The 46,907-nt window shown below is 43.0% G+C and carries 31 protein-coding genes, 1 pseudogene and 1 riboswitch; of the genes and pseudogenes, 17 read left to right on the top strand and 15 right to left on the bottom strand.

Annotated elements, in window-relative coordinates; genetic code table 11:
- The first annotated feature begins 179 nt into the window (after positions 1–179).
- Positions 180–452 (top strand): DUF4242 domain-containing protein, encoded by a 273-nt coding sequence (locus tag AC3DKS_RS05820; protein WP_015753245.1) that lies wholly within the window; start codon positions 180–182, stop codon positions 450–452.
- Between the two features lie 53 nt (positions 453–505).
- On the top strand, positions 506–1,717 hold the full coding sequence (locus AC3DKS_RS05815) for a DmpA family aminopeptidase (protein ID WP_474731171.1): 1,212 nt from the start codon (positions 506–508) through the stop codon (positions 1,715–1,717).
- A gap of 87 nt (positions 1,718–1,804) precedes the next feature.
- Here the strand turns inward: AC3DKS_RS05815 and AC3DKS_RS05810 are convergent, their stop codons facing one another.
- Positions 1,805–3,502, bottom strand: a complete 1,698-nt coding sequence (locus AC3DKS_RS05810) for a S8 family serine peptidase (protein ID WP_474731168.1) — start codon at positions 3,500–3,502, stop codon at positions 1,805–1,807.
- 236 nt (positions 3,503–3,738) lie between these two features.
- On the opposite strand from AC3DKS_RS05810, the gene AC3DKS_RS05805 reads away from it, so the two are divergent.
- From AC3DKS_RS05805 to brxL, 13 genes are all read left to right on the top strand, one after another.
- Entirely contained in the window at positions 3,739–4,482 is a 744-nt protein-coding gene (locus AC3DKS_RS05805; protein WP_474731165.1) for an ion transporter, read from the top strand.
- A 97-nt stretch (positions 4,483–4,579) separates the two neighbouring features.
- On the top strand, positions 4,580–5,374 hold the full coding sequence (locus AC3DKS_RS05800) for a 3-keto-disaccharide hydrolase (protein WP_474731162.1): 795 nt from the start codon (positions 4,580–4,582) through the stop codon (positions 5,372–5,374).
- A 179-nt stretch (positions 5,375–5,553) separates the two neighbouring features.
- Complete coding sequence (locus AC3DKS_RS05795) at positions 5,554–6,891, top strand: Gfo/Idh/MocA family protein (protein WP_474731160.1); 1,338 nt, start codon at positions 5,554–5,556, stop codon at positions 6,889–6,891.
- Between the two features lie 78 nt (positions 6,892–6,969).
- On the top strand, positions 6,970–7,572 hold the full coding sequence (locus AC3DKS_RS05790) for a hypothetical protein (RefSeq protein ID WP_474731158.1): 603 nt from the start codon (positions 6,970–6,972) through the stop codon (positions 7,570–7,572).
- 248 nt (positions 7,573–7,820) lie between these two features.
- Positions 7,821–8,831, top strand: coding sequence for a helix-turn-helix transcriptional regulator (locus tag AC3DKS_RS05785; protein WP_474731155.1), 1,011 nt, complete (start codon positions 7,821–7,823; stop codon positions 8,829–8,831).
- A 58-nt stretch (positions 8,832–8,889) separates the two neighbouring features.
- Complete coding sequence (locus AC3DKS_RS05780) at positions 8,890–10,110, top strand: DUF2130 domain-containing protein (protein WP_474731152.1); 1,221 nt, start codon at positions 8,890–8,892, stop codon at positions 10,108–10,110.
- A 416-nt stretch (positions 10,111–10,526) separates the two neighbouring features.
- Positions 10,527–10,997, top strand: coding sequence for a BrxE family protein (locus AC3DKS_RS05775; RefSeq protein ID WP_474731147.1), 471 nt, complete (start codon positions 10,527–10,529; stop codon positions 10,995–10,997).
- Positions 10,997–11,776 (top strand): BrxA family protein, encoded by a 780-nt coding sequence (locus AC3DKS_RS05770; RefSeq protein ID WP_474731145.1) that lies wholly within the window; start codon positions 10,997–10,999, stop codon positions 11,774–11,776. The genes AC3DKS_RS05775 and AC3DKS_RS05770 overlap by 1 nt, the downstream gene beginning before the upstream one ends.
- Positions 11,763–12,326: a BREX protein BrxB domain-containing protein gene (locus tag AC3DKS_RS05765; RefSeq protein ID WP_474731143.1), complete on the top strand. Its 564-nt coding sequence runs from the start codon at positions 11,763–11,765 to the stop codon at positions 12,324–12,326. Before AC3DKS_RS05770 ends, AC3DKS_RS05765 begins: the two co-directional genes overlap by 14 nt.
- A gap of 5 nt (positions 12,327–12,331) precedes the next feature.
- A complete protein-coding gene (gene brxC, locus AC3DKS_RS05760; protein ID WP_474731141.1) occupies positions 12,332–15,913 on the top strand; it encodes a BREX system P-loop protein BrxC in 3,582 nt (1,193 codons plus the stop codon).
- A 1-nt stretch (position 15,914) separates the two neighbouring features.
- Positions 15,915–19,724 carry a BREX-1 system adenine-specific DNA-methyltransferase PglX gene (pglX, locus tag AC3DKS_RS05755; protein ID WP_474731139.1) on the top strand — a complete coding sequence of 1,270 codons (3,810 nt, stop codon included), beginning with the start codon at positions 15,915–15,917 and terminating at the stop codon, positions 19,722–19,724.
- An 89-nt stretch (positions 19,725–19,813) separates the two neighbouring features.
- Positions 19,814–22,297: a PglZ domain-containing protein gene (locus AC3DKS_RS05750; protein ID WP_474731136.1), complete on the top strand. Its 2,484-nt coding sequence runs from the start codon at positions 19,814–19,816 to the stop codon at positions 22,295–22,297.
- 2 nt (positions 22,298–22,299) lie between these two features.
- Positions 22,300–24,369: a BREX system Lon protease-like protein BrxL gene (gene brxL, locus AC3DKS_RS05745; protein WP_474731133.1), complete on the top strand. Its 2,070-nt coding sequence runs from the start codon at positions 22,300–22,302 to the stop codon at positions 24,367–24,369.
- 248 nt (positions 24,370–24,617) lie between these two features.
- Here the strand turns inward: brxL and AC3DKS_RS05740 are convergent.
- The 12 genes and pseudogenes from AC3DKS_RS05740 to AC3DKS_RS05685 form a co-directional block, all read right to left on the bottom strand.
- Positions 24,618–25,235: pseudogene (locus tag AC3DKS_RS05740) on the bottom strand (IS3 family transposase); the annotation flags it as partial.
- 225 nt (positions 25,236–25,460) lie between these two features.
- Positions 25,461–25,736, bottom strand: a complete 276-nt coding sequence (locus AC3DKS_RS05735; RefSeq protein ID WP_474731131.1) for a transposase — start codon at positions 25,734–25,736, stop codon at positions 25,461–25,463.
- Positions 25,737–25,931: 195 nt separating this feature from the next.
- Positions 25,932–27,725 carry a hypothetical protein gene (locus AC3DKS_RS05730; RefSeq protein WP_474731129.1) on the bottom strand — a complete coding sequence of 598 codons (1,794 nt, stop codon included), beginning with the start codon at positions 27,723–27,725 and terminating at the stop codon, positions 25,932–25,934.
- Positions 27,726–27,734: 9 nt separating this feature from the next.
- Positions 27,735–28,856 carry a UvrD-helicase domain-containing protein gene (locus tag AC3DKS_RS05725; protein ID WP_474731126.1) on the bottom strand — a complete coding sequence of 374 codons (1,122 nt, stop codon included), beginning with the start codon at positions 28,854–28,856 and terminating at the stop codon, positions 27,735–27,737.
- Positions 28,857–28,867: 11 nt separating this feature from the next.
- A complete protein-coding gene (locus AC3DKS_RS05720) occupies positions 28,868–31,216 on the bottom strand; it encodes an Hsp70 family protein (RefSeq protein WP_474731124.1) in 2,349 nt (782 codons plus the stop codon).
- Between the two features lie 49 nt (positions 31,217–31,265).
- Positions 31,266–37,190, bottom strand: a complete 5,925-nt coding sequence (locus AC3DKS_RS05715) for a DEAD/DEAH box helicase (protein WP_474731121.1) — start codon at positions 37,188–37,190, stop codon at positions 31,266–31,268.
- 4 nt (positions 37,191–37,194) lie between these two features.
- The gene (locus tag AC3DKS_RS05710; protein ID WP_474731119.1) at positions 37,195–40,221 is read right to left on the bottom strand and encodes a hypothetical protein; all 3,027 of its coding nucleotides are present in this window, start codon (positions 40,219–40,221) and stop codon (positions 37,195–37,197) included.
- A 120-nt stretch (positions 40,222–40,341) separates the two neighbouring features.
- Positions 40,342–40,782 carry a hypothetical protein gene (locus AC3DKS_RS05705; RefSeq protein ID WP_474731117.1) on the bottom strand — a complete coding sequence of 147 codons (441 nt, stop codon included), beginning with the start codon at positions 40,780–40,782 and terminating at the stop codon, positions 40,342–40,344.
- Positions 40,779–41,246 (bottom strand): hypothetical protein, encoded by a 468-nt coding sequence (locus AC3DKS_RS05700; RefSeq protein WP_488072525.1) that lies wholly within the window; start codon positions 41,244–41,246, stop codon positions 40,779–40,781. The genes AC3DKS_RS05705 and AC3DKS_RS05700 overlap by 4 nt, the downstream gene beginning before the upstream one ends.
- Positions 41,216–41,307, bottom strand: a riboswitch (SAM-I-IV-variant riboswitch). It overlaps the preceding gene by 31 nt.
- Before the next feature lie 125 nt (positions 41,308–41,432).
- Positions 41,433–42,098, bottom strand: a complete 666-nt coding sequence (locus AC3DKS_RS05695; RefSeq protein WP_474731111.1) for a response regulator — start codon at positions 42,096–42,098, stop codon at positions 41,433–41,435.
- Between the two features lie 14 nt (positions 42,099–42,112).
- A complete protein-coding gene (locus AC3DKS_RS05690) occupies positions 42,113–44,089 on the bottom strand; it encodes a tetratricopeptide repeat-containing sensor histidine kinase (protein WP_474731108.1) in 1,977 nt (658 codons plus the stop codon).
- Positions 44,090–44,126: 37 nt separating this feature from the next.
- Complete coding sequence (locus AC3DKS_RS05685; protein WP_474731105.1) at positions 44,127–44,288, bottom strand: hypothetical protein; 162 nt, start codon at positions 44,286–44,288, stop codon at positions 44,127–44,129.
- A 270-nt stretch (positions 44,289–44,558) separates the two neighbouring features.
- Here AC3DKS_RS05685 and AC3DKS_RS05680 point away from each other — a divergent pair, with 270 nt between their 5' ends.
- Together AC3DKS_RS05680 and AC3DKS_RS05675 are read left to right on the top strand one after the other, a co-directional pair.
- Positions 44,559–45,245 carry a hypothetical protein gene (locus AC3DKS_RS05680; RefSeq protein WP_015753224.1) on the top strand — a complete coding sequence of 229 codons (687 nt, stop codon included), beginning with the start codon at positions 44,559–44,561 and terminating at the stop codon, positions 45,243–45,245.
- Positions 45,246–45,318: 73 nt separating this feature from the next.
- On the top strand, positions 45,319–45,543 hold the full coding sequence (locus tag AC3DKS_RS05675) for a hypothetical protein (RefSeq protein ID WP_015753223.1): 225 nt from the start codon (positions 45,319–45,321) through the stop codon (positions 45,541–45,543).
- On the opposite strand, the gene AC3DKS_RS05670 is transcribed toward AC3DKS_RS05675, so the two are convergent.
- Together AC3DKS_RS05670 and AC3DKS_RS05665 are read right to left on the bottom strand one after the other, a co-directional pair.
- Entirely contained in the window at positions 45,544–46,059 is a 516-nt protein-coding gene (locus tag AC3DKS_RS05670) for a thermonuclease family protein (RefSeq protein WP_474731102.1), read from the bottom strand.
- A gap of 33 nt (positions 46,060–46,092) precedes the next feature.
- Entirely contained in the window at positions 46,093–46,845 is a 753-nt protein-coding gene (locus AC3DKS_RS05665; RefSeq protein WP_474731100.1) for a hypothetical protein, read from the bottom strand.
- Positions 46,846–46,907: the final 62 nt, after the last annotated feature.

The following is a 46,907-nucleotide window of genomic DNA, read 5'->3' as shown; positions in this document are numbered from 1 at the left end:
CATCCAACCTAACCCCACCCCCTGCAACTACCTGGCAAAAAGCAATTTAACAGCTGGAAGGCCGTATACCGCGTGCATATTTTTTGTATATTCAATCGCTTCGCTAAACCGGGCCATCCGATGCATGTATTTGCCGGCAGGCCCGGAGGCGGAGCACCATAAAAATTCAAATTGCAGCCATGCCAAAGTACATTATTGAACGGGACCTCCCGGGAGCCGGGAGCCTGACCGAGGAACAACTTCAGGGAATTTCCCAGACGTCCTGCGGGGTACTGCAGGAGATGGGCCCGAGCATCCAATGGGTACACAGCTACGTAACCGGAGACAAGGTTTTCTGCGTCTACGTGGCCCCCAATGAGGAGATGATTCGGGAGCACGCAAAACAAGGGGGGTTCCCGGCTAACGCCGTGCGGGAAGTCAAAACGATGATCGACCCGGTTACCGCCGAGTAACCGCCCGTACCCTGCGGCAATTTCCTATCTTAGGGCAGCCAATCCAGCTGCCCATGAGATGCTTATTTTTATTTCGGACGCCGCGTCCGCTGAACCTTTTCCTGGCACTTGCAGGGATGCTTTTTCTCCAGATGTCTTCACCCCTCCATGGCCAAAATCGCCTCCGCGACCACGGGATTGAACTCGGCGTATTGCTCCCGGGAACTCACAATGCCATCACCGATGTGCCCGGGGTGACCGTGGGCCATACGACGCTTATCGAGGATGTGGATACCTCGGGAGGGAATGCAGAAACCACAGGCGGGCCCGCAGGCTCCCCAAGTGGACGTACCACCATCCGCACCGGGGTCACCGCCATCCTCCCGCATGGGGGGAACATCTTCCAGGAAAAGGTGCCGGCGGCCATCCACATCGGCAACGGCTTTGGCAAGCTGGCGGGGTACTCCCAGGTGGAAGAGCTCGGGAATATCGAGACGCCCATTATCCTCACCAATACGCTCAGCGTACCCTCGGCCATGGACGCGCTTATTTCCTATACGCTGGGGCTCCCGGGCAATGAGGAAGTCCGTTCGGTCAATGCCGTGGTGGGGGAGACCAACGACGGTTACCTGAACGACATCCGAGGCCGACATATTACCGAAGCCCACGTGTTGGAAGCCATTGAAAATGCCCGGGGCGGGGCCGTGGCCGAAGGCAATGTGGGGGCCGGGACAGGGACGATGGCCTTTGGCTACAAAGGCGGGATCGGCACCTCCTCCCGGGTGCTGCCCGAGCGGTTCAACGGGTATACGGTGGGGGTGCTCGTGCAGTCCAATTTTGGCGGGGTGCTTACCCTGAACGGCAGAAACCTGGCGAAGGCGCTTAATCGCGTACCCCGGAATTACCGGTACGACACGGACGGGTCCTGCATGATGGTGGTGTTTACCGACGCCCCCCTGGATGCCCGCAACTTAAAGCGGCTCGCCAAACGTTGCATGCTGGGACTGGCCCGGACCGGGGGCATCGCCTCGAATGGGAGCGGGGATTACGTAATAGCCGTTTCCACGGCGGAATCCAATCGCATCCCCTATACCCCGGAGGGCATGGTTGCTGAGGTGCCCACCGTCTCCAATGATTTTATGTCCCCGCTGTTTTTGGCTGCCATCGAGGCCACCGAGGAAGCCATCTGGAATTCCCTGTTTGCGGCCGAAACCCTGGATGGCCGGGACGGTCACCGGGCCGAAGCGCTGCCTGTAGCGAAAGTCCTGGAACTGGTGCGGGAATAGCGCAAGTTTCGCTCTGGGAAACCCCCGATCCGGCCGGGAATTCCGGTAGGTCAGGAATTCGGGCAGGTCTGGCCCAAGTCTATCGGTTTATAAACGGGTCCGGTTCCGGACTGCGGCCAGCTGCAGGGCGGCAAACGCATTGAGGATGCCCCCGGATTTACAGAGCCGCGTAAAGGGAACCGGCTGAGGGGATGCAGAACGGACTTTACGGGGCAAATACACCTCCCCATCCACGCGTGTGGCCGAAGCCATAAGGATGTCCTTGATTTCCGCAGCCGTAAAATCCGGATAATAGGACCACACCAGGGCGGCCACCCCGGCCACGAGGGGTGCGGCATAGGAAGTCCCCTGCCTATAGGTATAGCCGTTCCCCGTATGGGGGGTAAAGATGAAGTTCCCCGGGGCAAACAGGTCCACGTTGCGCTGGCCGTAATTGCTGAAGGAGGCAACCAGGGCGGGTCCTTTTCGGGGCGACAGGGCACCCACGCTCAGGAAGGACTCGGTAAATTCCCCATCCGGGGTGTAGTCCAGCGGGTAGTAATCCACGGCATCCAGGTCATCGGCCGTATTCCCGGCGGAGTGCACCAGCAGCACGTCCCGCTGGGAGGCATAGCGGATGGCGTCCTGCACCCACCCGGGATACAGCGACTGGCGCTTCCCCCAGCTCATGTTGATGATTTTGGCCCCGTTGTCCACGGCATAGCGAATGGCCAGGGCCACGTCCTTGTCGTGTTCATCCCCTTCGGCCACCATCACCACGGGCATGATCCGGATCTTCTCGGAAACACCGGCAACCCCGATGCGATTGTTGGGCCGGGCCGCCAGCACCCCGGCCACCCCAAGGGCGTGTTCCATGGGTGCCCGCCCGGAAATTACCGGGTTCCCGTAGCGGCGGTCGTACAGGTCGTCGGGCCGGTCGCCGGTAATGGCCCGCTCCTGGTAATCCGGGTTGTAGAAGAAGTGCTTTTGGATGGCGATGGCTTTGCGTTGTTCCCGGAGCGCCCGGGATTCCCGGAGAGCCGCCTCATTTTGGTTGGCTGCCCCATTCCGGAGGGCTGCACCATCCCGCAGTGCCGCATTATCCCCGAGTGCAGCCTGATCCCTCAGGGCCGCTTCCTCCCGGCTGAGGATGGAATCCAGGGCGCGGTAGTTCTCCCGGAAAAAGGCGGCGTCTTCCCGGTAGGCCGCCGCGTACTTCTGCAGGGTGGCCAGCCGGTTGGGGTCTGAGAGCCTCAGGGCCGCCGTATCGATTTGTTCCAGGAGGCGGGCCGCCCGGGCCGTTTCGCTCAGTTGGTACAGCACGTCTTCCCCGGCCGAATTCCCCAGGAAATTCCAGCCGTGCACGTCGTCCGTATACCCGTTGCCGTCATCGTCCAGGCCGTTGCCGGGGATTTCACCCGGATTTGTCCAGAGGTTGTCGCGGATCGCCTCGTGGCGGATGTCCAGTTTGGTATCGAGCACGGCTACCACCACCTCCTCTCCGGTGTGGCCGCTCTTATGGGTGTCCAGCCAGGCGTAGGCCTTCTCCAGGCTAATCCCCGGCAGGCTGTCCTGCTTCCAGTCTGCCAGGTGCCAGCCCCTGAGCCTATGGCGTGCGCTCCGGTTCGCGTTCGCCCGTAACTGGTGTTCCCGGGCGTTGTGTTCCCGGGCCTGCTGCTCGCGGATTTGTTTTTCACGTACCTGGTACTCCCGGGACGTGTACACTCGGTACCGTCCGCCCGCAGGCTGCGCCAGTGCCCAGGCGGCAGGGAAAATCAACAGGAATAACAGGATACTTTTCGACATCACAATTCAGACCACATAAACATTCGACCAACCGGCGAGGCACTTGCGCCAGGGCATTTCCGGCAGGTACTTAAAGATACTAATCCTGCCGCAATCCCGCAGGCGCGGAATGGGCCGCCTGCCCCTTGGCCTGTTTGCGAATCTTAAATATATTTAGGCGCAACGGGCAATCAGGTCAGGCACAACGGGCACCCCATGCCCCGCGAGCCCCCACAAGGCCCATCAACCTTCCAACCATGCGCAAAAAACTTTGGCACATCCTGGAAAGCCAGGACTCCCGCACCGGCTTGTATTTCCACTATTTTATCCAGACCCTTATCCTGCTCTCGCTCATCGCCTACGCCATCGAGACGCTCCCCGGCCTGAGCCCTGCCGTGAAGGACGGCCTCTACGTTTTTGAAATATTTACCGTGTCGGTTTTTACGGTGGAATACCTGCTGCGGATCTATGTGGCCCCCAAACCCCTGCGGTACATCTTCAGTTTTTACGGCATCATCGACCTGCTGGCCATTTTGCCCTTCTACCTGAACAGCGCGCTGGACTGGCGGGCCCTGCGGTCGTTCCGGATCCTGCGGCTGGTACGCGCCCTGAAGATGATCCGCTACAACCGGGCGCTCGAGCGGTTTACCATTGCCGCCCGGATGGTGCGGGAGGAAATCGTCCTGTTTTTTATCATCACCTTTATCGTGCTCTACCTCACCTCGGCGGGCATCTACTACTTTGAAAACGAAGCCCAGCCGGAGGCCTTCGCCTCCATATTCCACAGTTTCTGGTGGTCGATTGTGACGCTTACCACGGTGGGCTACGGCGACGTGTACCCGGTAACAGTCGGGGGGAAGATCTTCACCTTTTTTGTGCTGATCATCGGGGTGGGCATCGTGACGGTCCCCGCCGGTTTGGTGGCCTCCTCCCTGTCCAAGGCCCGGGAAATCGAAACCGAGGCATCCGAGAAGAAAAAGGCGCAAGGGGAATCCGAATAGGGGCGCTGTCGACCCCACCGCATTCCTTCGCCCGTATGGGAACCCTCCAATGAAAATTTCAAACAGTTCCGTATCTTTCACAATCAAACAACTAAACATGCAAAAAACAATCACGACGCTGGCGCTCGCAGCGCTGGTTTTATCCTGCAAGGGCGAACCCAAAGCCGAGGACGTTGTAGACGAATTGTCCGAGATGGCTGCGGAAGATACGGGCGAATGGCAATACCTCTTTGACGGCACCTCCATGGAGGGGTGGCGCGGCTACAACGCGGAGACCATGCCCCCGGGCTGGGTGATCGAGGACTCGGTGCTCACCTTTAAGACCGAGCTGGGCCTGGAGCAGGATTACGAGGGCGGGAAAGACATTCTATACGCCGCCGAGGAATTCGACAATTTTGAATTGTACCTGGAGTGGAAGCTGCCCGAGGGCGGCAATAGCGGGATTTTTTACCACGTAAAAGAAGGTTACGACGGCCCGCCTGTAGTGGCCCCGGAATACCAATTGATCGACGATGAAAACTACGCCCGCATCCACGACCTCACCGAATACAACCTGAGCCTGGGCTATACGGAAAACCCGGGGGAGCTGAAGCCCCTGCAGCAGACCGGTGCGGACTATGCGATGCACCCGCCGGACCCGGGCAAGACGCTCCACCCGGTGGGGGAGTGGAACTCCTCCAAAATCGTATTTACCCCGGAGCGGGTGGAACACTGGTTGAATGGGGAGATGATCCTGTCATTTGTGCCCTGGGACGACGCCTGGGAGGAGAAAAAGAACTCGGACAAATGGAAGAACAGCCCGGCATACGGGACGTTTAAAAAGGGCTATATCGCCCTGCAGGACCACGCGAGCCCGATCTGGTTCCGGAATATTAAAATTAAAAAGTTGTAATCCTGCAAGTTGCAATCAGCGAACCATGTAATTCGCTGGACTGCAACTTCCAAGCAGCAAAAAGCCAGAAGGCAAACTGCAACCTCCAAGCAGGCAACAACAAAAATTGGAATCGCCAGCACACCGCCAGCGCTGCCAAATGAACACAAACTAAACGAAACAAGCCTAACAGTATCAAAATGAACAAACGCGACTTTATCAAGAAATCCGGCCTCGGCGCCCTGGGCGTGGCCCTGGCCCCATCCTTTTTGCAGAACCTCAAACACCTGGGCCCGCAAGACAAGCTGCGCACCGCCCACATTGGCCTGGGCGTACAGGGGCTGGCCGACCTGCAGGACACGGCATCCCACCCGGCCGTGGAGGTGGTGGCCCTCTGCGACGTGGATGCTACCGCCCTGGCCAATGCCTCGGCCCGCTACCCCGACGCCAAGACGTATACGGACTACCGCACGCTGCTCAGCGAGATGAAGGACCAGATTGACGCGGTGATCGTGGCCACCCCGGACCACACCCACGCCCCGGCTTCGCTTATGGCTATGGAGATGGACAAGCCCGTGTACTGCCAGAAGCCGCTTACGCATTTTGTGTCCGAATCGCGGGAGATGAAGAAAGTAGCTGCCGAGAAAGGCCTGGTCACCCAGATGGGTATTCAGGTGCACAGCTTTTACGACTACAAACTGGCCACGCTGCTGATCCGCGACGGCATCATCGGGAAGGTGCACACGGTGCGCGCCTGGAGCCCCAAGGAATGGGGGTATAACGGGCCGGAACCTACGGGATCGGACCCCATCCCCGAGGACCTGGACTGGAACCTCTGGCTGGGCACTGCCCCGGAGCGGCCCTATAAGGAGGGCTTCTACCACCCGGGCGCCTGGAGGCGGATCATGGATTACGGCTGCGGTACCCTGGGCGATATGGGCGTGCACATCTTTGACACCCCCTACAACGCCCTGGAGCTGGACGTGCCCCGCACCATCATGACCGAGTGTCGCGAGCCCACCGGCTTCGGCTACCCGGAAAACAACACAGTCACCTATGAATTCCCGGGCACGGACTACACGGCCGATTCCCTGAAATGGATCTGGTACGACGGCCCCGGCGTCCCGCCCGAGCACGAGGACCTGAAACTCCCCGGAGGCGAGGCCCTGCACGACCAGGGCGCCATGTTTCTGGGCGAAAAAGGCAAACTCTACCTGCCGCACTTTATGCTGGAGCCCAAGCTGATCGTCGATGGCCAGTACAAGGAAATGGACGTGGAGAAATACAACCTGGGCACCCCGGTGCGCAACTACGCCAGCGAGGGCCCCAAGCACTATCACGAATTTGTGGATGCCTGCCTGGGCAAAGGCGAAACATCAGCGCCCTTTGACTACGCCGCCCGCCTGACGGAGACCATCCTGCTGGGAACCATCGCCGGCCGCTTCCCTGGAGAAACCCTCCACTGGGATGCCAAAAAAGCCCGCTTTAAAGAAGGCAAGGCGAATAAGTTTTTGAAGGGGAAGTATCGGAGGTTTTGAATATTTCTATTCATTTAAATTATCTGGTTGATTTTAACGATGACTTCGGAGACAATCATAGGCTTACTATCAGGATCTTTGGCAACACTTATAATTAGGGAACTCTTTAGTTGGTTTCATAAAAAAGTGGAATATAATCGTCAAATAAGAAAGCTCCAATTTGAAAGAAAACTAGATGCAGCAGAAAAAGCAATTGGATTTTATTCCTCGTATATAGGAACGATAATCGAGATTAAAATATCCCTAGAAGTAATCTTAAACGCCTTAAAAGAAGATCGGGACATTGATGTGGCCATTATTCAATCGGTCCTTGATCAAAATAGTTTAAACCTTACAGATTTGATGAAAAGGGGCCATGTTGATTCTAATACGGTCCATCTTTATTTTGATTTAGAGGATAAAAACCTGTGGGATGAAGATGATATTTACAAGTTTATCGAGACGTTATCAGAAGTAAAATATATAGATAACGATATCCAATTTTGGATCGACTTATATAATCATCATTTAGAAAAGGGCGAGGATAAGGAGGCGGAAATATTCTGGAAGAAAGCCCAAGATTTACTTGGACCCTATTCAAAATCTTTAGAAAAACTTGTTGATTCTTTTCAATCAAATAAACAAGCGGTAAAAATACTAATTGATAGGGTGAAGACACAAGTATCAAAAGATATTCCCTAAATGGGACGATTGTATGGGCAGTCTCTATGATGCAGTGTTACTCAGATTAATTGCAGGCATTTAGATTATTTGGTATCGCTTTTGCAAGAAAAAAGCTGACACAATAATACCTCGGTTTTGCTTGTGGCAAATAAGGGATTTTCACCTATCCGTTAGTTTTCTCAATTAAGATCCTTTGCCTAAAGGAATCCACAAAAAATATGTGCAAAGTATCTGCACATATGCTATCTTAGCAGGAAAATCTTGCCATGCCCATCACCAAAAATGCCTTGGTCCGATACCACACCTTGGATCGCTGTTTTCAAAATCCAGGGCGCAATTACGATGTGAAAGCCCTATTGCAAGCCTGCAATGGAGCTTTGAGAGAACTAGATCCAAATTCTGATGGGATAAGAAGAAGGCAGCTCTATGAGGATATAAAATTCATGGAGTCTGAACAGGGGTATGGGGTGGAACTGGTGAAGTCAAAAGAGGGTAGAAAAGTTTATTACAGGTATGCGGACACGAATTTTTCAATACGCAACCAACCTATTAATGAATTGGAGGCAGAGCAGTTGAAGTCTGCCATGCTCATCCTTCGACGTTTTAAGGGTTTGCGCCAATTTGAATGGATCCATGAATTGCTACCCAAGCTGGATCAGACGTTTAAGTTGGTGGATGCTCCTGATAATATCATTGCATTCGAGAGCAATCCATATACGGAAGGCATCGATTATATAGATCCAATTTTTAACGCTATTCTATATAAGAAGACGCTGGCGGTAAAGTATCAGTCCTTCAGGAGCGATCAATTTCGGGAATTCATATTCTCGCCTTATCATTTAAAGCAATTCAATAGCAGATGGTTTGTCTTTGGAAGGGATAAGGCCTATGAAACAATCACAAACCTTGCCCTCGATCGTATATTACAAATTGAAGATTCTTCTGAGCCATTCATAGAGAATAAGCACATCAATTTTGATGAATACTTCGACGATGTTATCGGAGTAACCGTTCCCAATGATCAGGAACCTATACTGATCGACCTACAAGTAGACAAGGACCTAGCGCCATATATTCGTACGAAACCACTGCACGGATCCCAGCGTCCGGAAAAAGTATTTGAAGACTATTCGATTTTTACTATTGAAGTGATTCCCAACTTTGAATTAGAGAAGCTTCTTCTCTCCTTTGGAGAACAATTAGAGGTTTTGGCTCCTAGTGATTTTAGAGATAAAATTAGGGCAAGAATCCAGAAGAACGTAGCTCAATATGGTTAGTGCAGATCCAGCACACACTTCTGCTAGAGATTTGCAGTGAACCGTAAACTGTAATGCTATGAAAACTTCTGAAACCCAAATTCAATGTCCGGAATGCGGAACCCAAATTGATGTAAACGACATCTTAAAACATCAATTGGAGGAACGTCTTCGCAAAGAATTTCAAACCAAATTCAGCGAGGAACGTAAAAGCCTTAAAGCTCAAGTAGCTGAACTGCAAGAAGAGCGTGAATCCTTTGACGAACAATTGAAAAAGGCTACAAAGGAAGCTGAAATAGCCATGAAAGCCAGATTGGAAAAGGAAATGGAAGCGGAGCAGGGTGAAAGGCTCAAGCTGCTTACGGAAGAACTGGAAGAGAAATCTGAAAAGTTAAAGCAGCTCAACAAAGCGCAGGCCGAGATTGAAAAGCTCAAGCGTGAAAAGGATGAAATGCGTTCTGAAATTGAACTAGAATCACAAAGGAAGCTCAATGAAGAGCTGAGTAAGGCTAAAATAACAGCCAAGCAAAAGGCTGATGAGGAAAATGAGTTAAAGCTTAAGGAACTTCAGATGCAGCTAGAGGCGCAAAAGAAGCTTACGGAAGAAATGAAGCGTAAGCAAGAACAGGGCTCCATGCAATTGCAGGGAGAAGTCCAGGAATTAGCGATGGAGGAATGGCTCCAGCAAACCTTTCCTTTGGACACTATCGATGAGGTAAAGAAAGGGGCCAATGGAGCCGATTGCCTCCAAATTGTGAATACCCGGGAACGTCAAAACTGTGGCACCATCTACTACGAGAGTAAGCGTACCAAACATTTCCAGCCGGCTTGGATTGAAAAGTTTAAAAAAGACATTCGCGATCAGAATGCCGACGTTGGTGTTTTGGTGACCGAAGTACTGCCTTCGGACATGGATCGTATGGGCATGCGTGAGGGCATATGGATCTGTACTTTTGAAGAATTCAAGGGCCTGAGTGCAGTCCTGAGACAATCCGTGATTCAGGTGAGTCTTGCGCTGGCCTCTCAGGAGAATAAAGGGGATAAAATGGCTATGCTTTATGATTTTCTAACCAGTACAGAATTCCGCCTCCAAGTGGAGGGTATAGTTGAGGGATTCACTCAAATGAAATCAGATCTCGACAGGGAGAAAAATGCCATGAACCGCATCTGGAAACAACGCGAAAAGCAGTTGGACAAAGTGATTGCCAACACAATTGGTATGCATGGATCTATTAAAGGAATTGCAGGCAATGGTATCCAACCGATACCTGCTTTGGAACTTCCTTCTGCGGAGGAGTAATTTCTAAATCAAATTAAAAAGGGTTTTATGATAAGTCGAACAAAATTATATTCAAAGGCTGAAGTGGACCGATTAACAGCAGGCGGAGATTCCTATGTGCGAACATCGGACAATGAGGTCAAAGGGCTTGCCCTTACGAGGGATAAGAACCCAGAAGCGCCGAAGATTATAGTTGTAGGTGTTGGGCCAAGGATTGAGAATAATGCAGAGCTTCTATCCCATACCAATCACCCAGTTCCTACATTTGTCAAATATGGACCGAACCAATGGCAGTATAAGGGTGATTACAGAGTGGTTCGCTATAGTAATTCTTTTCAGGATATAGAAGAACACAGAAAACATAGACCCGCGTCAGACGTTACCGGAATCCTTTTCATGGAAAAGGCGGAATAATGTAAGAACATCAAGTATAATCAATGAATAATTCAATCATTAACCATTTACTCGACCTTAGAATAAGCGTCTTGCAACTTGGCGAATTGAACAAATGGTGGCCCACCAGTTTTTTTAAGGACTCCTCATTAGAATTCTTTAAATACGTTTTTCCCAGATCATCTAATGCGAGAATTATTACGGCAATAGATATTGCAAAAGAAATCGTGGACAAAAATGTAGGAGTAAATTCTTATCACCTCTTTAGAATGCCTATTGAGATTGAAGAGCATATTCATCGCAAACTGATGACTTCAGAAACAATAAATCCAACAAAGGAAAATGTTCTCAAAAACTTGGACAATCTGTCCAATGGCCTTCCCACGGATGATAAGCCAGGACCTAAATATCTAGGCAATTCCGAAAACTTAGATCTGGACACAGTTCAGGCAATGGCTGCTGAATATTTAAATGCATTCAATAACGGCTATCAAGTACACCCCTATTTGAATTAATGGAGATCAATCAGAGAACATATAATTCTAATCTACTAAAAGGAACGGGTCTTGTTCAAGAGATGCTTGTTTTAATGCAAGAATATGAGCCGGGGGAATCCAAGGGTGATTTTGCAAAAAGAATCTATGAATATGGAATTTTATCAAAAAGTACGGAGGGGCGGGTTTTAGATTTAGTAAATAATATATTCTCCAGTCGGTTCTTAGGGGAACCTCTCGAGGTGCCTCTGATTATAGGGCAAATGCGAGATGAGTTCGTGAGTATGGATGTCATCATTCAACTCTTTTACATCTATACCTGTCGCGCTAATTTGATTTTATACGATTTTGTTACGGAAGTTTATTTCAAGAAAGTGGATCAGGGTTCCGTTGAAATACGATCTGCAGATCCTAAAAAATTCATTGAAGAGGCCCTTAAGACGGGTAGAATAGAAAAGGGATGGGCTCAATCTACTATCAAAAAGGTTTCGGAACACATTATTGCCACGTTAATCGATTTCAAGCTTATTGATCAAAAAAAGAATATACTTCCTTTCAGAATATTGGATCTGACGACAAATTATTTAGCACACGAACTCCATTTTAGAGGCTTTTCGGATAATGACATTTGGAATCATCCAGATTGGTCTCTATTCGGGTTACATAGAGACGAGGTCATTCCTATACTGGATAGATTGGCCTCTCAAGGCACGTTTTTGATGCAGTTCTCCGGTGAATTACTATCGATATCCTGGAAAAATCAGAACATGAATCAATTCATTGAAAATGAATGTAGATAATAAATATAGAGCGCTTTTGGATCATCTTACGCAGCCCAAAAGCTATGACCACAGTGGGGATAAGGTAATCTGTTACCTGACCTTTGAACCTAGTAAGATGCTCTATGTGAAAAGACAACTAAATCAGGTATGGGTTGAACTTGCTAAAAATAAAGGTCTAAATGTGGAGCTATTATCAATGCATGATGTTTTAAGTGATTTCTTTAAACAAGATGCCTATAGAATCGAGGCAGGTGAAGAAGCTGCTCAAGACGAGCGGGAAATGGTTGAAGTCTATGAAAGCTTAGGCAATAACTTAAAGAACCAAAGTATAATAGAAACTGCTATTCTGGAAGCACAAAAGAGTGTTGACCTAAATTCGGGGGCACTGTTTATTACGGATCTCGAAGTAATTCACCCCTTTACACGTTTTGGCCCCATTGAGCAGAAAATTTATAATGAAATACAAGTCCCAATAGTTGTTTTTTATCCTGGTGAAATTTCAGGAACGGCACTTAAATTTCTAGGATTTTATCCCTTGGATGGTAATTACAGATCTAAACACTTTTAATAAAAATGACCGCTATTAAGACATTATTCGGATCGGATAAAGACATATACAGAAGCATAGAGAAGGTTGTAACCTTTGGTAACTCCAGTGAGGAGCACTTGAAACATGAGATCTCAGAATATGTAGTTACAGAGCGTATCCGAGATAATTTTGAGAAGTTAGGAGATGCACTATATAATGGCATGTCCGACACCTCCACCGAAATAGGTATATGGGTTTCGGGCTTTTATGGTTCCGGTAAGAGTTCCTTTGCAAAGTACCTTGGTTTTGCATTGCAAAACGAGATCATTATTGATGGTCAATCTTTTTTACAGAGGCTATCTCATCGAATAAATTCAACTCCCATTGAGCAGCTTTTCAAATCCATTATTGAAAGGCATGAGCCTGCTGTGGTTTTATTAGACTGTGCTACAGAACAAATAAAGGGAGGAACCCTTCCGCCCATTTTAGAATTGCTTATTGCCAAAGTGCATCATTTGGCCGGGTATTCTACCGATAGCCAGTTGGCACATTTTGAAAGAATGCTTCAAACCGATGGGAACCTAGAGAATTTTGTCAAGCAGGTTTCAGAAGAGTTTAATGCCGATTGGAATCATATTAAGGTTAACGATCTGCTTAGAGCAAAAGGAATTGCCAGCAAGATGGCTGCCCAATTATATCCCAATATATGGTCAGATCCTAGAGATTTCAAGAGTACACGGATCGATGATTTGCGTTCCGATAAACAGAAGGTTCAAGAATTATTGGAGACCATACGAAATATTACAGGAAAAGAAAATGTGGTCTTCATCGTGGACGAAGTTGGTCAATATGTTTCTGCAAAAAATGAATTAATTCTCTCTTTGCAAGGAACCCTTGAAAATCTAAAAGATATCGGACAGGGAAAAGCTTGGTTTTTAGCTACAGCCCAACAGACTTTGACGGAAGACAATCCGAATGCACGTTTAAATTCAGATAAGCTATATAAGCTGAACGCCCGGTTTCCAATCAAAGTGGATATTGAAGCTTCAGATATTAAGGAGATCTGCACACAACGGCTTTTAGGAAAATCCACGGATGCTGCCAAAAGACTCAAAGGACTTTACACCAATTATGGGGAAAAACTGAAGCATTTTACAAAGCTGGAGAACTGCGAACGTACTATGTACGTCAAAACCCCTCTGGATGAAAAGATCTTTGTGGATTTATATCCTTTTCTTCCACATCATTTTGAAATTATTATTACCCTTCTAGGTAGGTTGGCGAAAATTACTGGAGGGGTAGGATTGCGATCCGCAATCAAAGTGATTCAAGACATCTTAACAGATGATTTGCCCTCGGAAGAGAAGCCTTTGGTTGAGTTTTCATTGGGAAAACTAGCATCGGTTTATCACATCTATGATGTATTAAAAGCAGATATCCGCAAATCCTATAGCCATGTGGTTGCTGCAGTAGATAAGGTAGTGAACTTTTATGGTGAGGACAGTGAACATGCAAAAGTTGCCAAGTCGATTGGGTTATTACAGCTACTGGATGATCTTTTTGTTTCTCCTGAAAATGTAGCCGTATTGATGCATGCAGCAGTGGATGCCGAATCTGGAAAAGAGAAAATTCATAAACTGATTGATGAGATAAAATCAATGCCCGGCAATACCCTTCAAGAAATCGATGGGCAATTACGTTTCATGACGGATGCCATTAGTAAACTTGAAGATGAGAAAGCCCGAATCAATCCTCAGGGGATAGAGAAGAGACGTGTATATGAAAATATTATTAAAGATATTTTTTCTCCACTTCCAAGTGCAAGGCTCTTAAATACAAAGGCGATTAAATGTGGTGTTAATTTAAATCTCGAAATGCGCACATTTAAGCTAGAGGGAGGGAATGAGGAAGTCCAATTAGAAACCGCTTTTGTATTAGAGAATGAATACGCTCCAACTTTAGAAGAACTTCGCCGAAACAGTACAGAGAGATCGAATGGTTCCAGGATATACCTTCTTGGAAAACTGGATAAAAGTATTGAAGATGAAATCATTGAGATTGTAAAATGTGAGGAGATTTCTAACAGGCGTGTTGAGGATAAGGAAATAAACGATTATCTCAATAGTCAAAAGCAACAAGCCCAAACGTTGCGCTCCAGGGTCTTAAAGGAAATTCGTAACGCCTTTGAGAAAGGAGAAATTATTTTTCGGGGATCAGCCACCCCCCTGAGAAGCCTTGGATCTAAATTAAGAGAGGGTGTTCAATCTAAGTTAAAAAGTGTAGCTGAAGAAGTATTCGACAAATATCAGCAAGCACCATTGAACATCTCTAGTTCAGACGTAGAAAAGCTATTAAACTTTCCGGACTTAAGAACGCTACCTCCTGGTTTAAATCATTTTGACATAGTAAAAAGTGACGGAAGGATAGATCTTTCAAACCAAGCTATAGTTTCCATCCAAGAATTCATTGATCGCGAAGGCCATGTGGAAGGCAGAAAACTCTTAGAGTATTTTGATGCAGCCCCTTACGGATGGAGTAAAGATACTACCAGGTATCTGGTAGCTCTTATGTTCATTGCCTCGGACATTAAACTTCGTATCGCTGGTGAAGACATAAAAGTTAAAGGCCCGAAAGCTATTGATGGACTTAAAAATGTCAATGGCTTCAATAAGATCGGGGTTTCCAGATATGATGGTGAAGACCGTCCGTCGCATGAAATGTTGGCCAATTCTGTGAGACGATTGGCAGAATTAACAGGCGAAACGGTCGCGCCTCTTCAGGACAAAATTGCAGAAGTCGTAAGGAGGCATTTCCCATCGTTCCAAACAAAGTATTCCGCACTGAGAACGGAGCTTGAAATTCTTGAACTGCCTGGCCTAGAAAGGACTGAAAATGTCCGAGATGGTATCACCGAGGTATTACAAGGAGAAGCTTCGGATGCAGCATTCAGACTCGGCAAAGAACAGTCGGATCTATACGATGACTTACTTTGGATGAAGGATGTTTATATCGCTTTTGAAGAAGGTGCTAAAAAGAATTTTAAGCGTGCGCTGGATTTACGAAAAGCCATATCGGATTTACCCGATTCTGGAATTCCCAAAGAATTGAAGGACGAAGCACAGAAAGAATTCGATCGAATAGAAGAAGTGACCTCGGATGAGAACTTTGTACAACGACTCCCTGAGCTTAAGGATGCGACGGCCAATTTGGAAACATTAATCTCAGACTTTTGCCATAAAATACTTGTAGCAGAAAACAACAACATTCAAAGCGAAATTGAATCCATTAAAGATTCTTCGAAATGGGTTGAATTAACACCGGATCAAAAAGAAGAGCTACATAAAACCCTTAGTTCCCTGATTATTCAAGATAAACAAGGAATGGAAGGAATTAAGGAAATTTTCAAGGCAAGCTATGGCGTGAATTCCAAAATCCGTGAGGTTAATGATCAAATAGAAGAATACTTAGCTAAGAATAAAAAACCTGGAGGACCGAAAAAACGCAGGGTTAAGTTAGACCTTCCAAAACAAGTCTCTCATGCCAATGAATTAGATAGGGTTATTCAAAACCTTGAAAAAATAAAATCTGAACTCAACGGAAATGAGACCATAGAATTAGACTGGTAACATGGCATTTACTCAAGAAGCGATAAGTACGATTAAATCATTAGTCCAAGAAGCCAAAAAGCTTCTGATGACTGAATTTGATAGTCAATTACAGCAATATTATGGGATTCGTCCGGACGGTAGTTGCACGTTTGTGGAAGAACTGACGTCAACCAGTGGGTCAGTTATACAAACTGCACAATTGCTTCGAGAGCGTATCGATTATCTTAAGGAAAGTATCCCAGGAAATAATAAAGACGAAGAAGCTGTAGCCCAATTGAAGCGGGAACAAGCCTTCACCATTCTAAACCGTTTTGCTGCTCTTAGATTGGCTGAAGAACGAGGTATCGTTCGTGAATCGGTTCGCAAGGGATATCAATCCGAAGGATTTCAGGTATTTGATCAACTTACCGGGGGTGCTCAAAGTGCAGATCAATTTTCACGCTACACGAGCTATTTGAATGCTGTTTTCGATGAATTGGCCTTGGATCTGCCTTCTGTCTTTGATCGATTTTCTCCCTATGCCTTGCTCTTTCCATCCGAAAAGGCCCTGAATGAACTCCTGGACATCCTAAATGAGGAATCGTTATCGCATTTCAGGGAACCAGGGCGTCAACCGATCAATCTTTGGAAAGAAGATGAAACCATCGGCTGGATTTATCAATACTACAACAGCCGGGAAGAAATTAGTGCTATGCGCGAGGCCTCTGGTGCTCCCCGAAACAGCAGAGAGCTCGCAGTACGAAATCAATTCTTCACCCCCCGGTATGTGGTACAGTTTCTTGTAGATAATAGTTTGGGACGCCAGTGGTACGAGATGAACCAGGGGAATACCGAATTAGCTCATCAATGTACATACCTGGTTAAGCATGAACAGGAAATATTCCTGGGCAAAGGTGAAGATCTTCCGAGCACAAGAATAGAAGGGGCTCATTATGTTGAACATAGGCCCTTAAAAGATCCCCGGGAGATATTAATGTTGGATCCCGCCTGTGGATCCATGCATTTTGGATTGTACTGCTTTGACCTATTTGAAAATATTTACACAGAAGCCTGGGATAAGCATATAGAATTAATGCCCGATCTGCGAGACAGGTACTCACGGCAAGAGTTTATCCGGCAGATACCAGAAATGATCATTCGGCACAACATCCATGGGGTAGACATTGATCCCAGGGCCATTCAAATCGCTGGGTTAAGTCTATGGCTGCGCGCTCAAAAGAGTTATGCAAATCTTGGATTAGAGCCAAAGGATAGGCCATCTATCAGCAAGAGTAATTTGGTAGTAGCCGAGCCCATGCCAGGGGATATCAACTTACTCAGTGAGTTTACTCAAAGTCTTCCTGGTCCTATTGGAAAACTGGTTCGGGTTATCTGGGAAAAAATGAAATTGGCAGGAGAAACGGGACTTCTTCTAAAAATTGAACAAGAGCTTAAAAAGGAAATAGAGATAGCAAAAAAGGAATGGGAAGAATATAAAGACACCTCCACCCAAACAAGGTTATTCGATTCGCCGGAAGATAGCAAAGAATCAAAAATGGCCGCTGTTTATGGGAAGGGTCAAAAACTCTCTAAGGACTTTTTTGATAGGGCAGAAGAGCAGGTGCTTAAGGCGTTAAAGTCTTTTGCTGTAAATGCAGAAGGGGAGCATGCATTTCAGAAACTACTGTTTGCAGAAGATACAGCAAGGGGATTTTCTTTTATTGAGTTATGCAGAAAGAAGTATGATGTCATAGTGATGAATCCTCCCTTCGGAAGCCCAACTTTAAACTCTAAAGACCATTTAAAAAAAGACTACAGTAATTCTTGGCAAGATATTTTTACGGCATTTGTTACTAGAATGTCTGAATTAAAAATGTTTAAAGGTCATATTGGCTGTATTTCTAATAGAACCGCATTCTTTATAACAACTTTTAAAAAATGGCGAACCGAACTATTTCAAAAAAATGATTTAAGGTTTTTTATAGACTTGGGTTCAGGTGTTCTAGATGCCATGGTTGAAACAGCTGCATATATTATATCAAAGAAAGATTACAATAAGACTGGGTTTATTAACCTAATTGAAAGCAATAGTAAGAGTAGTGGATTACTTTCCTCTTTACAAGACAATAAAATTAAATGGATTAAATTAGACGTCTTCAAAAAATTACCAAACTTCTCAATATCCCATTGGATTACTCGATTACAAATCGAATACTTTTCTGATCTCAAACCCTTAAAAACTTTTGAAAACACCTCTGTAGTTAGTGGCCTAACGACGGGTGATGATTTTCGGTTTTTACGGTTGTGGTGGGAAACACCTAGCAAATACTTTGTAAATATTGCCAAAGGAGGCCCCTATGCCACATATATCGGAAATTTTAAATTAAAGGTTAACTGGAGGGATGGAGGGAAGGAGATAAAAGCGACAAGGAATTCCTATGTAAGAAACGAAGACTACTATTTCAAGCCAGGTATTACTTGGAGCAGGAGAACATCTAGCGAGTTTTCAGCAAGATTACTCCCTAAAAACTTCATTTTCGCGGATAAGGGCCCTGCAATCTTCACTGACAAAATATTTAGAATTTTAAGCCTGGCTCAATCGAAATCATTTAAATCTTTAATTAATATACAATTAGCTGCAGGAGACCAAGCCGCGAGATCTTATGAAGTTGGTATAATTAAGAATACACCAATACCAGATCAACTTCCTAATTCTGATTTGACTGTATCAGAAATTATTTCAATTGTTGTTGAATTATTAACATTCGATGAAACCAGTATTTTCTTTTCTAATGAACTACCAGATTATAAACATTTGGAGGTTTTTTTAAATCAAAAATTTAAACGGTTAGATTATCTGGATGAATTAATTCAAAAAAAAGTTGACTATTCTTACGGTCAGGAGAGAAATGATTATTCCTGTAATTGGGGCTCACATGTTTCTCACTTAAATGAGGAGTTTGAAGCAATAAACAACCGTCTTTCTCTTTGTTTTGGATACTTGTTTGAACGGAACAAACTACTGAGGTCAGGAAAAAAAATAGTTCAGGAGTTGCTAAGTGAATTTGTAGTTGACGAACCCTGTCTGGATGCAGAAAAGGATTATATCGCTATTTATTCAAAAAATTCTAATGAATTTGAAAAAAGTATTTATAAAGTAATTTCAGAAAAGAAACATTTAATTCAAGATCTTGAATCACTTAGTAAAAGAAAGGTAGAGTTTAACATCATAGATTATTTTAAAAATCCTAACAGATTTTTCGATTTCCACCTAAGAAAATATACAGACTCCGGAAGGAAAGCTCCAATTTATCTTCCTTTATCCTCTGAATCTGGTAACCTAGTAATCTGGTGCTATTATCCCAAGCTAAACGAAAGAACCATATTTAAAATCTTAAATGACTCGGTAGATCCCATTATTGATGACTTAAGGAAAGAAATTATTTCTGAAGAAAAATTGGGCTCTTCAAGTACTTCTTATGATAACCGAAATCTTTTAGGGGAAATTGAAGATTTTAAATACTCTTTATTAAGAGTAGCAGATTTGCCATATCGACCAAATCTAGACGATGGTGTACTAATTACCGCAGCTCCTCTCTATAATTTGTTCCAACATAGTAAATGGAAAAAAGCGACGGAAATCTGTTGGAAGAAATTAGAGAAAGGAGAATACGACTGGTCCCATTTGGCTTATAGTATTTGGCCCGAACGAGTTCGCGAGAAATGCAAGAAGGATTTGAGTATGGCTATTGCTCATGGCCTGGAAGATATTTGTGAGATAAAGCCTAGACAACCAAAAACTCGCACTAAAAAAGGCATTAAAGAGGAATCTCAAAAGAAACTCATGTAATCGCAAGTTTGAGGTAAAATAGAAGGACTGTGAATCTAAAAAACACACTAACTACTCATAATTATAATGACTGAAAATAATTCCCTAAAATGATTCAGGAATTCATACAAAATCATTTTTTACAAAAACTAGGTCATGAGAATAGTTTGACTGTCTATGATCCGGATTTATTGTACCACGATTTGGTGATTGGGATGCAAAATGAGAATCTTAAAGTTTTTGACATTTCAAAGAACACGGTAACAGAACGCGAACGGGCTTTTGATTATTGGGTAAACGAAATGCCCTTAAGCCTGGACAAAAAGATGCTGATCTACATTCCCTTTCGAAAGAAGCTGGATGAGGATCAAAAAGCGAGGGATCCCTTCTCCATATTTATGAGTGCGGGTGCTGTTTTTCCAGATGAAGCCTCGGACAGTTACAAACAGTTATGTCTTCAGGCAATTCCCGAAAAGGCAGCCAAAATTGAAGAATTATTCTTGCACTCAAGCACACCCTCTTTTAGCAAAATTGATGCTTTAAAGGGGGGGAATACGTATCCGTCTATTAAAGCTGGATTGGATGCTACTTCCGCTGTTGAAATATTACTAGCCTTTTTGAATCCAAATGAGAACCAACTTGTATTCTTAAAATCAGACAACTCTTGGAAGAATGAGTTCAAAGAGTTTATGGCAGATGTCATTGGAGTGACCCCTACTAAAAAATCCATAGATACCCTACGAAAAGAACTCTGGAGGATCGTGCTGTTTTCTGAGTTCTTATATGACTTACCTGTGGACTTGCCGTCCAAGTTGGCAGATGTGTCAAAGGCTAAGGAAGAAGCCAAAACTGTCATCTATCAGGTTTGTGATCATTTACGTAAGAATAAAGACTGTGAAGAATTATATGTCAAACATGCTGGCGAAGTAAGTGATGAATTGTCCCTGGCTGATTTGTTCAGGGATGAGAATGATTTAGGAAGCATAAACACTTTCGCCTTTGAGGATTCTACATTTTTCAATCAGTTTAAGGACGAATTGTTAAAAGGCAATTTGGCTGCTGCCACGTCCCTGGCAAAGACTTCCAGTAAAGGTATTTGGAGTGAATTTAACGATGAGAGAAGAGCTGCCTGGCAAATAGGTTTAAAAACTTGTGAATTGGTAGCAGCCATTGAAAATCAGAAGAATGATTTAAAGGGCTTAAAAAACACAAATTCAATTATTCATTGGTACTCGGAAAAGGGCTTTACCATTGATGCACTACACCGGGAGCTGCAAAAGGAAATACAAAAGCAAATAGAATTATCTGACGCCCTTGAAGAGGTTGTAAACTATGGTAGAAAGGCCTACCATGGCTTTATGGAGGGTGTTCAGAAAAGTCTTCAAAACAGTATTGAAAAGGATAAAGGTATACAAACGGACATTTTAAAGAATAGTACTCTTTTCGATACCAAGGTTAAGCCGTTAGTTAATGAAGGGAAGAAAACGGTGTACATCTTGGCGGATGCCCTACGATTTGAGTTAGGCGACTATCTAAAAAGGCGACTTTCCAGGGCGGATTTTGACTGCACACTTATTCCTTCTTTGGCCTTTATGCCAACTGTCACAAAATATGCCATGGCAGCTTTAATGCCTGAAGCCAGTAGAAATCTGGAGTTAAACACCCTCAAGGATGATTTACAGGCCTATTTGAATGGTAAATTGGCAAAGTCTCGGGCCGATAGAATTAAATATACCCAAGAGGTTTTAGGAGATAAATGTGCGTGGCATTGGGAAGATGATATTCTAAGAAATTCTTTCGAGAAAAAAGATATTCTATTTGTAACTACTACTGAAGTTGATCAGGCGGGCGAGAACACTCCGCAGCATGCCCAGCATCTCATCGAGCTGGCCATTCAAAAAATATTAAAAGTGACTACCAAGCTAAAGAAGGCTGGCTATGAAGAGTTTATCGTGGCGGCGGACCATGGATTCGTACTATATGATGAGTACTTGGCCGGCAATAACGTCTCCAAGCCAACAGGCGAATGGGTCTTACAAAAAACAAGATGCTTGGCAGGTAAAGGAGAAACGTCTGACAACCATCTTGTGTTTACTCCTGAACAATTGGGTGTCAAGAGCGATGTGGAGCAGTTTATGTTCTTGAAGAACTATGCGGTGTATGAAAGGGGTAAAATATTCTTTCATGAAGGTCTGTCCCTACAAGAGATTATCACGCCTTGCTTAAGTTTTAGACCCATAAAAAAGAAGGAGAAGGAAGAGATTGTTGTTAACCTATCCTACAAAGGAAAAACAAAAGGATTTGTAACCACAAGACGACCGTCTATTGAAGTGGCTTGCTTCGGAGATTCTTTCTTCGCAGAGGCTATCGATGTGCAAATTGAGGCTATTGCTAATGAACTGCATATTGGTAATCCAGCACCCTCAGAAGAAGTAAATACTACGACTGGGTTTGTTGAGGTATCACCCGGACAATCTTTAAAAATCACCTTAGCACTTGAGGATGATTTTGAAGGGGCCTTTACGGTGTATGCGAAGTCACCTTCTACAGGTATTATTTATTCTCAAATTGAATTGGAAACAGAATATCTCTAGTTATGGATGTATTAGATAGAAAGCTCAATGACATTTTCCCAGGAAAGGTAGTACGGAAAGATCTGGTGCATCAAATAAAGAAAGCAGCGAATGTCCCTTCTTTTGTGTTGGAATTTTTGTTGTCAAAATATTGTGCCACCGATGATCCTGATGAAATCGAAGCAGGAAAAAAAGCGGTTTTAGAAGTAGTTGAGAAGAACTATGTCCGACCTGATGAGGCCAACAAGGCACAGTCCATTGTACAGCAGAAAGGGAGGCATAAGTTCATAGACAAGATTCACGTAAAGTATGTTGAGAAAGAAAAACGCCATTGGGCCGCAATGGAGAATTTTAATTCCAACAGAATCGCAATTAATGAGAAGTTTTATAAGGAGAACGACAAGCTATTAGAAGGTGGTATTTGGGCCGAAGTCACTGTAGCACACAATGATGTTGAAGATGATAATTACGCCTTCTACATCGAAGATATGCGTCCTATTCAATTATCTCGGTTTAATGAGAATCAATATTTCGAGGGTAGGGAGCAATTTAGCCGCGATGAATGGATTGATATTGTCTTAAGAAGTGTAGGGCTAAACCCCGAGATTCTCGATAATCCACCTGAAGAAATCAAGAAATACTTTCCTTCGGGATTAAGGCTAAAACTTCATTTTTTGGCCCGCCTAGTACCCCTGGTTCAAAGCAATTTCAATTTTATTGAGTTGGGGCCTAGAGGCACGGGTAAATCCTATTTCTATTCCGAGTTTTCACCCTATTCTACCCTGCTTTCTGGAGGGCAGGCCAGTACAGCCACCCTGCTTTATAACAACGCCCGAAAGAAAGTAGGTGCAGTTGGATTTTGGGATAATATTGCTTTTGATGAAGTAGGCAACATGAAGATCCGTGATTCTGACACCATCCAGATCATGAAGGATTATATGGCCAATGGAAGGTTTTCTCGAGGAAAAGAAGTCAATGCCAATGCCAGCTTCTCATTTGTTGGGAACATTGATCATTCTATTGAGCAATTAGTCAACTCCTATGAGCACGATCTGTTTATCACGCTTCCCAAGGCCTTTGACTTAGCCATTCAAGACCGTTTCTTCTTCTTTTTGCCAGGCTGGGAAATCCCCAAGATGGACAATAAATTCTTTGCCACAAATTATGGTCTAATAACGGATTATATGGCAGAGGCATTTCATTTCATGTTCAGGCATAACAAAGACTATTTTGATGTTGTCAACAGAAGGTTAAAACTTGGTAATACAGTACAAGGCAGAGATGAAATAGCTATTAAAAAAACAGTTTCTGGCCTACTCAAAATCATACACCCATCGGGAGAACCGTTGGAGGAAGAATTTAAGGACATCGTTGAGTATGCAATTGAGGGAAGAAGGAGAGTTAAAGAGCAAATGAATAAACGAAAACCGGATGACGAATTTGCGTCTATTGACCTTTCTTATTTTGCTCCTGATGGTTCCGAACACATCGTATACTGCTTAGAAAGTAAGAACTCAAACGCTACTCAAAACCCAAGAAAGGAAGAAGAACTATCTCAGGACATACCGGAAAAGGTGGAGGTCCAAGAGGATATCAAACCTGAAATCAAAAAGGAGCTCAAGGAGAAACATGTGAGAATTCACTATGGGGATATTGGCTATGGTTATGAATCGGTTTTTGGGCCCTATTTAGAAGGCGCGCAAATCATTCAGATAGAAGACCCTTTTATTCGTCAAAGGCATCAGGTTGTAAATTTCTTGAAATTCTGTGAGTTGGCTGTAAAGATTGGAGATGTCAAAGAAATCTACTTAAAAACGAATTCAGATGATGCGCAGCAGCAGTACGAGAACGAAGAACTTTTTAATCAGATCGAAGCCAGTTTGCATGAGAAAGGCGTTAAGCTAAGCGTTAAGTTCTCAGATAATCTGCATGACCGCCAAATCTTACTTTCTAATGGTTGGAGGATTATTTTGGGAAGGGGTCTGGATTATTTCCAATCCCTTGCGGGGAACTATTTCCAGCTAGGAACAAACGAACAGGAATTGCGTCCCTGCTTGGAAACGAACATAGATTTTTTAAGGATTAAAGAGTAGTCTTTTCTTGAATTTATGGTAAAAGAGTTCCGTTTCATTAAATAGAAATTTAGAATAAATGGCCAAAAAGGTCCTATATGTAGATATGGATAATGTCCTGGTAGACTTCCCTTCCGGCATCGCTCAATTGGATCCAGAAACACATCAAAAGTATCATGACAATTATGATGAGGTTCCAGGGATTTTCAGCCTCATGCTGTAGATACCCCAATTGTTAGGACAGCTTTCTATCAAATTTAGATAAATATTCATGCTGCTTTTTTAAATACTTCAGCAGGTATTTCATAGTCGATAGACTGTTGTCTTCTCTTGTGATTGTAATACTGGAAGTACTCTGCTAAAAGTAGGTATAGATCCATACCATCCTTGTGAGGATTCAGACAGATTTTCTCATACTTTACATTTCTCCAAAATCTCTCGATAAAAGCATTATCGGTCGCTCTTCCTTTTCCGTCCATACTTAAGCGTATGCCCTGGCTTAAGACGTGATTAGCAAACTCCTCAGCAGTAAACTGACTTCCCTGGTCTGTATTTAGGATCTCTGGTCTTCCATGTTGTTCAATAGCCTCTTCCAAGGCCTGCTTACACCACTGAGCATCCATGGAGTTCGATAGGCTCCAGTTCAGCACATACCTGCTGTGCAGATCAATGATGGCTACCAGATACATATACCCTTTTTTGAGGGGGATATAGGTGATGTCCGTAGCCCAGACCTGGTTGGGTCGATCAATAGTCAGATTCCTCAGCAAATAGGGATAGGTCTTATGCTCCTTACATCTTCGAGAGGTGTGTTTGCCCGGAAGAATGGCTCTAAGGCCCATAACGTGGTAGTAGGGCCGATCAATACGGTTTTTACTCACCTTGTAGCCTTTGTCCTTGTTTAGTCAAATGTGCATGCGTCTGGCCCCTTTAAATGGGTGATGCAGATAATGCTCGTCCATCTCCCGCATCAGCTTCAGATTCAGCTCGCTCTCGCCCCTGGGCTTATAATAAAGCCCTGAACGATGTACAGAAAGCGCCTTGCATTGTTTGGCAATACTAAGTTTAGAATGACCCCTCAAGTATCATTTTTCGGCGTTCAACCAGTGGTTTTAGCGCAAGGCGTCCTTTAAAAAATCATTCTCCACTTTAAGTTCCCCAATGGCCTTTAGTAGCCGGTCTTTTTCTTTATCCGCTTCGCTGCGTTTGTCTTTCTTTCCGGATTCAAAGACTTGCTCCGCACCATCTAGAAAATCCCGCTTCCAAGCGCTTATTTGTGTAGGATGGATCTGATACTTCTGGGCTAATTCGGCAAGACTATGCCGCTCTTTTAAGGCCTCCAAAACCACTTTGGTCTTGAACTTTGAGGTGTACTTTCTTCGTTTCATATGCAGTAAATTTATTAATTAAACTTACTGCCCTAATTTTTGGGGAATCTACAATATGATCGAATTTCAAAATTTAATGTGTAACCAAAAAATCGCAGCCTAGTTTAACTGAAAGTCCAGTAATTTGTTCCAATTCCAGGTTGAAGTTATTATAAGTAGTACTGTAAAGGTTGAAACAAGATTCTTGTGTTTCACTTAAAGATTGAGGTAGGCATAAAACGTGTCTAACTTCGATTTATTCACATACTCATTATTAACGCTTAAAACCCAATTTCTTTCTCTATCATCAACATTTTCGTTGATTAACTCTATATCTCTAATACTATAATTTTCAAGTAAATGTTTCAAATTTCTTTTGATTTCACCATAAGATTTAATCAGTTCGTTTTTCACCAATACCGTAACATTTTCACCAAATCGTGATTTACAATAATTTTCCATTTCAAGTTTCATATTTTGAAATTCAGGCGATTGAATGACTTCACTTTCTTCGTTTACCAGTAGGACAAAGACAATTGAATTGAACGTAATTGGTTTTTCTGCATTTTTAATTATCCATTCATATACCTTAAAGAGACTATATTCATAGGAGTCACTCATTAAAAAACCAACCAGTGCTTTTTTGTTACTTTTAATTAGCTTGGAAAGTGGTTTAGTTTTAAGCTTTAAATCTTTAAGCCAATCTTTCGCCTTACTATTGTTATTAACATAAAAGGTGATTTCAGAAGGTTTATTAGTTAGGGCTAGTGAAAAATTGGGTTTTCGAAACTCGCAATTGTTCGGAAATAAATGTTTAAGCCCAGCTAAATCTGTTACATCTAATCCAATATTAAGTATGTTGTTATCGCTGAAGGTGTTTTTAAAAAGTTCCTTTTCCTCAGTTTGGCTTATAAAATTTGGCTCTACTAACTTGCCACCATTTTGAAGTTGCAGATACTCAGAAATAGCCTGTTTCTCACTTGGCATTTTTGAATCAATTGCTGAAAATTCCCATCCCAAATCAGGCAATAATAAGCCTAACAAATTATGTTCAAGGGCTAATAGTTGTTCTCTAAATGCTGGAATTATATAGAGAAAATCTAAAGAATCTTTAAATATGGACTGGAAGAAAATTGCCCAAAATAGTAATGAATTGTTTTTTTTCAGTTTCAATTTTTCCAATTCCGATATGAGAACTTTGTAATAGTTGATACCAATATCAGTTTCCTCATAAAATGAAGCAGCCATATAATATCCAATGATAAATTCAAAGTCTTTATCAAATAAATTAGGTATGTTGAGAATTGCCCTTGATATGGCGGTGATGTCATTTTTGTCTCTGAAGCATAAGAACCACTCTTTAGCCTCTACAATATCATCCTCTTTTATTTCTTCATTCTTTGCAAACTCCCTAAAAAGAAAGCTACCTAACCAATTAAATCGTAAGACTGACTCTGCATAAAACTTACCATCATTACGTTCTTTAATGGGATAGGTGTCTTTAAGAGTTAAAGACTTAAGGAAATCCAATTTCCATTTATCAAGATTCGAAAGTTTATTTAATTGCTTGAAGACCTCTGTAGAAAATTCGTTGGATACTATATTATTTAGTGCGAGTGAATAACATTGAACCACACCTCTTCGAATTTTTTTAAATATCTCAATCTTCTGGTCATAGTTAACGTCGCCGGGAAATTTAATCTCGGCTTCCACATTTGAATTACTCTCTCTTATTAACCGGTCTTTCGTTTCAATTAATCCTTTTGGAACCCTAAAATGATTTAAAAATAGATTTTCTTCCTTATCTGGAATCTCATATTTTAAAACAGAATTCCCCGTAATCAACAAATGACTATTGAAGTCTACTATTGTGTTTTCCAACACATAAACGGCAATACTCCAAACATTTTGGGCCTTTCCAATCTTAAACCTAGACTTTGGAATTATTAGCAGCTTATTAAATACTAAACCTTCTGCTTCTGATAAGGAAATATATATTTTTTGTTCCATGTTCTATCATTAAAACCAATCGTCATTCGAAGATTCTGGCACATCATTTCGAAACAAATCAACATTGGCGATTTCAGGAATTGTATCAGGAGTTTTAATTATATACAAATTGGCATTTGTTCTGGTAATACTTACATAAAGCACATCCTTTAATCTATTCTCATTTCTAAGCTTATATACCATACTACTACTTTTGTTAAATCCATACAAAATCACATGTTCAAACTCCAATCCTTTGGAACTATAGCTAGTAATTAATAAAGGAGTGTTAGTTGTAAAATCGTGATTTCTCATATCCCTATTTTTCACATAGTAGTTGTACTCGATTTTTTGGTTGGATAAATAAGATGCCAAATCTCCCAACAATTCTCTATCTGGACAGATAATCCCTATACGTTGTCTAATATTTTTAAGAGAAATAAGTATATCCTTAATCGTTTGGAATTCATTTGATTGTGAAGTTTCAATAATTTGAGGCCGTGCTTGGGATAATTTAGTGACCTTAGCTTCTAGATCATCGTTGGTTCGAGAGAATAATGCTGCTAGCTTGGCAATATTCTTATGAAACCTAAAAATCTTCGTCAATCGTTCCATAAGACCCTGGCCAACAATTTCATTTTTAGTTAATCTAGTTTCGTAAATACCTTGATTAAAATCTCCTAGAGAAGTGATTCGCCTAGAAAGACGCTTTATTAACACCCATTCCATAGGATTTAAATCTTGGACTTCATCAACTACCGTGACATCATAGGTTTTATTAAGATTGCATTGCAATAGATTCCTTAAGAGGAAATTATACTTTTCTTCATACCCTCCACTATTATCTGGACGGATATCATTATTGTAAGCCAAATCCCAGAAAAATTTATCCTTAGTAGCTATAGTGATATTATCTGCAATTTCCAACTCTTGCATTGCCGTACTTAAATATCCATAGAGACTATGATTATACATTAATAGAAGGGGTCTGACTGTGCCTTCTTCAACCATATCACGCAAGACATAGAGACTTATTAGGGTCTTTCCTGACCCTGGTGGTCCTTCAATGAATAGGTTTTGATGCTCACGAGAAATGCGCCGAACAATTCCCTTTTGTTCTTCAGATAACCGATTGTATGGGATTAGGAACATAAGTCCACATTTTAAAATGGCAGGTTCTTCGTGTCAAGATATTTGCCCTCATCGTCTTTTCTTCTTTTAGTTTCTGGGTCGACATAGGCATATGGTTCACCTACTTGGCTAAATATTTTTTTCAATAAAGAGCGCTTATCAAATTCTGAAAATCCTGCTGGATCATTTTTATAATCTTCAATGATATTCTTTAGTTCAGAAGAGTCATTTCTCACTTCATATTTCAACAGTGCCATTTTGCATCTTACTGTTTGATCTTCTTGTATTTCAGGGGTTTGCTTCTCCAAATACTCTAGAGCTGATTTAACACTGCTTTTTTCTAATAAGACTGCATAATTGTGTCTCCAAGCGGGTTCATCGGGATTAATCTCTATTGCGCGCTCCAAAGCCTTCTTGGCTGCACCAAGTCTTCCTAAACGACTATTAAGTATATACATCATGTTCCAAACCCAGCTATCCTCGTCATCGAAACGTTTTATATATGTTTCTGCATTCTCAAGGGCTCCTAAATAGTTTTTGGCTTCATAATGTTTGTCGATTAATCTTCTCAACAGACTCTTTTCCTTGGAGGTATTCTTGGCTTGCTTGGCCTTATTCAAGTCTGCTTGTACTTTGTACGCTTCTAATTGTTCCTCCGTCAATTTGCCTATAGCATAGGGGTTATCAAATTCCGCATCTCCAACAACCTGATCTTCAATTAGCACTTGAACCTTAAAAACTTTGTCCGTAGTTATTTCAGCTTCAATTTTTATTGTGGTGTCCATGTCATAAAACTGATTCAACGGACAACGTATTTCTCCAATTAAGAAATCGGACCCGTTAATGCAGATTGGTACAACTACTTCAGAAATCAAATTAGATTGCAATTTAAAATCAGGTATTGCAACTTTTTGGGGGAGACACTGTCCTCGTTCAATAATAGGGTAGAATCGATTATTTTTAAGGCGGACCCCCAAATTTTCACTAGTAATGGGACTGATTAATGATAGACCTAATTGATTTATAAAAAAGGAGTAAACAGCGGCACCTTCTGCTACCAACTTATCGGGTTCCGGGGAAATCAATAATGCTGAGTTAACTAATTTTTCTTGAATTAAAGAACCTAAAAATGGATTAAATGAACTACCTCCGACAAGAAGAACATAATCTATTGAATCTAGTGTTTCGTCTGCTTTATCAACAATTTCTGTAATCGATGTGCTGATTGTAGTTACGGTTTTATCTAGGTATTTGAACTTATAGCTTTTGCCTCTAAAAAATTTGACGAATAATTCTTTAAAAGTGTCAGCTTCAAGTGTTATGACTCCCAGTTCGTAATTCTGTTGTTTGAATTTGATGATGTTGTCATGCCGTGTGGTCTTAATATCTGAAAGTTTCAAGGTTTGAACATCACTATTTCCAACTTTTAAGCTAATGGTATTGCAAAGTTTAATTTTAAGATCCTCGGCAATAACATTCAATTGTGGAATGATGCTATTTTTTATGTCACTAATATCAATACTGTCGAAATTTGGAATGCTGGTTTTAATCTTTGGAATGAGAAATTCTTCTGTGATCAGTAAATCAATATCCTGGCCGCCCAAATCGTTATATCTTGAAATGGCTTTATTACTTATGGTGATACCCGTATCTCTTCTAAAATCAACATTGAGCAAGGATAGGTCTAGGGTACCACCACCAAAATCCACTACTAGAACATTTTTATTTTTTACATCTTTTGCCCATCTTTCTTTTTCAGTATCTAAAAGACGATTAAAGTATCCCAGGAAAGCGGCATTAGGCTCATCAATAAGCATAGTGTCATTGGCACTAATTTTTGCCATTTTGGCGGCTTTTAAGATATCTTTTCTTTGATTGGCTTGAAAGGACGCTGGAACTGTAATGATGGTATTATCAAGCTCGTAGTCGCCTCCCTGGGTATATATCTTACGCATATAATTCATTATACTACCAGCTATCTTAAATGGCATATCCAATTTTTCACTTACAGCATTTGGATATAATGGATGATGGTCCACACCCATCTCAACTTTCCAATGGAAAAACATGTTCTTTTTATACTCAAAGTCTGGATGCCCTTTTAAATGATAAAGGTTATTACCAACATAAGGTTTGCCATTATATAGTGCTACTATTGAAGCTATTTTCTCATCTTCTATGGTTTGGTCGTATTCGAAAGGGCTGTACTGAGGAAAGCGCACGAACTGAACAGGAATTTGATTTGTTTTGTTTAACTCCACATTCCCGGCATCTACTGTTGCCATGAGGGTGTAAGTAGTTCCCAAATCAATCCCAATATTGATAGGGTTTTTGACCACTTTATTTCTTTCGGCTATGGGGTAAATAATAATATCACTCATATTTTAAAAGTCGCTTTTGAAGCTTATTTTTTAACCACCTTGTAAAAAGTTAGTCTCTACTCATCATATTTGTTGCAATTCCATCAAGGCTTATGTTGTAGATAATATCATGCCCAACATCCTTGCGTATTTCGAAGGTTACATTACTCAATTGAAGATCTTCTGAAGTGAGGAACTCCAAAGGCTTAAACCCGTGTGCGATCCCTCCGTCAATTCGAATAATGAATGAAACATCCTCAGATTTGAACTCGAAAGATCTATAGTGAGGCATGTCGTTAGAATCTCTAAGTTCAACCTCAAACTCGTATGATTCTGAAAGTTTGTTTAGGTCATACTCATAATCTTCAAACTCTTTGTAATTATGAATGATGTATCTAGGAAAGGAAGGACTTCTAAAGTTTCTTCTGTCTAGCTTTACTTCCAGTTCAGATATGGATATAGGCCAAATTTTTTGTATTTGGTCAATGAATTGCAGCATCAAGCGCATTGAAAATTCCGATTGATTGTATTTATCTATGTAAGAAACCTTAAATGAGCGCCCTTGGATTTTTTGAAGGAAATCATGCTCATTATTTAGATTATTTGACATGATTTTAGCCAGATCATTACTCTGACTGTTTTTTGGAATGGTACTAATTCTAGATTCAAATAGATTCGCAGATTCAAAACTTGGCAGTTTCAATTCCTCATAGTCAATCCAATCGATATCTTCAATCTTAAATACGGATTCTCTAGCTCCATGTGCCCAATCAGGACCAAGGTTTACATATTCATCCTTAGTGATATACCCGAGCTTGGTTCCATTCTCAAGCGTTAAAGCTAAATGAATAGGATAATTTAATAGCTTTCTTGAAACACCCTGTTTTAATCTATAATTATATGAGAGAAGGTGCATGGAAAGGAGTTCCTGATTATTTTTAAAATCGATTTTACCTTCAACAACAAGATTGATTTGAATACCCTCTTTTTTTAGGTTTTCCAGCCAGTCCAAGTTTTCAATATCCCATGTGGCTATTGCACAATTTATATGAACATTTAATTGTTTAATACCATAATGGTAATTCATACGCTTAATTTCATCGTATAAGGATCCAAATATGGTATTGATCCTGGCATCTTCGGTTTCGAGTTCTGCAGGTATCTGGCTATCTAAGGCAGCTCTCAGCCAATCAATAGCCAAAAATCTATCCAAGTCCTCAATATGCCACTGACTACTTCTGTCAATTAAGCATCTTGTACATGCATTTTGACAATTACAGCCATCCAATTTTTCAAGCGACTGCTCCAGGATTTCCTTCGTATAGATGCTAAATTGGGAGGCATAACCAGCTCCACCTTTTGCAGTATCGTAAATAAAAATAGTACGATAACCTCTGTATTGCTTAATTCCAAAGCCTAATTCAGATTCCTCTATAGCCAAATAACTAGCCAGTGATTTCGTAAAAATGACTCCTAATGAATACGCAAGCCGTTTGTTATCCACAAAAGAACCATCTGAATTCCTTAATCGGATTTCAGTAAAGTCGGTTTTGAATTTGCTTCCGAGAATAATGTGCTCACGAATATTCTGTGCAGTACATGTGCTTTCACCATTTCTATCGCTACCGCCTCTTAACCGTCTATGTCCGTTTAGTCGTTCAGTTGACGTTTCTACTCTTCCGCAATCCAAGCAAAGACTATATCCCTCACCATCTCCTGTGTTGTAAAACAAAATTTGAGTTTCCTGCTCATTGGAGCTCGATCGGAAATCTAGATACCCGTTTTGTTCAGAATCCCATGGCTCTATGTTTAAGAGCAAAGGTTCCAAGTATTGTGGTCTGGTCCTTTCTGAAATTACTCTGGTGGGTGTGGCAAATAGATCAATTGAGAAGCCAGCTGGCTCCACGAGCTCTGTATAACTTCCTCTATGATTCTCCAAATCCACGCCAACAAAGGAATTTTGATGGCCGCATCTAGGACAGTTCTCAGTAACTCTACCAAAATCTACTGTTCGTTGATAGCCGCAGTTCCTACAGGCTTGAATGATGGTTCGTTGAGTTGATTCCCCATAAGTATTCTTTAGGATTATTCCAGATGAAGTATAGTTAAGGCCATCTATAAGAATATTGTTTCCAGGAGCAAACTCGGTTAAAGCTCTTGTTAGCGGATAACTTGGGTTTGATCTAAACCTATTTTGATTTGCCCTTCGTAGATCAGAAAGAGTAACCTTTTCGAATTCAACGATTCCGGTAGGAAGCCCTGCATTGGGTAAAAATCCTTCTTCAGCAAGATAACTGAGTATGAATTTTTGCAGGAACTGTCCTTTTCGATAACTGACGGCCTTATAGGCGGGACTATTTTCTCCAAATTCATTTTCCAGTTCCTCTAATTTTCGATCAAAGGACTCTCTCTGATTTCGTATCCTAACGGTTATTTTTTGAAAGTTTTCTCTAACCATTTGGACCAGTGCTTGAGAACTGTGATTTGAGTATGGAGTTTCTTTAACAAGGTGTTTTAGGGCGTTTTCAAAATTCTCCACATTGATATTTTCTATCCAATTCAAGAATGATTCCCCAATAGTAGGGGTTCCCTCAATAAAGAACCGCTCAATGTTCTCTTTAATATTTAACCCCCTATTCTGATTTAAATCTTGCCTTATATAGATGCCAAATAAAAGCGAATTAACATGGCGTTCAACAATGTTTTTGCTGTCAAATGCCAATATGGGAGGTGCTATTTTGTGTTCTAGGGCCCATTTTGGATTCCCCATGGCCTGCATTCCAATAGGATTTGGAGCACAAAACGTCAAGGCCAAAGATTTATTTTCGGCCCTTCTGCCGGCACGTCCGGCTCTTTGTAAATAGTTAGCTGGCATCGGAGGAACATTGCTCATGACTACCGCTGAGATACCTCCGATATCAACCCCCATCTCCATGGTTGTAGAACAACTTAAAATATTTATTTCACCTTTCTCAAATTGTTCCTCTAATTGATTCAGTCGATTTTTATCTTGTTGTGCCGAATGCTCCCCAGATAGATAGAGCTTTTCGTAATCAAAAATGCGCTCATGTAGGTTATTCCATAATCCTAAATCCCTTGCTCCTTGACTGTTTATTTCTAACCAGGATTCAACCAAGTCTTTTGAGATTAGCGTGTTTTCTTCATTTAAATGAAACGGATAATCATACAATGGGAATTGATAGGTTTTGCTTTCATCGATGCGATACGTAGTTATATTCTCTTCACTTAGATTTCCTTTAACCCAAGGAGAATAACCTCTAAATACCTTGTCAAGCAATCTATGGGTGACAGGGCACAAATACTCTTTTCCCGCTAGTTCTATTTGCGTACTCTCAAGTAAATCGAGCTTGTAACCGGCACCATCTGCAGTGAGCACTTTCTCTTGTAATGTCCGCCATAGTCTTTCCAAAAGTTCTTGGAGCATATCTTCTTGCCCATTGGTAATATCATCCTTGTTATGCCACCCTAAACCAGCACAAATTAATAGTACTAACCGAGACTGGGTTGAAGAGTTCGGATTATATTGAACCCATCGTCGTGCATTTTCTATTTCATTATTGGAAGGAAAAATTGAGAATGAGCGATAAAATTTGGAGGTAAAAGGCCGTAAGGTATCATCAAAGAAGAAATGAAAGCGATATCGTAAAATATAATCCGCTCCAATTTTTAATAACGTTTTCCACTCATCTAAAGAGATGTCTAAAGACTCAACTATTTGTGGTCTTTGAACACTATCAAGTGACGGGTATACAATATTCACCAATCCCAAATTTTCAAGTGATCTTTCTCTAGGAAGTCTTCGAGCAAATTGGTCAAATAATAAGGCGTTGGCATATGCTTCACCTTGTATTACCAAATTGTCTCCTTTGGCAGCCTTTTTAAATAGTGTTTTAAAATCATCCTTTACTTTGATGAAATCAATGAGTTCTTTCCATGAGGTCCGACTGTCGGATAGGGAAACACCTCCTTCAGCAGAGAGTTTTTCCAAAACTCCATTCAACTTGGATTCAATTTCTTTTTTTAGAAAAGGAGGTGCCTCTTGAAGCTGTTTTTCATAAAAGACTCTTTCTTCCTGGAGTTCCTTTTGACTTCTTTTTGAGGTTTTATCTTTTACTTTTTTAAGCAAGTAATGATACGTGTAGTATCTAACCCAATCACTCTCACTATCAATATTAATTAAAGCCGCAATTTTGGCAGTACCCTGTCTGCTATCGGTAAAGGAGATGTATTTTCTGCCGTCATAGAGTGTCCTGGTGCTAGCTTTTTCCGTGCTTGTTTGGTCCAGGACGATATCTGATAAAATTCTATTTGTAAAGGCAGAAGATATTCTGAAATGAATTGGGAAGTGGTTTGGATTAGCACAATGTGGACACTGTGAATTATCTGTTATTAGAAAATCGTGTCCATTGACTATATTCCCACTTTCATTTATCGTACATGGAATTAATTCTCTGTTTCTGGGATTTTGATTTTCAAGATTTCTAATAAATCGTACTACGTTTCTGTCCGATACCTCCGGTTCGATTTCTTCATTTTCTTCCTCTTCAATATGAAAAGCTTCAAATCCAACGCTGGTCTTTTGGATTACCTTATCTACGCCATTAATTGCACGTATACGTTCCCCTTCTAGCATCAGGCTGCCACAACTCCTACAGGAAACTAATTCTAAGAGAGGGTAACCACATTCGCATTTTTTGCCAGCAACGGTATACATGGTTCCAATGGCTATTTCAGGTTTGTGGTCTCCATGGTGTTTACATTTTGTATTGGTACACACATATACCCCCCCTATTCCTCGAGTAAAAAAATGCCCTCGGACCGGAAGTAAATTTTCGCCATCAACTCTTTGATCTGCCAGTAAATCAATAATTTCTAATTGATCATCTCGATCGGGGATGTTCAAAATCTTCCCGATTTCAGATTGAGTTAAACCGACAGAGTTCAGGAGTTTATTTCTTAAACGATTGATTTTTTTTGGAGACAGGATTTCCGATATATGAGGATTGTTCCTTTCTGAGAGCCCCGCATTAATTCTTTTTCCTTCAATTATTGCAATTTGATCCTGATCAATGCCGCATAAATCGGCCATGAATTTCTTCAGTTTATCGGAGTTTCCATCACCCACTGTTGCAGAAGTAAGAGCGAATCTTACATTATTAATGTCAACATCAAATGCTGTGATTACCCTTCGTATTAATAAGGCAATTTCTGCAGCTTTGGAACCGGTAAGCGTATGTGCTTCATCTAGAAGGATCCATCTTAAGGCACCTCTGGATTTTTCAAGAATGGGTGCATCCGCATTCCTTACCAGCAGATACTCTAACATGGTGGGGTTGGTAAAGAGAATCTGCGGCGGGGTACCCCTAATTTGTTCGCGAGAAATAAGCTCAGGTAGGGCTTTGTCCTTGTTTTCCTTGCTACTTGCTTTATTTGGAGTATCTCCCGTTAAAAGAGCATAATGAATGCCGTCCAAGGCCGAACACCAGGCATGCATACGTTTTCTTTGACTAGCAATCAAGGCATTCAAGGGATATAAGAATATCGCATTAACTGCATTTTGGTTTCTGCAGTTTTCATGCAAATCCTGAAGTACCGGTAGCATAAAGCATTCCGTTTTACCGGATCCCGTTCCCGTTGTTACTGCTATAGATTTATTTTGATTCAATAAGGAGTTCCAACTATTAACCTGGTGTTTGTAGGGATGTCTCGATTTAGGGAATCGTAGTTGCTCATCGGATATCGAATCCAACGCCTCTATAAATTCGGGAGTAAAGATGGATTGGGCTTCACCAAAAGTTGAATTTACCTGCTCCCAGGGGAAGGTATTCTGAAATACCACGTCTGATAAGATAGGTTCCTTGGACAATAAGAACCTATAATAATCTTGCATTGCCTTATCCCCGGTGGCCCAGAGGGATAAAATGGCATCGGTTAGTCTATTCTCTGTTTTGGTATAAAATTCCTTAAAGTTCATAGTTTTATCGATTCTGGAGGACGTGAAGAATAGTCTTGATATGAAATTCAGGATTCAAAAAATGACTGTACTGAATGTTTCTGCGAATAGCCTCTCTTAAGTCATCTCCTCCCCAAATTGGATAATCTTCTTGGACTCCTAGTATTGATTCAGCCACTGAAACGGCAGATTGTAACAACAACTTTACTTGTTTGTGTTGATCGATAGGTATTCCATAATTCTGTGTAATTCTAGGGCTTCTTCTGGGAAGTTCCTTGAGCACACGCTCGCCAAGTTTTGCCCTTAGAGCTGAAATATCGGTATTATAGATCCCTATAGCATGTATGGATCCTCCATTTAAAAACTGAAACAATTCGACCATTTTATTCTCTTGCATGTAAGAAGAAAGTAAAAGGACGATTTCCTCAAAGTATTGATTTTTAAAATGATCATTGATTTCATTTAATGCAGCATGCCAATCGCTCCTTTCAATCCAATGAAATTGAAAACCTAAATCCTTTTCGAATTCAGGAATCACTTTTTGAACGTAGTAATCAGTATCTAGTTGGTGCACTCCTAAATAGAAAAAAGCCCTTGCAGCTACTTTGGAGCTTCTTGAAATCGCTCTGAGTTGATCTAATGTGGAAAACGGTAAATCATTATTAGTGCATATATTGAAGTAGGCCAGTATTTCTTTCCAAATGTTATCATCCAACCCTGAGTTTGACAGCTCGTTATGATAATTTTCAATTCGTACTTCCCGGCTCTCGCTTACATAGTTTTCGTCCGTATTAACGAATCGCGGCATCAACTGTTTACCATCCTGAATTGCTGAAATCACAATGAACTGATTGGTCAAATCTGTCGACGGGATCGTGTAAATGTACTCTTCTCTAACCAAGGGAATTACTTCAATAGAATCTGGTGGCACATTGAGGGGGATTGCAAACAGCTCTAATTCATCTTGTGAATCGTATAAGCAGACGCGATTCTGAAATTGTTCTTTTACATCCAGCGTATGACTAAAACCAGAAAGGTGGTAGGCTTTTGAGTTTCTTCCTTCGACTATTTCCAAGAGTACTCGGTTCTTATAATCCATGGCATCCGATAAATAGTATAACCTGGAAATTTCTTCTTTTAGAGAGATTAGTGGATATGTGGACTCAAATATTTCTTTTGTGATTATCACATCAGGTTTTAACCTGTTTTTAATTCTAAGGATAGTGTCTGAATTGGGAGTGCTTAACACCCTTAGCCCATATAAATTTCCAAGAGACAGGTTCTCATTTTCCGAAATAATTTCTCCTTCATTATCCGTTAAGGTCATACCTTCGAAAGGAGACATGATTTCAAAATTCAACTTCTTCTGGAAACTATAACCGACAGAACCCATGATCCCCTTTGGAATTTTTGAATGTTCAGTTTTTACTTGTAAGTAATACTTTGATCCTAATTGTTCGATTTCTAAAATGGGGGATTCCTCAAGTCTAATTTCAAATGAATCAGGGTTGTTTATCTGAATTTCTGCCCGGTTGATTGTTTTTTTCGTTCTGGAAAACTGGAGATTTCCAATGTTAAAAAATTGATCCTGCCCGGTAAGCCCGTCCTTTTCAATTTTAATATCAATACAGCCTGCAGGAATACTTCTCAATTCTGAAAGTTCTCTCCAATCTCCGTGCAATCCTCTTTTTTTCAGCCAAACCTTGAACTTCGAATCAGGTAGTTTTTTGTTGTTCACATCATAAACAGTGATTCTAGGTTTTTTCTGTACCACGGGCATATTGGCCTTCATTATCCATGAAGGCTTTTGGGTTTCTATGGTCCAATCAAAAGAGGATACGTCGCTAAAATAATGCATCTGCTGCCCATTGAATTCTATTTCAGCTTTACCTTCAAAAACCAACCATGATAACTCTTTGCTATGCAGTGTTATTTGTTTATCAGGAGTATCACTTTTCCATTTTTGGGGATATAGTAAAGCACCTTCTTTATTGGGAGCCCCATTTCCTTTAACAAGACGCCACTCATATTCAGCATGTCTTGTCCACAAAGTGGGTTCACTTAAATCGGGAACAGTTTGAATGAAATCTGGAATTTGAATTTTCTTTCCATGCTCAAATACATACGTGTTTGGAAAAATACTCTCGCCATCCCATTGTAATGTTTGCTGTTGGTACCAATCCGTTTTATAGTTTCCATTTAGCAGCCTTCTGAAAATGCATATTAGTATATCATCCAGATAAAATTGATATTCCTGTTCAGTTACTTCAAATCCAAGAATATTACTCAGGGAATCAGGTCTATAAATGTCGCCAAGCCCAATTATTAAATGAATAGAAGATCTATCCTCTTTTATGGTTAACAGCCAATAGTTTTTTGGTTTTGACAGGCGCGCTTTCCTTTTAAGCGCGCTCTTTCTAATTAAGAGCTCTTTTGATATCTGTGAAAGAGCTTCACTGGATTGAAGTAACTCATCATAAGTGCCTTCATCATTTAGGAGAGATTTTACAATTTCAAAGCAGCTTTCATAAATAATTTCATTCTGACTGGATTTTGGTAGAAGGTCTGTGATGTACGAATTAAAAATGAAATCCTCAATCGTTTCGGGCTGTTCTTCCAAAACAGCCAAGAGGAAATTCTGGTACTTACTTTGATTTTCTGAGATGTGCTTTAAGGGAAGTCCTCCCTGTAGAAGTAAGGTTCTAAAGTAGAGGGTGTTCTGCTTGGATAGCCATTTTATTCCTAGCATTACTGCACCTGTCCTAGCCAGCTGGTAAAATTCATTGGCGTTGTAGTTATATTTAATGTTTCCGTTTACCGAATTGAATATCTCTTTCTTGCTGGGAATCCCACCATTATAATTCGTTCTCCACCATTCGGCATAGTATAAGGTAACGTCCCTCGGATCTAATGTTTGTGGTGAGGAATACCTCAGTTCCTTTAAAAGTGAGTTCTGCTCCTCATCAGTTATAGAATACCTCCAAAGAGGACGGCCATCATGTTTTGCTAAACCTCGATTGTGTAATATAGAAAGAAACCCACCTGTTTTCATAAAGCTTACGCTAGTTGAAATTGTAGAAATTTTGTGGCATAAAGATCTAAGGAACTATGCAGTGGTGCCACATAGCTCCTAAAAAGCATTCGCATTGTCCATTTTCAAAGTGTCTAATGATCAATCATTGATATTACTACCCATCCCAGCAAGTTCTTTGGATGTTAATCTGGCTTTAAAAGGAAACACCTTCATTTCAATTCTGAGTTCGTTTTTAGACACTTCAATAATTCGCACCCCTTTCATTTTTACATTAACCCGGTCGAGTAGTACGCAGATTATGTCCAAGAGATTTTTATTTGGCAGCGAATCGAGCAGAAAAAGCTTTTTGTCGACTAAGAAAACATGGTGTTTATAGCTTAAGGTCTTGTCGTTCCCTATTGCAGAATAGTCGATTTTCCGTTTATCCAATTGACTGCGTAGGGCTGCTAGGTACGCTGAACGCGCAATCCCCCAGCCGCCGTTACCTATTTGCCGATTAAATTTAGAAATGAGCTCCCGGTCGCTTATGGATTCCAACGAGGCAGAAAATTCGAGGAAGAGTTCTTGAACCTTTGTCATAACCCAATTTTTATCGGGGTATCACAGGTTGGTTTCAGCCACACATAACAACCTTCCCTTGTAACTTCGGATTCGAGCCAGTCACAATTTTCTGTGCCAGGCAGTATTCGGCCGGAATAGAGGTAGTCATAGGGGACATCCTGAATCAGGACAAAATCCTGCAGTTCCTTCATCCCGAGGGGAAGAAGCAATTGTTCAATCTGTTTTTTCAATTCGGGCGGCGGCCAACACATTTCGTGTTGAAGGAATAATTCCTTGTTTTGCACTCCCCAAAACGGCTGATGGATTACGTTGTAGATCCGAAATGCATTGTGATGTTCTAGGATACTTTGAATTCGAAGCACAAGTGTTGTAAACCTCACCTTGAGTTTTTTGCTCGTTTCAATCGTTATCATGTCTCTTTGTTGATAAATACTCCACAGAAACGACTGGCAAGGGGGTGTTTTTTTGACGATCGTCCGCATTCTGAACCACCGTGGCTTTTATGCTCGGTTGGTACGCGCCTTAGCGTTCCTGATGCCTTCATATTATTAGAGGGAATATACAAAATTCGTCTTATGGTTTTGGTTTAATCCAATTACGACTCATCCTGATTCAAAGATTAAACGCGAATTCAAAGAATCATTTAATCTATTTCATAGGTTGTAGTTTCACACCAACCCCATATCCTTCGCCAGGGCCACCAGATGGGTGGTGTTGCGGGCCATAAAGTAGTCCTTCAGGCGGTTGATGCGTTTTTCGATGCTGCTTAGGGAAGCAGGGGTAATCCCCCGGGTTTGGAAGTGCTTTGAAATTTCCTGTTGGGAGAAACCGTCGGCGAGTTCCCTGAGGAGTTCCAGGTCAAAGTCGTCGATTTCCAGGGTGGGGGACGTGTGGATGGACTGCATGATGTCCTGAGACACATACAGCGTGCCGGCAGCCACCTCTTTGATGGCTTCCACCATTTCCCGGGAACTGTTCCGGCCCTTGAGCACGTACCCGTCTACCTTGAGGTCCGTAATGAATTCCTTGAGTTTAAAGGGGCGGTCTTCGATGGAGTAGATAATCGTCTTCAGGTTGGGCTGTTTGGCGCGGACCTCCCGGATGAGGTCTTCCCCGCTTTGGATCTTTCCCTCCTGCCCGTTGGATTTAAAGGACAGGTCCGTGATCAGCAGGTCGTAGGGCTCCTTGTCCAGCAGCGCCTTGGTGATCTTCAGGCTCGCCTTGTCGCAAAACTTGGCGTGGTCAATGTCGAAGTCAAAAGCTTCCCCAAGGGTCTTGGTAAGCCCAATGTTGATGGAATCGATATCCTCTACTACCAGTACTTTTTTAAACATAGCTGCAAGCACTATTAAACGGGAAGGGTCAGTAAAATCACCACCCCCTGTGGAACGCTTGTCTCAAAAGTAATCCTTCCGCCCAGCGCCTCAATACGGTTTCCCGTATTCGCCAGGCCGCCCTGTCGTAAGGGCGCTTCTTCCGGGAAGCCCACCCCGTTATCCTTGTAGCGGATGGTCAGGCTTTTCTTCTCCTGCCGGAATTCCAGCAGCACCAGCGTGGCCCCGCTGTGCTTTTTCATGTTCACCAGGATTTCCTGCAGGGCGCGGTAGATATTCACCTGTTTGTCTGGCGAAATGGCCTCCCAGGGAATCGATTCAAACCCCTGGGTGATGATGCGCACCGTCTCGGACGAGTAGATCTCGATAAGCGAGCTGAGCACGGTTTTGAATTTCGGACCCGTTGGAATCTCGGCGCTGTCCCGGGAAATCTCCCGGGATTTTTGGTAGAGCTGGTCCAGGCGGTTTACAAAATCCTGGAGCTCCTCCCGGTTTTTCCGGGGGAAGGCCACGGCCGCATTCAACAGGTTAAAGATGTCGTTGGCCAGTTCGTCGTGGACCTTTTTGGAGATGCGGCTTTCGGTGGCGTACACCGCCTGGATCTCCCGTTTGCGGTGGCGCAGCCGCAGGTAGCGATAGATAAAAAGCCCGGAGATCAACAGGAGCCCCACAAAACTCAGGAGCAACAGGTTCCGGTTTTGCGACCGCTCCAACTGCAGGGAATTTTCACTGGCCTCCCGCCGGGCAATCAGGTAGTTTCGCAGGTTTTTCTCCGATTCATAGCGGACCTTCGCAAATTGGTCCTTTGTCTGCCGCCGCACCTGCTGCAGGCTGTCCGAGAGGCGGGTATAGGCGCGGGCATAGCCGGCCGGGTTCGGAACCACGTCAATGAGCAGCGCCAGGCTGGTAAGCCGGTCGTTCGGGTTTTCCAGTTCCCGGGCGATATGGTAGGCCGCCTGCGCCATCTCCCGGGCCCGGGCCGGGCTCCGCTCCCGGTAGAATTCCCCCAGGTGCAGGTAGCTGCTAAGGACCCCCTGGGTGTACGCGAGTTTTTGCCGGATATTCAGGGCCGTTTGCAGGTTTTCCTCGGCCCCGGGCAGATTAAGCCTTCCCTGGATATGCCCCAGCTGGTCGATGATCCGGGCGCGGAGCCGGGCGTTTTCGGGATCGTTTAACAGGCTGTCCCCGGCGAGCTCACGGCTCAGGGCCCGGGCTGCCTGAAGGGAATCCATATGGGTAAGCACCACGGCCACATTGTGGCGGATGTTCAGGGCTGCCTCCCCGTCTGGTTGCAGTTCCAGGCTTTTCTCATACCAGGCAAGCGCCTCCGGGTAGTTGCGCAATTCCTTGGTGGCTATGGCCAGGGCATTGTAGAGCCCGGCCACATAGTTCCGGATTTCCGGACTGCCCATTATCTGGGGGCTGTTCTCGATATATTCCAACCCCTCCACCGCAATGGTCTCAGCTTCCGAATAATTCCCCAGGGCATTCAACAAATTTGCCAGGTTCAGGCTTTTGCGCCCCACCTGGATGCTGTCACCCAGTGCTTTGTATTGTTCTACGGCCTGATAATTATGCTCCAGCGAGCGGGAAGGCTCCTCTGCCAGCCGGTAGTAAAAACCCAGGCGGTAGTGGGCGTCGGCAATCCGGGTGGTATCGCCCAGGGCTTGGGTAAGGGTGAGGTTCTCATTTAAGTAGCGCAAGGCGGAATCCAGCTGGTTTTCCCGACGGAACAGGGCTGCGCGATGCTGGAATAAAACGGACCGGGCCGTATCCGGCAACCCCGCCGAACCCCGGAGCAATTTGCCGTTGGCCGCGAGTTTTTCCGCTGTGCCCAACTCGTCCGAATCGTAGCGCTCCAGATAGCGGCTCCACAAGGAATCAGACCCGATGCCATCATCTTCGGACGCATCCGTCCCGGGCTGGCAACCCACCAGCCAGAGACCCAGCAGGATCATAAAAAAGGGGAACAAAACGAAGGTTCGTTTCATTCCCCTAAGATAAAAGGAATTGAGTGGACGCTACGGATTAGTTGTCGCCATCATCCGGATCGTCATTCACCTCGCCGTCATCGTCACCTCCGTTGGCCTGCTCATAGAGCGTGTCATCCCCTGCATAGGAGTTGTCGGAACAGGCAAAGAAAAAGCTGCTGGATAACAGCATGGCCAGGATAAAAACTACTTTTTTCATCTTGATTGAATTTTGAAATTGGACATAGGCCGGTCACCTCAGCTCGTGGCTGAATTTTTGGCCCTTAAGGGAGGGAAGTGTGGAGGGGCGAGGCAGGTGGGCAGGTACTTCCCTTCTCCCTGCTCAGAGCTGCCAGGCCGAACTCCGAAGACAAATCAAGGGTATAGGGGGTGGAAAGGGTGGAAGGAGAATGGAAGGTTTATGGAAAGTAGTTTCCATAGGATTTCCAGGGATTTTGTAGCTTTATTCCGACTTGGAAATCAACCAACTATGCACGCTGAGCTGCTGAAACAAGCTTTCGACCAGGCGCAAAGAGATACCGGATCCGAAAAGGTTCTACGGCGCGCCCAATTTCTTTCAGATACCATTGAGGAGCGCACCAAACAGCCCTATGGGGAACGCAGTTTGCGGAACTACTTCAACGAGGTGCAACAAGGGAGCGATGATTTTGAATTGCCCGCCCATGTGGTGGACGGCCTGGCGGGTTATCTGGGATATGATACATACCGTGATTTTTTAAACTCCCTTGAAGGGGGTAGCCCACTTACAATTAATAGACCGCGCAGGAATACGCGTGTTTGGTATTACCTGGCAGGTGTAGGTGTCATCGCCTTGGTATTATGGGTGCTTTTTGAAAACCCATTCCAGACCAAAATGATGATTTGGGTGGAAGATCATTACGAGGTGGTACCCATGGACCTGGAGACCTATAAGTTATCGGACCTTAAAAAGATCAACCAGGATCGGCTGGATCATTTTCGAAAAGTGGAGCCGGATTGTTCCTATGAATTCTTTGATGGGAATAAGTTGGAGCTGTTGTGGTATGGCAGGAACCCGGATGGGGAGTTGGAATACTTTACGGACTTGGGCCGGCACCCGGAGACTGGCAAGACCCTGGACCCCATTACCGAATACATGATCAAAAAATACATCTGCCCCACCTATCCGAATAACTAGCCGTTTACGGGTTTCCGGAAGCTAATTTTCTCATTTTCTTGTAATTTAACTGCTAGGTAAATGCAGTGGAACCATGAGAAAGTTTTTTGCAGGCGTCGTAGTGGGAGCCGGCCTCCTTTTAATATCCGGTGGGAGTGACGATTTTGGGGACGTCTATATCTGCAAGGGGCCTCAAAGCAAACGCTACCACCTGAAGGCCTCGTGCCACGGGCTTTCACGCTGCTCCACCCAGACCTACAAGGTGACAATCGAAGAAGCCAGGGAACTGGGAAGGACCCTATGTGGGTATGAGGACTAATTAGCGCTCACGCCAATTCCACGGCGCCACCGGATGCGTATCGGCCCATAAGCCTATCCGTCGTTTTCGAGCCTTATCTTCCATAGATTGCAGCCGAGCGTCTTTGGAATATTTTTTGTAATGCCAGGCGTATCCATTCTTAAGTAGCTCTTCATTCAGGCATTTGCGGCCATAGTACACCATAGCGATATAGCGCCGGTACCGATCCTTACTCTGAATTCGCACCTCCACTTCCTTTCCGAATATAGCATCCGAAACAAACTCCTTGGCCCGAGCAGAATAGGCCTGTTTCCGCTCCGGACAATCGATACTCGCCAGGCGCACCTTGATGGTGGTAGAATCCTTTTTCAGCAAGGTGAAGGTGTCGCCGTCGGTGATGCCGACGACTGTGCCTGTTAGCTGTTCTTGTTGAGCGTTAGCATGGTTTATTCCTGTGAAACCTACCACTGCAAGATGCAAGCAGACCAGAAATAAATTTTTTTTAATTGACAGAGAATTGAGATGAAAGGTCTTCATTCAACAGGAAATTACCAGTACGAAGGTAACGTGCTAATCAGCATATTGAAAGCTTACGGTTACATTGGCTGAGCTTCCTTCTTGGGGAGATAAAGCGACAACAGATGCAGAAACGGGATAATCTCCATCATAGTTGTAGTCGACATTTACAGTATGAACGATATCACCCGCTTCGTTTTTATAAACCAATTGTGATGGATTGTTCAATGGGAAAAGTAATCGTGCCCGGATTAACTCTTCGGGTTGCGATGGCATACTAAAATTTAATTGAATGCGATCCAGCAGATCGATTAAACCCGCAGAGGCCAGTGTATAGTAGTAAGGATTTGGTTGATTGTCATAAGAAATTTCTAGCGTAAATTGTTCTTGAACTACCGTGTTCAAATCGTAGTCATATACGTTTTCTAAAAATGACAGAATTCGCGGATTTCCATTGTTGTCATATTCCTCTACTTGTCCCGTGTTAAAGGCATCATAAGGAGATGCATATAACTCTTCCACTGCAATACTTCCATAGGAATCTGCCAAGCTGCTCAGTTGGTCATTATCGTAAAGAAGCACAGCTGTTTCTTCCCCATCGGTAAAAGAAGTAAGCCTGTCTTTACTGTCATAAGTAAACAAGAAATATTTGTTGTCGTCTGGAGATTCAGCAGATAGTACAGTTATAGATTGAAGCCGCCGGTCCTCAACATTTCCATTTACTGCTTCGAATTCGTCCGAGACGGAATCGCTACAGCCCAATAACAATAAAAACACTGAATACAGGGTAATTGAAGTTCTTCTCATTACTAAAAATTTGTAGGTTTTATACAGTAAGACAAAGGAACAGCTTGTAGCTTAAGCCTCCT

The sequence above is a fragment of the Robiginitalea sp. genome, assembly GCF_982776155.1.
This window is presented reverse-complemented; position numbering and strand designations above follow the sequence as displayed.

What these genes read in the sequence shown, in the direction of transcription:
- AC3DKS_RS05820 (WP_015753245.1), top strand. Translation starts at nt 180, where the DNA reads ATGCCAAAGTACATTATTGAACGGGACCTCCCGGGAGCCGGGAGCCTG.
- AC3DKS_RS05815 (WP_474731171.1), top strand. Translation starts at nt 506, where the DNA reads ATGAGATGCTTATTTTTATTTCGGACGCCGCGTCCGCTGAACCTTTTC.
- AC3DKS_RS05810 (WP_474731168.1), bottom strand. Translation starts at nt 3,502, where the DNA reads ATGTCGAAAAGTATCCTGTTATTCCTGTTGATTTTCCCTGCCGCCTGG.
- AC3DKS_RS05805 (WP_474731165.1), top strand. Translation starts at nt 3,739, where the DNA reads ATGCGCAAAAAACTTTGGCACATCCTGGAAAGCCAGGACTCCCGCACC.
- AC3DKS_RS05800 (WP_474731162.1), top strand. Translation starts at nt 4,580, where the DNA reads ATGCAAAAAACAATCACGACGCTGGCGCTCGCAGCGCTGGTTTTATCC.
- AC3DKS_RS05795 (WP_474731160.1), top strand. Translation starts at nt 5,554, where the DNA reads ATGAACAAACGCGACTTTATCAAGAAATCCGGCCTCGGCGCCCTGGGC.
- AC3DKS_RS05785 (WP_474731155.1), top strand. Translation starts at nt 7,821, where the DNA reads ATGCCCATCACCAAAAATGCCTTGGTCCGATACCACACCTTGGATCGC.
- AC3DKS_RS05780 (WP_474731152.1), top strand. Translation starts at nt 8,890, where the DNA reads ATGAAAACTTCTGAAACCCAAATTCAATGTCCGGAATGCGGAACCCAA.
- AC3DKS_RS05775 (WP_474731147.1), top strand. Translation starts at nt 10,527, where the DNA reads ATGAATAATTCAATCATTAACCATTTACTCGACCTTAGAATAAGCGTC.
- AC3DKS_RS05770 (WP_474731145.1), top strand. Translation starts at nt 10,997, where the DNA reads ATGGAGATCAATCAGAGAACATATAATTCTAATCTACTAAAAGGAACG.
- AC3DKS_RS05765 (WP_474731143.1), top strand. Translation starts at nt 11,763, where the DNA reads ATGAATGTAGATAATAAATATAGAGCGCTTTTGGATCATCTTACGCAG.
- brxC (WP_474731141.1), top strand. Translation starts at nt 12,332, where the DNA reads ATGACCGCTATTAAGACATTATTCGGATCGGATAAAGACATATACAGA.
- pglX (WP_474731139.1), top strand. Translation starts at nt 15,915, where the DNA reads ATGGCATTTACTCAAGAAGCGATAAGTACGATTAAATCATTAGTCCAA.
- AC3DKS_RS05750 (WP_474731136.1), top strand. Translation starts at nt 19,814, where the DNA reads ATGATTCAGGAATTCATACAAAATCATTTTTTACAAAAACTAGGTCAT.
- brxL (WP_474731133.1), top strand. Translation starts at nt 22,300, where the DNA reads ATGGATGTATTAGATAGAAAGCTCAATGACATTTTCCCAGGAAAGGTA.
- AC3DKS_RS05735 (WP_474731131.1), bottom strand. Translation starts at nt 25,736, where the DNA reads ATGAAACGAAGAAAGTACACCTCAAAGTTCAAGACCAAAGTGGTTTTG.
- AC3DKS_RS05730 (WP_474731129.1), bottom strand. Translation starts at nt 27,725, where the DNA reads ATGGAACAAAAAATATATATTTCCTTATCAGAAGCAGAAGGTTTAGTA.
- AC3DKS_RS05725 (WP_474731126.1), bottom strand. Translation starts at nt 28,856, where the DNA reads ATGTTCCTAATCCCATACAATCGGTTATCTGAAGAACAAAAGGGAATT.
- AC3DKS_RS05720 (WP_474731124.1), bottom strand. Translation starts at nt 31,216, where the DNA reads ATGAGTGATATTATTATTTACCCCATAGCCGAAAGAAATAAAGTGGTC.
- AC3DKS_RS05715 (WP_474731121.1), bottom strand. Translation starts at nt 37,190, where the DNA reads ATGAACTTTAAGGAATTTTATACCAAAACAGAGAATAGACTAACCGAT.
- AC3DKS_RS05710 (WP_474731119.1), bottom strand. Translation starts at nt 40,221, where the DNA reads ATGAAAACAGGTGGGTTTCTTTCTATATTACACAATCGAGGTTTAGCA.
- AC3DKS_RS05705 (WP_474731117.1), bottom strand. Translation starts at nt 40,782, where the DNA reads ATGACAAAGGTTCAAGAACTCTTCCTCGAATTTTCTGCCTCGTTGGAA.
- AC3DKS_RS05700 (WP_488072525.1), bottom strand. Translation starts at nt 41,246, where the DNA reads ATGCGGACGATCGTCAAAAAAACACCCCCTTGCCAGTCGTTTCTGTGG.
- AC3DKS_RS05695 (WP_474731111.1), bottom strand. Translation starts at nt 42,098, where the DNA reads ATGTTTAAAAAAGTACTGGTAGTAGAGGATATCGATTCCATCAACATT.
- AC3DKS_RS05690 (WP_474731108.1), bottom strand. Translation starts at nt 44,089, where the DNA reads ATGAAACGAACCTTCGTTTTGTTCCCCTTTTTTATGATCCTGCTGGGT.
- AC3DKS_RS05685 (WP_474731105.1), bottom strand. Translation starts at nt 44,288, where the DNA reads ATGAAAAAAGTAGTTTTTATCCTGGCCATGCTGTTATCCAGCAGCTTT.
- AC3DKS_RS05680 (WP_015753224.1), top strand. Translation starts at nt 44,559, where the DNA reads ATGCACGCTGAGCTGCTGAAACAAGCTTTCGACCAGGCGCAAAGAGAT.
- AC3DKS_RS05675 (WP_015753223.1), top strand. Translation starts at nt 45,319, where the DNA reads ATGAGAAAGTTTTTTGCAGGCGTCGTAGTGGGAGCCGGCCTCCTTTTA.
- AC3DKS_RS05670 (WP_474731102.1), bottom strand. Translation starts at nt 46,059, where the DNA reads ATGAAGACCTTTCATCTCAATTCTCTGTCAATTAAAAAAAATTTATTT.
- AC3DKS_RS05665 (WP_474731100.1), bottom strand. Translation starts at nt 46,845, where the DNA reads ATGAGAAGAACTTCAATTACCCTGTATTCAGTGTTTTTATTGTTATTG.